Origin of the sequence: Pedobacter sp. ASV1-7 (assembly GCF_040203335.1) — a bacterium.
GTDB lineage: Bacteria > Bacteroidota > Bacteroidia > Sphingobacteriales > Sphingobacteriaceae > Pedobacter.
This window is the reverse complement of record NZ_JBEHBV010000013.1, coordinates 57,672-115,342: the sequence shown is the minus strand read 5'-3', so window position 1 is coordinate 115,342 and position 57,671 is coordinate 57,672. Positions and strand designations below refer to the sequence as shown.

Genomic DNA, 57,671 nt, shown 5'->3' with positions numbered 1-57,671 from the left:
GTTTGAATCACCGTATGTATGAACAATGGCATCCTTTAGGTATTGTAAGTATTATATCTGCATTTAATTTCCCTGTAGCAGTTTGGGCGTGGAATACGGCATTAGCCTGGGTGTGTGGGAATGTTTGTGTATGGAAACCGTCTTCAAAAACACCACTATGTGCTGTGGCTTGTCAGAACATCGTAGCTAAAGTCTTAAAAGCCAACAATCTTCCTGAAGGAATATGTAACCTTGTTACAGGAAATGCATGTGGTAATCTGATGAATGAAGATAAACGTGTATCATTAGTTTCATTTACGGGTTCAACAAAAATAGGCAGATTGGTTTCATCAGCTGTGGCAGGTCGATTTGGTAGGAGTATTCTCGAATTAGGTGGAAATAATGCCATTATCATTTCTGAGAGTGCAGACTTGGAAATGTCGGTAATTGGTGCGGTTTTCGGTGCAGTTGGGACTGCTGGACAACGGTGTACTTCTACCCGAAGACTCATTATTCATGAAAGTGTTTATAATGATTTTACTGCTAAACTGGTTAAAGCTTATGCGCAGATTAAGATAGGCGATCCTTTAAATGAGCATAATCATATGGGACCTTTAATTGATAAAGACGCAGTAAGAGCATATTTAAATAGTATAGAAAAGGTAAAACAACAAGGTGGACGTTTTATTGTGGAAGGGGGTGTTTTGGATGGAAGTGGTTTAGAATCAGGTTGTTATGTGAAGCCTTGTATTGCAGAAGTGGAATATCATTTTGAAATTGTGCAGGAAGAAACTTTTGCACCATTATTATATGTCATGAAATACAGTACTATTGATCAGGCTATTCAGATGCAGAATGATGTGCCTCAAGGACTGTCTTCTGCAATTATGACTTTAAATCTGCGGGAAGCAGAACAATTCTTGTCTTCTGCTGGTTCTGATTGTGGTATTGCTAATGTAAACATAGGTACTTCAGGTGCTGAGATTGGTGGTGCTTTTGGTGGAGAAAAAGAGACTGGTGGTGGTAGGGAAAGTGGATCTGATGCATGGAAAGGTTATATGCGAAGGCAGACCAATACCATCAACTATTCCAATGCATTGCCTCTGGCGCAAGGTATTAAGTTTGATTTGTAAGTATTTGTTAACTTGCTATTCAACTAACCATAATGAAAGATAAGCTTAAGGTATTAGCAGCCTCAATTGAGGGTGAATTTTATACTGATGAAACCATGAGGCTCCTTTATGCTACAGACGCATCTGCTTATTCAGAGCTGCCGTTAGCAGTAGCTATACCAGTTTCTATAAATGATCTGAAGCAACTAATTCGTTTTGCAGATCGAGAGGAGACGTCTTTGATACCTCGTACTGCCGGGACGTCTTTGGCGGGACAGGTTGTAGGCAATGGCATTGTGGTAGATGTATCAAAACATTTTAATAAGATTCTTGAAATTAATCCTGACGAGCGGTGGGTAAGGGTACAGCCTGGTGTGGTTAGAGATGAGTTGAATTTGATGCTTAAACCTTATGGTTTATTCTTTGGACCTGAAACATCTACGGCTAATCGTGCTATGATTGGTGGTATGGTTGGTAATAATTCATGTGGTTCAAATTCAGTCGTATATAAAAGTACACGTGAACATACACTTGAAATAAAGGCATTGTTAAGCGATGGTTCTGAAGTAATATTTAAATCGCTAAATTTTGATGAATTTATTTCCAAATCTTATGGCTCAGATCTGGAAGCATCATTATATCGTTCAATAAAGCATCAACTTGGTAACTATGAAAACCAACAGGAAATCAGAAAGGAATTTCCAAAGAAAAGTATAGAGCGACGAAATACTGGCTATGCAATAGATTTGCTATTAGATACTGAACCTTTTACTGCGGGGGGTGGCCATTTTAATTTTTGCAAGCTTATTGCCGGATCAGAGGGTACATTAGCATTTATTACAGAAATTAAATTGAATCTGGAGCCATTACCTCCTGCACATTCTGGACTGCTCTGCGTACATTTTAATAAATTGGAGGAAGCATTACGCGCCAATTTGATTGCACTAAAGTATAAACCTAATGCCGTAGAGCTTATTGATCACTATATTTTAGAATGTACGAGAGATAATATTGAACAAAGGGAAAATAGTTTCTTTGTTAATGGAGAACCTGATGCTTTATTAGTTATTGAATATGCAAAAGATACTTATGAAGAGGTAACTGAAATTGCAGCCCAAGTTGAACTAGAAATGCGTGAACTTGGATTGGGATATTATTTTCCTTTATTGTCTGGCAGTGATATAAAAAAGGTCTGGTCACTTAGAAAGGCCGGACTGGGATTATTAAGTAATTTACCTGGAGATGAAAAAGCAGTGCCTGTAATAGAAGATACTGCAGTTGATGTTCAGGATCTGCCTGCATATATTAATGAGTTTAACGAGATTTTAAGAAAACACGGATTGTATTCAGTTCATTATGCGCACGCAGGCTCAGGAGAAATACATTTAAGACCCATACTCAATTTAAAATCTGAATCTGGAAACAAAATGTTCCGAGTAATTGCTGAAGAGATTGCTGTTTTGGTAAAAAAATATAAGGGTTCTTTAAGCGGAGAACATGGTGACGGAAGGTTAAGAGGAGAGTTTATTGAGCAAATGATTGGTACAAAGAATTACGCTCTACTCAAATCTCTGAAAAATACCTGGGATCCTAAAAACATATTTAATCCTGGTAAGATTATAGATACCCCGCCGATGGATACGATGCTTAGGTATGAGGCCGGACAGAAAAGTTTTACTGCTAAAACAGTATTTCGTTATACGGGGCAAAATATGTTGCAGCATGTAGAGCAATGTAATGGCTCTGGAGATTGCAGAAAATCACATTTGGCAGGTGGTACTATGTGCCCGTCTTATATGGCAACACATAATGAAAAAGATACCACCAGAGCCAGAGCTAATATTTTGAGAAACTTTTTAACTCATTCTGATCAGCTAAATAAGTTTGATCATAAGGAAATTAAAGATGTTCTTGATTTGTGTTTAAGCTGTAAAGGGTGTAAATCAGAATGCCCTTCTAATGTAGACATGGCAAAATTAAAGGCAGAGTTTTTACAACATTATCAAGATGCAAATGGGATTCCAATTAGAGCTAGGCTCATCGCTAATTTCAATAATATTACTGCACTTGGTTCAATTTGGCCATCTTTATATAATTGGATGATGACTGGTCCGTTATTAACCAATGTGATGAAAAAATTGGCAGGTTTTGCCTTAAAAAGAAGCATGCCTGCAATTCATTCAATTACTTTAAGGAATTGGTTTATTAAACATCAGCGGATTAAACAGAAAAAACAAGATCAATTTTTAAAAAAAGTTTATCTGTTTTGCGATGAATTTACCAATTATCAAGACACAGAAATAGGCATAAAAGCAATCTTATTACTAGAGAATCTAGGCTATGAAGTAATCATACCGATACATTTGGAAAGTGGTAGGGCAGCAATATCAAAAGGTTTACTCAGGAAGGCTAAAAAAATTGCAGAACATAATGTATGGTGCTTAGATCCTTTGATTAAAGAGGAGTCACCTTTGATTGGAATAGAGCCTTCAGCGATTTTAACATTCAGAGATGAATATCCAGATCTTGTACAGGAAGAACAACTGGAAACTGCAAAAAAACTAGCTGCTAATACATTTATGATTGATGAATTTTTAGCGATGGAAATGAAAAGAGGTAATATTCAGAAATCGCAGTTTAAGTCTGATAAAAAACAAATTAAATTGCATGGACATTGTCAACAAAAAGCTTTTAATGCATTGTCGGCAACGGAACAAGTCCTTGCTTTTCCTGAGAATTATACCGTAAATACTATTCCTTCTGGTTGTTGTGGAATGGCTGGTTCTTTTGGCTATGAAAAGGAGCATTTCGAATTATCTATGCAAATTGGGGAACTTGTATTGTTTCCTGAGATCAGAAAGCAAACCGATGAAATTGTAATTGCAGCACCCGGAACAAGCTGTCGACATCAGATAAAAGACGGGACATTCAGGAATGCATTGCATCCAGTCGAGGTATTATATGATGCTTTAAAAATTGTAGATACAAGTCTTTAATTATAACATTTATTGTTTAATTTGCAGGTTCATGACGTCTCTCTCATTCTATTGCGAAAAGGCGACAAGCAAAAATAAATGTTTAAAAAAGTAAAGCATATATGGGAAGATAATTGGCCCCGGGCAGTAGGGGATGCGGAACAGTTTTCTCTTGAAGGCCGTATATTTCATGGCATTTGTATTTCTGTTATCTGCTACATTCTTATAATTACTTTCTACAGTTTTTCGGTTTCTCTTCATTTTGCTGGTATGATTGCAGCCATTATTCTGGTTGTACAAACTGGCCTTTATATTTTAAGCCGCTTTTTTGGGAAATCCAAATTTGCGATTGTACTTACTGTAATTCAAATCAATATTGGTGTTGGACTTGCTTATTTTTATAATGCTGGAATAGGTGGAAGTATTTTGCTGTTATTTATGGCTACTTTATACTTGTCCTTTCTTATTATTCCTCGTAAAAAGCTTGTATTCTGGTATTTTTTTAACTTAATACTGGTATTTGGTGTATTAATTATAGAATACATTAATCCAAATAGTATAAGACATTATTATCTGACTCGATTTGAACAGTTTATAGACTTTGGTTTTACCTATTTAATGTCGAGTGTAATGATTGCTGTAGGGACAATTCAGTTACGGAGAAGCTATAGAAATCAAAAAATAAGGGTAGAAGAAAAGACAGCAAAATTAGAATTAATGAATAAGGAGAAGGATAAGCTGTTTTCTATCATTGGCCATGATTTAAATACACCGCTTAATTCTTTACAACAGTATTTGCAACTATTAAGTGAGATGGAATTAAATACGCAGGAGCGTATACATGTTGAACAGAACCTCTCTAAATCTTTATCCGATGCACAATATCTTTTGGTAAATTTATTGGAATGGGCTAAAAATCAATTACAGAATGTTCCTATGAACATAGTGCCTATTCATGTAGAACAGCAATTGTTAGCTACATTAAGAATGTTTGATGAAATTGCCGCTAGAAAGGATATCAAACTGAATATAGAAATTTATAAAGATGTTTTCATTCTTGCAGACAAAAATATGTTTGATCTGGTAATGCGGAACTTATTAAATAATGCGGTTAAGTTTACGAACATCGGAGGTGAGATTCAAGTGGGGACAGAGATTAAAGAAGATCGCTGCATCATTTTTGTAAAAGACAATGGTATTGGGATTGCTCCAGATAGACAAAGTGAAATATTCAGTCTTAATATTGCATCAAGTTATGGTACCATGAATGAAAAAGGTACTGGTCTTGGCTTGGTATTATGCAACGATTTCATCTTTCAGCAGGGAGGACGAATTTGGTTCGATAGTTCAGAATCTGATGGAACTGTCTTTTATGTTGAAATGGCTCTGGCAAGTGATTCAATAAACTCTGTTGATCAACTCACAAACAAATTAATTAATTGATAAATCATCAGTATAGCTGGTCTTATTGAGTATATTTGCCTTTTCTATATTTAACAAAACAATATACTTTGAAACAACAATTATTAGACAGAAGCGAAAACAAGTGTGAATTATGTCAATCGGCAGTATCTTTAAAACTGTATGAGGTCTTGCCTCAGACAGGTAAAACTGAAGATAACTGCATCATAGTCTGCGATAAGTGTTTAGGTCAGATTGAAAAAACGGAGGAACTTGATGTTAAGCACCTGAACTGTTTAAGGACAAGTATGTGGAGTGCTGTACCGGGTGTACAGGTGGTTACATGGAGATTGCTTAACCGCTTAAAAGATGAGAGTTGGGCAACAGATAGCATCGACATGATGTATATGGATGATGAAACTCTAACATGGGCGAAAACAGGAGCAGAAGATGAAAGTGATGGAGTTGATGATGTACATAAGGATTGTAATGGTCAGATCTTGGAAGCTGGAAATTCTGTCGTTTTAACAAAGACTCTTGATGTAAAAGGCTCCTCACTAAGTGCTAAATTAGGTACAGTAGTTAAAAATATCCGATTAGTAGAAGATAATACGGATCAGATTGAAGGTAAGATTGAAGGGCAGACTATTGTTATCCTTACTAAATTTGTAAGGAAACAAAACTAAGCCATATAACAAATGTTAAATTATGATGAATAAAGCTATTTTTCTGGATAGGGATGGTGTGTTGAATCATGAAATTCACGATTACATTACCCGACTGGAAGATTTTGAAATACTTGATTATCAGATTGCTCCTTTAAAAAAATTATATGATGAAGGCTTCCTTTTAATTATAATTACGAACCAGGGCGGAATCGCAAAACAAAGATACACTGAAGAAACGTTGGCTGAAATGCATAATGCATTAAATGAGCGTTTCGAAGAACAAGGGGCATCTATTAAACATGCTTATTATTGTCCGCATCATCCAACAGTTTCGGAAGAATGTGACTGTCGTAAACCTAAATCAGGGATGCTTTTAGAAGCAATTGAAACTTATAATATCGATCCTGCTATGTCAGTGATGATTGGTGATAAGCCTCGCGATGTAGAGGCTGCAAATGGGGCTGGAGTAAAGGGGATCTTGATTTCGCCTGATGAGCTAATTGATTATGATTTGGTTAAAAGGGTTCTTGCCGGTTCTGAATTTAATGTGCTTTCTGAAAAGATGCAGGCAATTTAATTTAAGAATACTAATTAAGAAAAGCCTGAACATAATTCAGGCTCTTCTATGTTTAAGGAAGGTTTAATTAAAAAGCATACCTAAGGGTAACACCGAAAGTTCTCGGATCTCCAAGTACACCTGCATATAAGCCTGAGTTACCAGCTGCTGCCTGTAATTGCTCATAGTATTTTGTGTCTCCGACATTTCTGCTCCAGGCAAATGCTGAGAGTTTTTCTGATTTAAATCCTAACCTAACATTTAGCAAAGAATAACCTTCAACATTTAATACACGAGAAGGTGTTGGATTTGAAGAGTATTCCGAACGGTAACTAACATCGCCAGCAATAAAATATCTGCCGTTTTGAGTAGCCAGAGTACCTGCAGTACTTAATTCTGCTCCACCAGATACATTCCATGTAGATATACCTGGTATCCTGCCTCCTGAAGCATCTTTAAATGCTACTTGAGTAGCTATTCCATTAATGATTTCTGTATGTCCTGTTTCTTCTAAAGGTAATGGCGCATTTGTGAATTTTTTATATTTACCATCAAGATAAGCTACTGCAGCATTTAAAGTTAAAAATCGTTGTAGCTGGTAGCTCCCATCAACTTCCAATCCTTTAACATTAACTTTTTCTGCATTTGCAAGATAACCTCTGTTAACACCTAATTGTGGGGATTGAACATTGGTCTGGTAATCTTTAATATCTGTGTTAAATGCTGTTATGTTTAATATTGCACCTTTAAGAGGTTTTGTTTTTGCACCTAATTCATAATGTTGAACATATTCTGGTTTTACAACAGCTAAAGATAAGTCTGCATCTCCGTTAGAGGTTGTTGGTAAACCTCCAACATTAACCCCAACTGGTTTATAAGCAGTAGAAAAGTTTCCATATATATTTAGTTTAGAGTTAGGTCTATAAGATAAAGTCAAGTTACCAGACAAATTATTGTTATCTGTACTGGTATTGAATTGCTGATTACTATAAACTGCAGCTTTAAGAGCAAGTAATGCTGCGTCTGAAGTTTGTAAACCACCGTAGGTTACCCTATCGTATTCTACATCTTTTTTGTCATAGGTGAACCTTAATCCAGGTAATATATGTAGGTTTTCTAAAAACTCCCAGTCGGCCTGGGCAAAAATAGCAGTACTTAACGATTTGATGGTGGAATTGGTTCTGATGCCGAAACCATCTAATAAGCCAGGTGTTGAATATAATGCCTGCGCACCTGTATTAGAGGTTTGTACAAACCTCCACTGATCTTTGCCAACTTCTTCTGTCTGTGCTAATCCTTTCAAATTCTGGGCAAGGGCAAATACCCCGATTACACCACTTACTTTTTCTGTAATATTACCTGCGTATCTGATCTCTTGCGAGTATTGATCATGGCGAGAGTTGCCCTGAGATTTTGTTAAAGCGGAGAATTCTGAGAAATCCCTGTCGTTTGTAGGATCCCAATTCCAGAATCTCCATGCTGTAGTAGAGGTAAGTGTTCCATTGCCGATTTTGTAATCGACATTTGCTGATACACCACCTATTGATTGATTTTGTTTCCAAGGTGTATTGGTGCTGATTTCTCTTGAAAAAGGATCTATTTTAGGTTGTTCATACCCTAAATCAGAAATGATTTTGGCATACTGACGGTAAGCGCTTCTTTCAGTTGGAGTAACTCCCGCAATTACCAATGGGTAACCTGCTGGATGCTGGATACTTACATCACTACTTAATAAAATCTTTAACTTATCTGATGGAGTGTAGTATAACTGACCTTTAAAACCAAGATTGTTTTGACCACTGTATTTTCTTTCTTCCCTGATATTCAAAATTGTTCCATCTCTTTGTGTGCCTGAAATTGAAATTTTTGCTGCAAGATTTTTTGCAACTCCTCCTGAAACGGAAGTTTTGGCTTGTATGAAATTGTAATTACCAAAGCTCAATTCTACTTTTGCACTAGGAGTTTGAGTTGGTTTTGTTGTGGTGATATTAAATGCACCTGCAGTGGTGTTTTTTCCAAATAAAGTGCCCTGAGGGCCACGTAAGATTTCTATTTGCTCAATGTCAAGAAAATCTGTTGAGGTAGCCGCAGGACGGGCTTGGTAAACACCATCTACATAAAAACCCACCCCAGGATCAATGCCGTCATTAGTTAAGCCGAAGGTTGATCCTAACCCTCTGATATTAAGGGTTGTATTTCTTGCGTTTGATGCATATAACTGAACTGAAGGAACTAACTCCTTTAAACGGTTGACATTAAATGCACCAGCGTTTTCAGCGGCTTGTCCGCCAATAACAGTGATTGCGATTGGAACATCCTGAAGTACTTCTGAACGTCTCCTAGAGGTTACAACGATTTCATCAAGCAGTTCACTTTCAACCAGAATTAATTCCAAAGGAGTATTCTGAATTTTTAATACCTGAAAGTCCTGGGGCTTATAACCCACTGAGCTGACACGAATGTAAAATGGAGGTTCTTGATTAGAAGTGATATTGAATTTACCGCTCTCATCTGCAGTAACAGAGTTATTTGTGCCCCTGATTAATACTGTTGCATGAGGTACCTGGATACCGTTTGAGTTTTTTATTATGCCATTTATTTCATGTTGAGCAAAGCTGTAGCTTGCTGAGAGTAACAGTGGCAAGATGATAAGTAATATTTTTTTCATAACTATTGTTTGGTGATTATGCGTAATTATCATTTCTTTTATACGCGTTGATTTGATTTATTTTGATTATTGTTATTCGATAAAATTGGCACAGCAAGTCCATGTGGACGTTTTTAACATCCATTAAATTCTTATTTAAAATCAGCTAATTGGAGCTTGGTGACAACTAGTACGGATTGACTAGCTTAGGTGTTAATCAACAACAGGACATGAGTTGAAGCCTTTTACATTGATCTATATTAAACTGAATGTCATTAAAAATTGCTTTCATTTTGGTTCGTTTTATAAACGTTATCGCTAATGTAGTGGGACAAATATATTAACAATTCTTAGTAATTCAAATAAAAACTATAGATTTAGTAGACTATGTATTTAAGATGCTGTATTTTAGTGTTTTAATGTTTATTCTTTAGAGGGATTCTTGCGGATCACTTCGAATATGGAAGTCGGATAGTAGAGTTTTGGATGGAAATGATAGCTATAAAAAAAAGGATAGATCATTTTTTTAATAATGATCTATCCTTTTTGTTTTTTATTCCCTTCAGTTACGAAGGAGGTGTTATTTATTTTCCAGAAGCTTTAGCATGATCTGCTAAGAATGTAGCTAAACCGCTATCTGTTAATGGATGTTTCAATAATGCTGTAATTGCCGATAATGGAGCTGTAATTACGTCAGCACCTAATTTAGCACAAGCTACAATATGCAATGGTCCGCGGATTGAAGCTGCAAGAATCTCAGTAGGGTAGCCGTAGTTATCAAATATTAATCTGATATCTTCGATTAACTGTAAACCATCAGTAGAAATATCGTCTAAGCGACCTAAAAATGGTGAGACATAAGAAGCACCCGCTTTAGCTGCTAATAATGCTTGTCCTGGAGAGAATATCAGAGTGCAGTTGGTTCTGATACCTTTTGAGGTTAAATATTTAATAGCTTTAACGCCATCTTTAATCATAGGAACTTTTACTACGATTTTTGGATTTAATTTAGCTAATGCTTCACCTTCTTTAATAATTTCATCATAAGTAGTTGAAATTACTTCTGCACTTACATTGTCGTCGACGATATCACAGATCGCTTTATAATGAGCAATTACATTATCATCACCTGTAATACCTTCTTTAGCCATAAGGCTGGGATTGGTGGTAACACCATCTAAAATGCCAAGGTCTTGTGCTTCTTTTATCTGGTCAAGATTAGCTGTATCAATGAAAAATTTCATGTTATTTTAATTAGCAATTGTTTTATGTTTAAATCTATCAATTATTTTCGCCTAAATTAGGCAATTACATTGAGCTCTTTTAGGAAAATTTGAATAATAAGAGTGTGTCTTAGATCATTACTTTTATCGAAAAAAGTAAAAATGGGCAAGCAACTTTTATCGCATCGCTACAACCTTCTACCCTTGCTTCGTTCCCGCCCTGGGGGAGTTCAAAGGGAGCTGATCGTAAAAGACTTGCCCACTGCAAATGTAGCAAAAGAGATCAGTTTACAAAAGAGAAAATCATAAATAGTTGATTTTTTTTCGTAGGAATTACATAATCAATTGAGGCTAAATAGATTGATTGCTGAAAAATTTTTTAAAGATTGACAAATAGAGGAGTGCAAGTAGTGTATCAAGCTTTATGAAAAATTATTCTAAATAACATGATTATTAAAATCATAATTTCAAACGTTATATTTTATTGAAGTGTTAATATTGGTGTATTTTATTTTAAATATGTTGAATAAATACTAAAAAATATATAAATATTGTAATTTGTCGTGTTTTTATCGTATCTTAGTGTCCTAAATACACTTACCATAAACACATCACCAAAACTATTAAACGGAATATGGAACTAACACAAGATAACCAGGGGTTATACGACCAGCGTTTTGAACATGATGCATGTGGCATCGGATTTGTTGCCCATATAAAGGGTCGCAAGTCGCAGCAAATCATTTCGGATGCGATAACCATTCTTGAAAATCTTGATCACCGCGGGGCAGTAGGCGCTGAAATCAACACAGGAGACGGGGCAGGTATTATGATACAGATACCTCACGAATACCTATATGATGAATGTCTTAAAATCGGATTCAGCTTAAATGAATCTGGAGATTATGGCGTTGGTATGCTTTTTTTACCCAAAGATGTAAAAGCTAGAGAAGAATGCAGAGAGATTATTTACAGGGCAGCGGAGAAGCTTAACCTTGAAATTCTAGGCTTTAGAAAGGTGCTGACCAACACCGATGGTATAGGTGATATGGCCTTATCTGTTGAGCCAGAAATGGAACAGGTGTTTGTAGCACGTCCATATGCTGTTGCAGCAGGAGCTGATTTTGAGCGCAAGCTTTACGTATTTAAAAACTACCTGTCTAAAACTATAAATACTACAGTAAAAGGAATTAATGGTGATTTTTATATTGCTTCTTTTTCTTCACGTACTATAGTATATAAAGGACAGCTTACTTCATTACAAGTAAGATCGTATTTTACTGAATTAAGTGACAAACGCGTAGTATCGGCGTTTGGATTGGTGCATTCCCGTTTTGCGACCAATACATTCCCTTCATGGAGATTGGCACAGCCTTTCAGATATATTGCTCATAATGGAGAGATCAATACCTTACAAGGTAATCTAAACTGGTTTAGAGCAAGTGTTAAATCTTTTGCTTCTCCATATTTTACACAAGAAGAATTAAATATTTTACTTCCTGTAATTGATGAGTCGAACTCAGATTCAGGATGTTTAGATAATATAGTTGAATTACTGCTGCATTCTGGCCGTTCATTACCACATGTATTAATGATGTTAATTCCTGAAGCATGGGATGGCAACGAAGATATGGATGAGCTGAAACAAGCATTTTATAAGTTTCATGCTACTTTAATGGAGCCATGGGATGGACCAGCTGCTGTTTCCTTTACAGATGGTAATCTGATTGGTGCTACGCTTGATAGAAATGGTTTGCGCCCGCAAAGATATGCCATTACTGAAGATGACCATGTAATTATGGCTTCTGAAGCTGGAGCTTTGGCATTGGATCAGAGTAAAATCATTGAAAAAGGAAGACTTACACCTGGTAAGATGTTTGTGGTAGACATGGAACAGGGCCGTATCATCAGTGACACTGAAATTAAGCAACAGATTTGCGGAAGCAGACCTTATGGCGACTGGATTAATCAATACCAGATCAGACTAGAAGAACTTCCTGAACCTAGATTGGTATTCAGTGGTCTGTCTGAGGAATCAATTTTTAGATATCAGCAGGTGTTTGGTTACAGCAGAGAAGATGTAGATCTAATCCTGAAACCAATGGCAAGAGATGCTAAAGAGCCAATTGGTTCAATGGGTACAGATATCCCATTGGCAGTTTTATCACAAAAACCACAACACCTATCTTCATATTTTAAACAGTTATTTGCACAGGTGACCAATCCACCGATTGACCCGATCAGAGAAAAGGTGGTAATGAGTCTTGCAGGTTTCATGGGTAACGCAGGAAATATATTGGAAGAAAATGCTATGCAGTGTCACTGTGTAGGTATCAAACATCCAATCTTAACCAACCATGAACTGGAAAAATTAAGAAGTATCGATACAGGTGTATTTCAATCTAAAACTTTACAAACCTATTTCAGGGCAGATGGTAAACCTGGTACCTTAGCAAAAGGCCTAGACAGACTTTGCCGTTATGCCGTAGACGCTGTTGAAGATGGCTTCCAGGTGATTGTACTGTCAGATCGTGCACTAGATTCAGAGCACGCTGCTATTCCTTCTTTGCTTGCTGTTTCTGCAGTACATCATCACCTGATCCGTAAAGGCTACAGAGGTGCAGTTGGTATTGTAGTAGAAGCAGGTGACGTTTGGGAAGTACATCATTTTGCAACCTTAATTGGATTTGGTGCAACTGCAGTAAACCCATACCTGGCATTGGAAACAATTACTGGTTTTGAAACTGAACTTGAAGTTAAGTCAGAGAAATTAATACAGAACTATATTTATGCTATTAATAATGGATTGTTGAAGATTTTCTCAAAAATGGGAATCTCTACTTTACAATCTTACCATGGAGCACAAATCTTTGAAATCCTTGGTTTACATAAAAATGTAGTTGATAATTATTTTACTGGTGCTGTATCAAGAATTGGTGGATTAGGTTTGGATGAAATTGCCAAAGAAACATTGATTAAGCACAACAGGGTATTTAAACTGAATAACCGCCCTGATCCAATATTGCCTACAGGAGGAAATTACAAATGGAAACGTAAAGGTGAACAGCACTTGTTCAATCCGCAAACCATTCACTTGTTACAAAACTCTACTCGTAAAAAAGATTATAACATCTATAAGCAATACTCTAAACTGGTAAATGAACAAACAAATCAAGCCTTTACCATAAGAGGTTTATTTGAATTTAACTACAATCGTCCAGCTGTTCCTTTGGAAGAGGTTGAACCGATTGAAGGTATCTTAAAACGTTTTGCTACGGGAGCAATGTCGTTCGGCTCTATTTCTCACGAAGCACACTCTACTTTAGCTATTGCAATGAACCGCATAGGTGGAAAGAGTAATACTGGTGAGGGTGGTGAAGATGAATTGAGATACGAACTGTTGCCAAATGGTGATTCTATGCGTTCTGCTATCAAGCAAATTGCTTCTGCACGTTTTGGTGTAACCAGTTATTACCTGAGCAACGCAGATGAATTACAAATTAAAATGGCTCAAGGTGCTAAGCCAGGAGAAGGAGGACAATTACCGGGCGAAAAAGTAGATGACTGGATTGGAAAGGTTCGTCATGCTACACCTGGAGTAGGATTAATTTCTCCTCCGCCACACCATGATATTTATTCGATCGAAGATTTAGCTCAGCTGATTTTTGATTTGAAAAATGCCAACCGAGAAGCAAGGATAAACGTTAAACTTGTTTCTAAAGCTGGTGTAGGTACCATTGCAGCAGGTGTTGCTAAAGCACATGCTGATGTGATCCTCGTATCTGGTTTTGATGGTGGTACTGGTGCTTCACCTTTAACCTCAATACAGCATGCTGGTTTACCATGGGAACTTGGTTTGGCTGAGGCACATCAAACATTGGTTAAAAACCGTTTACGTAGCAGAGTAGTTCTACAAACAGATGGACAATTGAAAACTGGTAAAGATATTGCAATTGCGACTTTATTAGGAGCTGAAGAATGGGGTGTGGCTACAGCTGCATTAGTAACTACTGGTTGTATCATGATGCGTAAGTGTCATCTGAATACCTGTCCGGTTGGTGTAGCTACACAAGATCCTAATTTAAGGAAATTGTTTACCGGTGAAGCTGATCATGTTGTGAACTTGTTCTATTTCTTAGCTGAAGAGTTAAGAGAAACGATGGCAGAGCTTGGTTTCAGAACAGTTCAAGAAATGGTTGGGCAAGCAGATGCATTAAGTGTACGTGCTATTGAAGAGAGTGACTGGAAATTAAAAGATCTTGATCTTTCTGCAATTCTTTACAAAGCACCAGATAATGGCTTAAGTTTATATCAAACGGAAACTCAGGATCATGGATTGGCAGAAGTGCTTGATCATGAACTGATCAAAGCCGCACAGCCTGCATTGGCTACTAAGGAGCCTATATATAAAGAGTTTGAGTTGAAAAACACAAACCGTGCCGTTGGAACTATGCTTTCTAATGAAGTTTCTAAAATTTACAAGAGCCAGGGCTTACCTGCTGATACCATCAACTTTAAGTTTAAAGGATCTGCAGGTCAAAGTTTCGGAGCTTTTGCAACAAAAGGGATATCATTACAGTTAGAAGGTGAAGCGAATGACTATGTAGGTAAAGGTCTTTCAGGAGCAAGATTGTCTATCTATCCATTTAGTAATGTACCATATGTTCCGGAGCAAAATATCATCATTGGTAACGTTGCCCTTTATGGTGCAACTTCTGGAGAATTGTTTGTACGTGGACAAGCGGGTGAGCGTTTTGCAGTGAGAAACTCAGGAGCTACAGCAGTAGTTGAAGGACTTGGCGATCACGGTTGTGAGTACATGACTGGTGGTGAAGTACTGATAATTGGAGATACAGGTAGCAACTTTGCTGCAGGTATGAGTGGTGGTGTGGCTTGGGTATACAATACCAAAGGTGACTTTGCAAGTAAATGCAATAAGGAAATGGTAGATCTTGATCCACTTGATGAGCAAGATGAACTAAGAATAAATGTATTGCTAAAAAGACATATCCAGCTTACCAACAGTGAAGTAGCTAAGTTCATCTTGAACGATTGGACCACTCAATCTGCACACTTTATTAAAGTATTCCCTAAAGAATACAAAGCAGTGTTGCAAAAAAGAGCAAAGTCAGTTAAAGTATAAAGAAAGAGCAGATCAAGAATAGAAGACAAAAAAATGACCACAATAAGTAATTCAAAAATATAATGGGAAAAGTAACCGGATTTATAGAATATGAAAGAACTGCTCCTGCAAAAGAAGATGCTAAAGCTCGTTTAAAACATTATAATGAGTTTGTCTCGCCTTTTGAAACTGAGCAAGTAAATACCCAAGCAGCAAGATGTATGGATTGTGGAGTGCCTTTTTGCCAGTCGGGATGCCCGCTTGGTAACGTTATTCCAGAATTTAACGAAGCAGTATATAAAGGAGATTGGCATTTGGCCTCAACTATATTGTTGAGTACAAATAATTTCCCTGAGTTTACAGGTAGGATTTGTCCTGCACCATGCGAGTCTGCATGTGTACTGGGCATCAACAAATCACCTGTATCAATTGAAGAAATAGAAAAACATATCATAGAAACAGCTTTTGCAAAAGGATATATCAAAGCAGAACCACCTTTAATCCGTACTGGTAAAAAAGTGGCTGTAATTGGTTCTGGCCCTGCTGGACTTGCAGCTGCTGCACAGCTGAATAAAGCTGGTCATGAGGTAGTTGTTTATGAACGAGATGATACACCTGGAGGTTTGTTAAACTATGGTATCCCTGATTTTAAATTGCAAAAAGATGTGGTAACGCGTCGTATTGCCTTGATGGAAAAAGAAGGTATTGTATTTAAATGCAATTCAAACGTTGGTGTTAATGTAGAGTTGAATACCTTATTGAGAGATTTTCAATCTATTATTTTGGCTGGTGGTTCTACCATTCCGCGTGACCTCCCTGCAAAGGGTAGAGAAGCAAATGGAGTACATTTCGCAATGGACTTTTTAAAGCAACAAAATAAAAGAGTTAAGAATTTTCAGGTTGATGGAGAAGACATTCTTGCAACAGGAAAAGATGTGATCGTAATTGGTGGTGGTGATACAGGTTCTGACTGTATTGGTACTTCTAACCGTCAGGGTGCTAAATCAGTTACGCAGTTCGAGATTATGCCTATGCCATCTCAAACCCGTACCGAAAATATGCCGTGGCCAACTTATCCTATGTTGCTTAAAGTAACATCTTCTCATGAAGAAGGTTGTGAAAGAGGCTGGGGAGTGAATACCAAAGAGTTCATTAAAGATGAAAATGATAATCTTAAAGCGGTAAAAGTAGTTGATGTAGAATGGGATATTGATGCAACAGGCCGTCCTGTAAACTTCAAAGAAAAACCAGGTACAGAACGTGATTTACCTTGTCAGCTTGTATTATTAGCTATGGGTTTCTTACATCCACAGAAAGAAGGCTTAATTGAAAAGCTGGGGGTTGATGTTGATAACAGAGGTAATGTGAAAGCAGAAGAAGGTAAGTACCAGACCAATATTGCTAAAATATTTGCAGCAGGAGATATGCGTCGTGGCCAGTCATTAGTGGTTTGGGCAATATCTGAAGGTAGAGAAGCTGCACGTAAAGTAGACCAGTATTTAATGGGATATAGCAGTTTACCATCTAAAGATGGTATTCCATATGCTTAAGAGTTCGTCTTGCTGACGAGATGTATAGGAAACGGGCTGTATCATCGATACAGCCCGCTTTTGTTTTCAGGGCAGATGATCTGATAATTAATTTATCGGTTATTGTTTTTGACTATTGTTTGTTAAAAGTCAAAATGTATAGTTGTGGATTAGCCCTGACAAACATTTTTTTTTTAATAGTGTTCTTTGTAGGATATGAGAACACTGCTCCTTTTATTTTTCAGTATAACCTTAGTCAGCTGTAACCATTTTGAGTTCAGCCCTAATCAGACTTTTGATAGTATTTCTTTAAAAGATATAAATGCCACTAATTTAAAGCGATTAGGTAATGGCGCAAATGACGATACTGTAAAGTTTGTCTTAACAGGTGATTCACAACGTTCAAGAGATGAGACTGTTCAGCTTTGTAAAACAGTGAATGTCATGAATGATATTGATTTCGTAATTCTCAACGGCGACATTACTGAATTTGGTGTCCTTAAAGAAATGCTATGGATTTCAAGAACATTAGAAAGTCTGAACAGACCATATGTAGCTATTATTGGAAATCATGATGAAACAGGCCGGGGTAGGGAGTCTTTTAGAAATATGTTTGGCGAGTTGAATTACTCTTTCGTTTATGGAGGGATTAAATTTATTGCGCACGACACCAATAGCAGGGAGTATGGTTTTAATGGACATAATCCAGACATGACCTGGTTGAAACAACAATTAAAACCTGAGGCCGGTGTAACAGGATATGTAGCAGCTTCTCATATTCCAGTAAATTCTGAAGATTTTGATCAGAATTTAAGTAGTGATTATATGAAATCATTTGCGGAAACTCCTGGCTTTCTTGCCTCATTACATGCACACACACATAATTTTGATGTGTATTACCCTGACAATTCAGGAATCCCATACATTGTAACCAGTTCTATTGGTAACAGAGAGTTTTTAGTTATTCAGATTGTAAACAATAAATTAAGTTTTGAACGTGTACCATTTTAGATTTCAAATTGTTTTTTTATTGTTTCTGATAGGAAGTGGCATAAAAGCGAATGCTCAGAAGTTAAAGTTTTTAATTCCAGATGAGGCTATAGTACAATATGCAGGTAGCATAGGCTATTTCAGTGTTGGTGCCGGATACGAAATATTTGGTAATAAAAGAGGAAATTTAGCATTTCACTACGGCTATGTGCCTGAAAATAAAGGTGGTGAATTGAATATAGCAACTGTTAAACTTTCCTATAAGCCTTGGGTTGTAAAGTTGAAAGAGTGGGGGACTTTGTACCCATTTAATCCTGGCTTCTTTGCCAGTTATACTTTTCATAAAGATTTAAGTTTGTTTTTCCCTTCCGGTCAATATCCTAATGATTATTACTATTGGTCTGAAGCGATCCGTCCGCATCTTTCTTTTAGTACTGAGTTAGAACTAAAACCGCCAAAGGCTCTGACAAATGTAGGAGTAAGGGCACTAGGTCTTTATATAGAAACGAATACCAATGATTTTTATCTGATCAATTATTTGCAAAACATGAAGACACTCACAATTGACGATATTTTTCAATTGGGACTAGGGTTAAGAGTTAAGTTTTGATGTAGTTTGATCTTGTTTATTTCATAGTCGGATTCTTCTTGCCATTTTTAAGCATCTCTATTGTTTTTTCTAAGCGGGTTAGTTTGGTCTTTTCCTGCATAGCTGTTAATATCCAGAGTACATATTCTTTTTTGTGAGAATAGGCTAGTGATTCAAAGAATGCTTTGGCTTCAGGCTGCTGTTTAAGTAGTTTCTCCAACTCAAGAGGTGCTTTTACTTTTCTGTTTTCTACATCAATGTATTCAGAAAAAGCACTGTCTTTTATTTCTTTATTGCCAACTCCAGATGCTTTTACAGCAGCAATAGGTTTGATTCTGAGTCCAGTCCACACCTCGTCAATAGCTGCAGAAGCACAAGGAGTCAGCTTATAAGTCTCCAACTCGTTCCACTTTTCCATTTTTAAGTCAGTGTCAATTCCACTGTTCTTTTTGGGATAAGCAATCCAAACGATCTGATCGTTAATTTTTGAACCAAATTTTCGAAGTAAATCATTTAGTTCCGTACTATTTTTTGCAAATAACAACATGCCCTTGCACATCGTATTTTTGTTATTGTTGATCTCTATAGAAGATGTATCACCTAATATGCTTGTTAAATTATCAGGCGCATTAGCAACTATAACTTTAAAACCAGGTTTAAACAATAGTTTTTTTAACAGACCATTTTCCATATCTAACAAATTGATTTTTACAATCTTAATTTAGCAAAGAAATCCCAAAGTACAATACCAGCTGATATGGTAATATTAAAAGAGTGCTTGGTACCAAACTGTGGAATTTCAATACATTCATCAATTTTAGTCATCACCTCATCAGCAACACCATTTACTTCGTTACCAAATATCAAGGCAAATTTTTTATTGACATCTGGTTTATAAGTGTTTAACATAGTACTTCCCGCAGCCTGCTCAATGGCAATGATTTCATAACCATCAGCTCTTAAAGCATCTACAGCATCAATGGTAGTATTAAAATGTTGCCAGCTAACTGATTGTGTAGCCCCTAAAGCGGTCTTTTCGATTTCACGGTGAGGAGGCTGAGCTGTAATGCCACATAAATAAACTCCGGCAATAGAAAAACCATCCGCTGTTCTAAAAATAGAGCCAATATTATGCATACTACGCACATTATCAAGCACCACAATTACCGGAAGTTTTTCTTGCTCCTTAAATTCATCAATACTAACACGGTTCAGATCGTCTAATTTCAATTTCTGCATGCCGCAAAAATAAAATTAAATTACGGAAGCACCATTGCCTATTTCACTTATATAGATAGACGCAGGATAACCTATGCGGTCAACATAATAATCCGTTAGTTTTTTAGCAAAATCTTCTTCCTTTCCTTTTTCAAGTAATGCAATAGCACAACCACCAAAGCCCGCACCAGTCATACGTGCACCAATCACATGCTCGTAGTCAGCGCAAAAGTCTACCACGGTATCCAATTCAATACCTGTTACTTCATAAAGGTCTTTTAACGATTGGTGAGAAGCATACATCAGACGACCAAAGGTTGATAAATCCCCTTCATTTAATGCTTTTGCTGCCAGGCCAACTCTGTCATTTTCTTTTACCACATGCGTTGCCCGATTCAAAACAATAGGATCTGTAATCAGGTGACTATGTAAAGCGAACTTCTCTGCGTTCAGCTCGCAGAGATTATTAAGTTTGATTTCGTCATTTAACTGACTTAAGGCAGTCTGACATTCCTCTACGCGCTCATTATATTTAGATTCAGCAAGTTTTCTTGGTTTATTGGTATTAACGATGGCTAGTGAGTAGTTTCCTAAATTACAATCTACAATTTTATGTTTAACTGTATCACAGTTTAAAACTATAGCTTTATTGGTTTCACCAAAAGCGACAGCAAACTGGTCCATGATACCACAATTGACACCAATAAATTCGTTTTCAACTTTTTGTGCCAGCAAAGGGATTTCTATTTTTTCGTAGCCCAGGTTAAAATAGTTATTCAAGGCAAAAGCCATAGCTACTTCAATAGAGGCTGATGATGATAAGCCAGAACCTATTGGAATATTGCCATAGAACAACAGATCCAGACCTGTTGTAATTTGATGTGTTTTTAAGATTTCATTGAAAACTCCTAAGGGATAATTAAACCATTCAGAGCCAGTTTTCGTATAACTTGATTGTAAAGGGAATTCTTGTTCTTCAGGAAAATTTAGACTTTTGAAACGGATCACATTGTCGTTATTTGGTGCCATACACAACCATGTACCAAGTGTAACAGCGCAAGGCATTACCAATCCGCCATTATAATCAATATGCTCTCCGATCAGGTTTACGCGTCCAGGGGTAAAATAGTTTGCTGTTGGTTCATATCCGTATTTTTCTAAGAACTTATTGATTAATTCCGCTTTCATTGTAATTTTTTAAGTTTGGTTTTGTTTTAAGTTAAAGTATTGATAGTATTGTCATCAATTTACTGACGCTCCTAAGATACAATTTATGAACCATCATGAGTTTACGAGAAGTAAAAAAATCATGATCTTTCATCGACCCCTTTAAAGAATAATATAAACCAATGGAAACAAAGCTGATCAAGACCGGTAAATTCATCGATGGCAAAGAAGTTCTGGCCATAGAACTGACCAATACTCTGGGAACATACGTTAAAATATACAATTACGGAGCTATTATAAATAAGTTTATAGTAGAAAATAAACACGGTGTAAAACAAGATATTGTGTTAGGGTTTGACGACATTGATCAGTATACCAGCGATGATTATTTGAGTAATTATCCTTATTTAGGGGCTGTAATTGGTCGCTATGCTAACCGCATCAAAAATGGTCGCTTTTCTATAGATGGAAAAACATATCAGCTTTCGCAGGCAAATGGAGGTGACTGTTTACATGGTGGTGATATAGGTTTCGACAAAAAAGTATGGGATGTATTATCTACTATAGACCCAAGTGTTACCCTTCAATATATAAGTCCCGCAGGAGAAGAAAATTTTCCTGGGAACCTTACAGTTCAACTTACCTTTAAGCTGACAGACGATAATGAACTTATATTGGATTTTAAAGCATCAACAGATGCACCAACAGCTGTAAACTTAACCCATCATAGTTATTTTAATCTTGCACCTAAGGGTGGCTCTATAGCCAATCATATTCATAGAATACCGGCAAGTAATTATTTAGAACAAGATGATAATTATGTAGTTACAGGAAAGTTAATCCCTGTAGAAGGCACTATACATGATTTTCTTGGTGATAAAGCTATAGGGCAGGACTGGAATCCAGATGAGGGCTACGATCAGACTTATGTGCTGGATAAACCATATGGAGAATTAACACTTGCCTCTGAAACTTCAGAAGCAGATAGTGGATTAAAATTATCCGTATATACTACTGAACCAGTTGCTCACTTTTATACTGCTAAATATCTTGATGTTAAAAGAGGTAAGGGTGGAGAAGATTATCATCCTTACGGAGCATTTTGCGTTGAAACACAACATCAGCCGAATGCCATTAATGTCCCAGAATTTACAGGAACAGTATTAAGACCTGGAGAAAACTATAAACAAACAACAATTTATAAAATAGAACATACGTAATGAAGGTAGATATTTGGTCGGATGTAAGATGTCCGTTCTGTTATATAGGCAAAAGAAAGTTTGAAATGGCTTTAGAGCAGTTTGAACATAAAGATAAGGTAGAGATAGAGTGGCATAGTTTTGAACTTGATCCTAATGCTGAAACATTATTGGATAAAAGTCCTTACGATTACCTGGCCGATCGTTATGGTAAAAGCAGAGAATGGTCGGTAGGGACCCATAATCAGGTGGCACAAACTGCTGCTGAAGTTGGATTAACCTTCAATTTCGATCAAGCCATTATGGCAAATTCATTTGATGCTCACCGATTAATTCAAATGGCGAAAGTAAATGGTGTGTCGGACAAGGTTGAAGAAAATCTGTTTAATGCTCATTTTACAGATGGTAAGAATATAGCTGACGAACAGGTACTCATACACATAGCTAAAGAAAGTGGTTTGGATGCACTTGAAACAGAAGTAATGTTAAAAAATAATGATTTTACTGATGAGGTACGTTATGATGAGAAAACAGCTCAAAATATTGGTATCACCAGTGTACCATTTTTCGTAATTAATCAAAAATTTGGTATTTCAGGAGCCCAATCGCCAGATACTTTTTTAGGTGCTCTGATTAAAGCAGAGGAAGAAGGGAAAACTGAAAGTTAAGATCAAAGAACATTTTTTTGACGCTTTTTTACTATTTCTGACCTTTTTATTAATGTACCTTTGTGTTGTTCATAAATCATCATTATGAAAACAATTGGGCAAGTGAAAATTACATTATGTTTTACACTTGGAGGACTATGTTTTCTTTCTTCTAAGCAATCTGACCATACTAATTTTGTTGCTGGTATTCCTGCCACAATCACTTTCAGCAGACAAGTAGTTCAGCGAACACATGGAGAAGATGGTACTAAGACCGTCACATATTATTTTAGTTTAAATGGCGATTATGCCGCTATGAAGCCTGATCCTAAAAGCAAAATGGGCATGGATCTAATGGTTTATACCAAGGGCAGTAAAGCTTTAATGTTTAATTATAAGCTGAAGACCATAACGATAGTAAAGATTTCAAGACTTATAGGGGATGGTAATATGAGTAATGAAGTTGCCGAAGAAATAGCTTATAAAATGCTATCCGATGAAAATAGAAACACTAAAGTAATTGGGACAGGTAGAACAAAAAATATTTGTGGTCATCAGGCAATTGAATATGAAATGAAGAACGAGAATGGAAAGGCGCTCTGGTACTTTGTTAAAGTAGATTTCAATCCGATAAAGATTTATACAATGGGAATGGGGAATAGCAAAACTCAAGCAAACCTCGATTCAAAAGAAATAAGAAAGTTGAAAAATACTCCAATGGGAATCCCTGTATTAAATAGAAATTATTTACTCGCAGAAATGTCATCACCTGGTGGTATAAAAGATATGGAGACGAAAATGATCAGTAAAAAGATATTCAACTTATCTACCAAAGGCTACAAAATCATTGATCTAAGTAATAAAGGATTAATGGGAATGGTAGGAAGAAATTAAAAAGGGAAAGTCTGGAAGACCAGGTACTTTCCCTTTTTAATAAATTCATTATTGACCTTGTTACACTTTAGGCATATCTGGCAGTGAAAAGCCATTATGATAAGTGTGCTTGATCCATTCAGTTGCAATGGATTTAGCATTAAACTCTGAAGTACGTCTATCGAAGCGAGGATGTCCATCCGTAACTACGAAATCATCTACTGTAACTATTTTGATCTTATCATTATCATTAATATTTGTAAACTGCATATTTTCTCCGTCCCATAACAAATCGCGATTCAATCCCTGTAGTCTTACCGCCAAAACTCCCATCACAACCATTTCGTTAAATGGGCCAGCAAAAGCAAAGTTTGAACTCGATTCAACACGGTGCTTTGGATTTTCCTTACTTGCACGAATCCAATCCTGTTCATGAGCAGTAGATTTCCAGATGTCGATATTACCACCAGGAATACGTCTAAGTGTCGGTGCAGGTTTTACAAAATCTTTTGCCTTGCCTAACAAAGTAGGATTCAATCCAAAACAACCTGTAACCATTTTTCCTTTTGTACCAACAAATAAAATACCTCCATCAGGATCACCCATCATTACCCCAGGAGTTAATTCTTCCGGTCTAGGAGGCATTAAGCCGCCATCATACCAATACACGTCCACCTCTGGCATTTTAATGCTGCCTTTGGGTGGACGAGCAGGGAAAGTATACTTAACCAGTTGGGCATGAGGAGGAGAATATAGGTTGCTTAATGTCGAACTACCATTTACCTTGGTTGGATATTTCAAATCCAGCGCCCAGTATAGAGGATCCATGATGTGGCAAGCCATATCACCTAAAGCCCCTGTACCAAAGTCCCACCATCCGCGCCAGTTCCATGGCGTATAAACTGAATGATAAGGACGTTTTTCTGCCGGACCTAAGAACAAGTCCCAATTCAAACCAGTTGGTATATTCATGGCTTCTTTAGGATTTTTTAGCCCCTGTGGCCAAATCGGACGATTGGTCCAGCAATGAACTTCCGTCACCTCACCAATCGCACCCGCTTGTATCATTTCCGCAATATCACGACACCAGTCAAATGAATTACCCTGGTTTCCCATCTGGGTTGCTACTTTGTGCTTTTTAGCCAGACGCGTAAGCAGTCGGGATTCATATACAGAGTGTGTTAAGGGTTTCTGGACATAACAGTGTTTGCCCATGGTCATAGCATGTGCAGCAACACCGGCATGTGTATGGTCAGGAGTAGCCACCATAATTGCATCGATAGACTTACCCATTTTATCAAACATTTCCCTCCAGTCTCTAAACTGAGTTGCTTTAGGATAATCTCCAAAAGTCTTGGCTGCATATTTCCAATCTACATCACATAAAGCCACTATATTTTCGGTATTCATGTTTTTCAGATTTCGGCGACCAACACCACCAACACCAATACCGGCAATATTTAATTTATCACTAGGAGCAGTATACCCCAGTGCTTTACCCAAAACATGACTGGAAACAATTGTAAAGCCTGCGGCCATGGATGATTTCTTTATGAATTCTCTTCTTGATTCTTTACTCATAATGTGTTTGTTTTAGTTTGGTTATTTTAATTTATAATATTCTGATTTTTATGTTTTTATAGAATACAGGACCTCCATGATCCTGTAATCCAATTCTACCTTCAGTAGCCTGAGCATAAGGAAGTTTTGCGAATTTACTGGCAGCTATTTGTTCCTTTAATGTTGCAGAGCCTAGTTCGTACGACAATATTTTCTTACCATTTAGCCAGTGTTCTACCTGTCCATTATTAACAAGTATCCTGGTATGGTTCCACTCGCCGACTTTTTTAACTTTAGTTCCATTTGGAGGGATTACGTCCGATAATGATCCTGTTTTTTGGGAAGGAGTTAATTCCTGGGGGTAATTGAGATCATCGATGATCTGAAATTCTGGTCCAGTTTCATACATTCTCTTGTTTTTAGGATCTTCAACCACATTAATAAATATCCCGCTGTTACCTTTAGCCTCTATTTTCCATTCCAAAGAAAGTTCAAAGTTTTTATAGATTTTATCCGTCACGATATCACCTTGTTTTCCGACAGTAGAAAGTATGCCATTCTCTACTTTCCATCCAACAGGAGATTTGTTTAAATAAGTATGCCAGCCGTCGGTTGAACCATTCTGGATTAAGGATTCCCATTTTCCCGGCTTTTTATCTTTTTGTGTTTCAATAACCGTAAAGCCCAATAGCACTCCGGTAAGTAAAACAAGGCAAATGGGGAAATAATTTTTTGTTTTCATGTTGTTAATTTGGTTTTATAATAGTGTTTTGGTTTTACTTTTAATATCCTGGGTTTGGTGTTAAGTTTGGATTGGCGTCAAGTGCAGTTCTGGGAATCGGATAAATTAATCGTGTCGGGGCAATTGCGCCTCTACCTACAGGACCTGGAATAGGCTGTAAGAAAGTCCCAAATCTTATCATATCCTGTCTGCTTAATAATTCCCAGGCAAACTCAAATCTCCGTTCCTTATAAATATCGTTCAGTGTAACTGATGTTTTAAGCTGGGAAGGATCATCAAAACCTCTTTTTCTTACTGCATTTACCAGTTCCGCTGCATCAGTCGGACTTCCACCAGACCTTAACATAGCTTCAGCTTTCATCAGGTATACATCGGCTAAGCGGAAAATAGCATAATCATTTTCCATATGCCCGTTAACTCCTTTTTCAAATTCCCATTTATAACACCTGGCACCATCTTCCTGCTCAACCTGTCCCCAGCCATCTGCGTCAATACCATATTTAAATGTAAAATCTATAAAATGAATTAAAGGGCGACCATGAGCAGTAATTAATACTTCACCAGTAGCTGGATTAGTCATAGGTCCAGTAAGGAATGACCAGTTTTTTCTTTTGTCTGCATCATCAAACTCATGCACATATCCAGGCATGGCATTAATCCCATTAAAACCAGTTGTATTTAATCCAAGGGCAGCATTACTCAGGTAGTGTAGGGTATGTTGCAGCATAATATTTCCACCATCAACGGTACTAAAAACTATTGGGAATATGGCTTCTTTTGATACCTCATTCCTAACCTGGAAATTGGTCTTCCAATTGGGCTCTAAAATATAACCCAGTTTTAAAACCTCATTTGTTTCATCTATACATTCCTGCCATTTAGAACCGCCTTCCGGATTCCATACCATAGCATTTAAATACATTTTAGCCAATAGTGTATGTACAGTACCTTTGGTCATTTTTCCATAGCTCGATGTTGAAACATCAGCCCTAACCTTATCCTTGATTTCAAGTAGTTCTTTGATAATAAAATTAAAGACTTCTTTCCTTTGCGAGGTTTTGGGCTTTTCAGTACTTGTGAAATCAGTCACTATGGGGACGTTACCGTAGTTATCGATCAGAAAATAATACCATAGGGCTCTAACACCTCTGATTTCACTTAAAATCTGTTCCTTATTTTTTACTGTCTGACTGGTATTAATGAGATGGTAAATCTGGTTACAGGTAGAAACTCCTCTCATCATAGCATTGTAAGAGTCTGTTACATACCGATTCCCGGATGTCCAGGTGCCAAACCTAAGTTCTTTAAATAATCCACCTTCCCATCCATCTCCACCTTTTCGAGTAGGGGTAATGGCCATATCCGAAGAACCATCAACCATACAGAAATAGGCAGGGCTCCAGATTGGTTTTAAAGTACGATATATAGGTGCGATCAATGCATTGATCTCTTTATCTGAATTGCCAAACTGATCAGTAGGCAGTTTATCATAAAGCTCTTCGTCCAGGTTGGTGCAACCTGCAAACGATATGGCTGAAAAAAGAACCAGGAATAATTTAATTAATGCTTTCATCTGATTGTTGTTAAAATAGTAAAATCTGATTGAATTATTATCATTCTTAAAGTGTTACATTAAGACCTATAGAAAAAGTCCTGGCCTTAGGATAGTAATCCCGACCTTCCATTCCCGGTGCAAGTCCACTCATATCAACCTCGGGATCCAGTCCTTTATAGCTTGTAATCACAAACAGGTTTTGCGCATTCACGTAAAGTCTTAAGCCTTTCAGATGCTTAATACGTTGTGTGTCAAAATTATATCCAAGGCTTGCATTATCCAGACGAAGGAATGAACCCTTTTCAATATTGTAACTGCTGTACTTAGGGTTGTCTGTTAACCCATTTTCCAGTGCTTCCTCCAAGGCATTACCACCCGGCAACCATAAAGTTGTAGCATAAGCCATTCTAGAAAAATTCAACACATCGTTGCCGTACACCCCTCTTAAGAAGAAATTAAAGTCTATTTTTTTATAAGTAAACGAATTGTTAATACCATACGTTAGTTTTGGCTGAGCAGAACCAATATAAGTTCTGTCATTATCAGTTAAACCAGGTTTTCCATCAACCATATCATCCATAATGTATTTACCAGCAGCATCAAGACCAAGATTTCTCCAGCCATAAAATGTTCCAACAGCTTTTCCTTCTTCAATAATATGAGTTGTAGTTGTTGCGGCTCCACGAACAGCAGCGCTACCAAGTTTTATTGATGAAGTAGAAAAATTGGAATTAGATAACCTGGTGATTTCATTTTTGTTATGTGCCATGTTTAAAGAGATGTTCCAGCTAAAATTATTGGTTTGTATGGGATTTCCATTGATCAGGAACTCTATACCTCTGTTAGACATAGTACCAACATTGGCAATCATAGTTGGATATAAATAGGGTGGAACAGGCACCTGATACATGTACAACAGATCGGTGGTTTTCTTATCATAAAACTCGATCACACCATTTATTCTTCCTTTAAATAAACTATAATCTAATCCAATGTTTAACATACTGGTTTCTTCCCACTTCAAATCTGGATTTGCATTCTGGCTGATTTGATAAGCCTGGAACCAATTCCCATTATCAAAATACCTTCCGCTAGGCGCATACAATTGTAAAGTTTGGTATGGATTTAAGCCATCCTGATTACCAACTACACCATATCCGGCACGTAATTTCAGATCTTCAAAAACAGGATCATTTTTCATGAACGATTCCTTTGCAATATTCCAGGCAGCAGAAACGGAAGGGAATGTACCCCATTTGTGATTAGCTCCGAATTTTGAGGATCCATCTCTACGAAGTGCAGCGGTGAAGATATAGCGTTCCTGAATTGAATAGTTAACCCTGCCAAAAAAGGAGATCAGCTTATTCATATTAGCACTGGAGGCGACATCCCCAGCGCGAACATTTTCTCCGGCTCCGAGGTTATTGTATTCAAAGAAATCAGTAGCAAATTGACGGGATTGTGCACGGGCAGACTGATAATAGTTGTTTTCGTATGAGTAACCGCCCAATATTGTAAGATTATGATTTTCGATGGGCGATTTTACATATTCAATTGTAGTTTCAACTAAATTACGATCCCTTGTCCAAAACTCACGAGATGCAAAGCCCTGATCATCTCTCCCTCTTTCTGTTTGTGAATTGTTGTAAGAACCATAGTCATTATTCTCACGTTCCTTTAAAGCATTTACTCGTCCAAATAAGCCTGTCAGAATTTCAAGTTTTGCTTGTCCATTCAGGTAATACAAATTACCTTTATTGTTGCGCCTGTTGTATTCAATATTTCTTAAGGGATTACCTTCATCATATCCTCGTCTGTCAAACCAAGAACCATCCGGATTCTTCACTGGGTAAACAGGAATCATATTATAAGCCAAAACAAAATTTCTCCCATCGGTTGGGCTATAATCTCTTTGTGTTAGCGCACCGGTTAGTGTGATTTCCAATTTATTATCCAATGCTTTTTGTGTAAAAGAGAGCCTGCTATTTAAAGTTTGCATTTCATTTCCTCTAACTACACCTTGTCTATCCAGGTAGTTTACAGATGCACGATAACGACTGTTATCGCCACCACCTGATAGAGAAACACTGTGATTTTGTGAAATGGCTTTACGCATAATTTCACCAAACCAATCGGTATTTGCCCCCATATCTAATCCAGATACATCCAATTGTTGATCGCTGGCATACTTGCGCCATTGAGTACCATTTAACATTTTAGGCTTATTAGATACCACGTCTAATGCTGTATAGCCATCATAATTAATAACTGGTTTATTGTTATTTCCTTTTTTTGTGGTGATCAGAATTACGCCACCAGCAGAACGTGAACCGTAAATGGCCCCAGCTGAAGCATCTTTCAGGATACTGATAGAAGCGATATCCTGAGGAGCTACCGAATTTATGTTTAAACCAGGAACACCATCTATAACTACAAAAGGAGCACTACTTCCCGTTAAGGAGGAGGTTCCTCTTAGTCTGATGGTTTCACCAGTACTTACATCACCACTACCGCTGGTTATTGTTAAGCCTGCAACCTTACCTCTTAATAAATCAACTGCATTTTTCGTTACTCCTTTATTAAAATCTTTTTCAGATAAATTGGTAACAGAACCTGATATTTCACTCTGCCTTTGTGTTCCATATCCTACAACAACTACTTCTCCTAGTAATTTATCCAGATTTTCAAGCTTTATGCTTAGGTTCTCCTCATCACCAACAACCGCTTCAGCAGCTTTATATCCAAGATAGGAGATAAATAAAACATCACCTTTACCAGCATTGATTGTAAACTTTCCATCTGCATTGGTAATAGCCTTTACGGATGGTTTGTTTCTCAGGACAATTGTGGCGCCCGGCAAAGGATTACCCTCACTGTCTTTCACAGTTCCTGAAATTTGTCGTTGCCCCCTAATTGTTTCATGAGTATTGTGTTTCTTTCTACTAGAAATGAGTACAGTCCCAGACAATATCTTAAATTCATAAGGTGTATTGTTGAGTGCTTTTTTGAGAACACTCTCAATAGGTTCATTTTTTACATTTAAAGTAATTCTTGAATTTTCACCAGGAATTATGGCATCATAAAAAAACTTGTAATCCGTTTGCCTTGAAATTTGGGCAAAAACTTCTTCTATACCTTTATTATGGACTGAAACAGTTACTCTTTGTGCTATCCCATCTGCTTTTGCAAATAATGTAAATGCAAAAATCATGATAAATGTTAGCTTCATAATTCTAAAAATTCGGATAAAGTGGAAATCAGCCAGCGGGAAAATAGCCCACTTGCCATGCCTAAAGTTTTTCATAACTTTGTAATGGTTAAGGTGATTAAATAAAGTTAATTACAGAAATAATGGCTTAGCCTTAGCTATACACGGGGGTGGACCAACACCCCCGTTTTTTAACCAATCAGACGGATGTAGATTTCTCTTTGTTCATAGTTTTCGGTTTTATTTGGTTAAATTATTAAGTTGATTTTTAAGATACAGTTACTGTTCTTCCAGTTAGTTTAAATTTATGACCACTTAAAAAGTGAAGCATTTCCAGGACTTGTGGTAGGGTTAATGATCTGCTTAAGCTTCCAGAAAACTCTTTTCCATAATTATCGCCATTGTATAGAATTTCGACATCATACCATCTCGAAACTTCGTCCATTATTTCTTTTATACCATCCTTTCTAAAGAAGAATTCACCATTTTTCCATGCCATTACCTTTTGTGTATCAGCAAGCCTTATTGCAATTTCATCTTTAGAAAATAGGGCTTCCTGTCCGGGTGTTAGCATCTTTGATTTATGGTTGATGGCTATTTTAACACTTCCTTCCAGCAAGGTCGTTTTTGCTATAGGCTGATAGGCATTTACATTAAACTTTGTACCCAAAACCTGTATGTTCTTTCCTGACACCTCCACAATAAATGGACGCGTTGGATCTTTCTTAACTTCAAAGTAAGCCTCGCCAGTTAATTTGATATTTCTTTGTTGTTTCCCAAAGCTAACAGGGTAATAAAGCCGTGTATATGAGTTTAACCAAACCTTTGTACCGTCGGAAAGTGTAAGTTTAAAAAAACCTTTTTTAGGTACTACAATAGTATTGTATATTAAGTTATTAATTTGTACAGTACTGTTATAAATCAACTCGCCATTTCTGCCACTTATATTAATGCCATTTGTTTCAGCAATTTCAAATGACTGTTTATTAAGATCTATAATTCTTCCGTCAGACAATTCAAGTTGAGCAGTACTTGACGCAGGTAAAAAATCGTTAGAGATAGGAGTGATGCTTACTTTTTTAATATGCTCTTTCGTGGAGTAAGATTTAAAGAAATAAAGACCTGCGCCTACGCAGATAATGAGCACTGCAGCAGTACTGAGGTAGGGGATAAGTTTTTTAAATCCTAGATTACGCCTTTTTCTCTTTACTGATTTCCATCCTTCTTTATAATCCAGGTTAGCTAAAAAGTCAACTCCGGACTGAATGGTTTCATCACCTTTAAGCTGATTGAAGAAGTTTTGATTGGTTTCACTCTTTGCTACCCAATTTTTTAAGATTTCACTCTCATCATCACTAATATCTTCGTTGAAGTATTTGGTTAGCAGTTCAGCAATATAATAATGATCTTGGTTGGGGGTCATTTCTGTTCGGTTTTAGTATGAAGAAACACTCAGCCAGAAAAAAGACTACAAGAAGATGTAAAAAATATTAATTAACTTAAGTTCTTAGTTACTTAACAATAATATAGAAATCATAAACCTTCTAAAAAATGATGCGATTTAATTCTATACTCATTCTAACACTTTTGATGATCAGTAATATTTGTACAGCACAAATTAAATCGTCAAAACAAACTAAGTCCAATAAACGTGGAATTACTACAGGTGCCGACCAAACCGAAAAATATTTGCCATATCTAAAAGGAAAACGGATTGGTATGGTGGTAAATCAGAGCTCCATAATCGGCAATAAAAGCAGCGTAGATAGTTTAATGAGTCTTGGAATTAAAATTGTAAAAGTATTTGGACCTGAGCATGGTTTTAGAGGCAATGCCAGTAATGGAGCTGTTGTGGCCGATGAGAAAGATGCTAAAACTGGCCTTCCAATTATCTCTTTGTATGGGAGGAACGAGAAACCAACAAAAAAACAGCTGGCAGATATCGATATCATGGTTTTTGATCTTCAGGACGTAGGCTGTCGCTATTACACTAATATCAATACCCTGGAGTATGTAATGGATGCTTGTGCAGAAAACAACAAAGAACTGTTAATTCTTGATAGACCAAACCCAAATGGATATGTGGTAGATGGACCGGTAATGACTGAAGATAAGTATAAATCTGCTATTGGAATCCATTATACGCCTATGACCCACGGTATGACTATAGGCGAATTTGCGCAATACCTTAATGGTGAAGGGTACCTTAAAAAGCAGTGCAAAATAAATATAATAAAAGTTGCCAACTATGGTCGTGACATGCCTTATGTATTACCAATACATCCCTCACCGAATTTGAATACTCAGCAAGCTGTGATGCTTTTCCCAAGCTTATGTATGTTTGAAGGAACGGCTATCAATGAAGGCAGGGGAACTCATATGCCATTTACTATATTGGGAGCACCCGCATTGAAAGGCAAATATTCATTTTCATACAAACCAATAAGTATCCCTGGAATGAGTGAAAATCCACGTCATAAGGATGCTGTTTGTTATGGTTTGGATCTTCGCAATTATGATATTAACAAGCTTCGTAAGAGCCGGAAAATCGATTTATCTTGGTTAATTGAATTGTATAACGCTTATCCGGATAAAGCAAATTTCTTTACTCCGGGAAGGCAGAACCAGGATATATCAGCTTTTGATCTGCGTATAGGTACTGATCAATTAAGAAAACAGATCATAGCAGGAGTTTCAGAAGCAGATATCAGAAAAAGCTGGGAGCCAGGATTACAGAAGTTTAAGGCTATACGAAAAAAGTATCTTATATATCCTGATTAATTAAAGAAAACAGCCATAAAAATGGCGAATGATTCATAGTCAAGTCTCGTTTTTAAAGCTTTTAATCCACGTTGTTTTTGAGCACGGACAGTATTTACGCTAATATTTAGTGTTTCAGCAATTTTAGTATTACTTAAACCTTCTAGATAACCTAATTTAAACACTTTTTTACAACCATCAGGTAAGGTGTTAATTGCCTGGTACAACTTCTCAATAAGCTCTGATTCAATAATTTTATGCACAATTTTTTCTTCTGAGAAGTCTGTCTCAGTTCTTGAATTAAGATAGCGTTCCAGAACTTTTTTTCTACGGATCAGGTTAAGACAGGAATTTCGAACTGCAGTATAAAGGAAGTCTTTAATGGCGAGGGGATGAGTTGATACATTTTCTTTGTTGCTCCAATAAGCTACAAATGCATCCTGAACCAAATCTTCAGCAATAGATTTGTCAGTAACTAATTGAAATGCAAAGTAACAAAGACTGCCATAATTTTGATTAAATACTGTTTCTGGTGTAATTAAAGCATGATTACTGGCATTAATATTTCTCATAATCTCTGTTGGGAATCAGGAATCCTTGTATGTTATTACAATAATACAAATTATAGATAATAAATTTCAGATTACAAAAGGTCTATAAAAAAAGAAAGAGGCGACTCATCCAAGCTCTCCTCTATTCTAACCAAATATAAACCTGTATGAACGGGTTTTCTCTTTAATTCTACTAGAACTGATTAGTGTTCTGGGTAGAAGTGTTGTTCATTTTTAATAGGGCAAATATACACACATTTTGTATATAGTGTACATGATACACTATTGAAATTTCATATTTATGACATTAAATCAATAATTGTCGCAAATAACCCTTTTTTTTGACGCTTTTTAGCCTTTTTTGTAAATTAATTCTATGTAATTTTATTGTTAATTATTAGATACATAACATTCTTTATTATACTTAATCTCGTAAGCCATGAACAAAAAAGGAATAGTCAAAGAATTAAAAGATACGATTGGTGAATTTCAATCTTTGCTTTCATCATTTGATGAGAATCAACTCAACTCTGTACCTTTTAAAGGAAGTTGGACTCCAGGACAAGTTGCACATCATATCATTATGGCAAATTCTGGTTTTGGGGAAGTATTAAATGGTCCTGTTGAAGAAACAGTAAGAGCATCTGATCAAATGATAGATCGGATTAAAACAGACTTTCTCAATTTTAATTTTAAGATGACCTCGCCAGACTTCATTTATCCCAAGTTCAAGATTTATGATAAAGAACGTTTATTGATGTCTTTAGAAAAAATAAGAGAAGATATAACTAGGGCAATTACAGATTTGGAACTTGAATCAACTTGTCTGGCCTTTGAATTACCAGTTTATGGTCGTTTAACTCGTCTTGAAGCAGTTTATTTTGTAGTTTATCACACCAAACGACATGCCCACCAATTAAAAAAAATAAAACAACACTATTCATCAAGTTAATAAGCTGTAAAAAACTATCGATTTTATGTAAAATAAAGTCTGTAATGGAGTAGATAAAAGGTTTTGAGGTAAATTTGCATTCTAAAAATACATACATGAAATTAGCAAAGCCTAATCCCCGTTTACTTTTATTTTTCTGGCTTTTCATCGCTTTATCATTTAGTGAAATTGTAAATGCGCAAGGTGTAGAAACAGGCAATCCCTCTCCGCTGAAATTTCCTACACCAACTGGCATTGCCAATCAGCTTTTCTATTTGCAAAGAGACCCCAATACTAATACTATTATTTGTGAACTTAACGTAGATAATGATGGAGTTCCACATAAGAATGAACCTATAAAAGTGTATTGGCTTAGGTATGGTAATAAAGGAGAACGAGAGGAATTAAATTATATACAACGTAAATTTGCTTATGGAATCCAAACTAAAGCAATTGGTGATGACGAATATGAATTAAGATTTGTATCTCATAAAAAGCTACCAATGTATTTGATGAAATCGGCTGATGATAAGAAATATCATGTGTATGTTACTGTAAATAATAAGAAAATTCAGCTCGACAGGATATTTCTTAGAATTGAAGGTGGCTCATTCTGGTTGCCAAATGTTAAATATGTAGAGCTGAAAGGTACTAACACAGCTAATAAAGCCAAAATTACAGAAAGAATTAAAGTCTAATTTTTACTATCTTTAAATAACCTAATATTTAAAGTCATGGAAAAAGAAGCAATTAAATCATTACTGGAAATAATAGATCAGCAAATCAGTTCTTCAATACTCGGTGGGATGGAAGAAGAATACGAAGAACTGGAGAGCATGGGGTTAATAAAAATAGATAGACATAGGGTACAGCATTCTGCTTCTATTACACCTGAAGGCTTAGACTATTTAGAACACTTAAATAACAGCTAACAACATTTTAAATTATTTGGGCTACTGACATCCAAATGATGCGTAGGCTAGATAGTATTACAATTACTGCAACACCTATAAACATTTTCTTGATTGGTAATCTACCTACCAAACGGGCTGCTATTGGAGCTGCTATAACGCCTCCTACAATTAAACCAAGTATGGATTGCCAGTGACTTACTCCTAAAAGGAAGAAGAAAGTAACAGCACTTGCCATAGTAACGAAGAATTCGGTTAAGCTAACAGAGCCAATTACATATTTAGGAGTACGACCTTTTGCAATAAGCGTTGAGGTTACTAATGGTCCCCAACCACCACCACCAAACGAATCCAGAAAGCCACCTGCACCAGCTAACCAACCTGCACGCTTTACTTTCTGGAGTTTAGGTTTTCCTTTAAAAGCATTACTTAGAATTTTAATACCCAGTAATAATGTGTAGACTGATATAACTGGTCTGATCCACTGCGAAAATGCATCACCTGCATAAAATAATAATAATGCTCCAGTTATCGCACCTAAAACACCTGGTATCAATAGTGTTTTAAATAGCTTCTTATTTACATTACCAAATCGGTAATGGCTAAAACCTGAAGCACCACTTGAAAACATTTCAGCTGTATGTATGCTCCCTGAAATTACAGCAGGATTTAAACCGCCTGATAACATAAGAGTAGTAGATACTACACCATAACCCATTCCTAAAGCACCATCAACCAGTTGCGCAAAGAAGCCAATAGCCAACATCCAATAAAACTTATCATCCATTTGCGCATGGATTTCCTGACCTAAAGAAACCAGAGAGTCGTAACTTACATAGCTATAAACTGCATACCCACCAAATAAAGTAGCAAGAACTAACAGGCATAGATAAGCAATTTGTTTCCATTTTTTCTCTTGAGTTTTACGCTGAACTGGAAGCTTTATTTCGTTTTCTTGTATATTCATTATTTCGTAAGTAATCCGTCTGTGGAATATTGGCCGAGGCAGTTATTAATATTGTCTACTGATTCAGTCGACAATATTAATTTAACTTTTTTAATAATCAAAATTAAATCTATAAAATAGGTAGATTTAATTTTAAAAACCTTACTTACATACTCTTAAAGCTAATTTTAGCTTTGAAATAATTTTGTAAAGAAACAAGTAGCTTAAACTTGTTTTAGAATTAGGCTTTTTCTATAAGTACTTTTGTCTTATTTTGAAACCTGAAAAACAATAGGGTAGAGGCGGTAAGCAATCCGAATGTTAAACCGTACCAAATGCCATTTACACCAAATCCTAACTGAATTCCCAACACATATCCAAGTGGAATACCAATTATCCAATATGCAATAAATGTAATCAAAGTAGGGATATTAACGTCACCAATACCTCTTAAAACTCCAAGACCTACAACTTGTGTTCCGTCAAAAAGCTGGAAGAATCCAGCAATGATAAGTAGTTGAGCAGCAATCGTAATTACAGCTGTATCTTCAGTATAAATATAAGGGAGGAAATTATTCGCCAATATAAATAGCAATGCAGTAACTGTCATAAATAGAAGAGTTACATGATAACTAGCTATTGCCGATTTCCGAAGGTCTGAGAAATGCTTCTTGCCAAAGTTGTTTCCTGTTTTAATGGTTGCTGCAGAAGCAATACCACTAGCCATCATATAAGTTACCGAAGCTAGGTTTATAGCTACCTGATGTGCCGCCTGTTCAATAGCACCAATGGTTCCGATTAATATCGCTGCGCCACTAAAGGCACTAATTTCAAAGGAATACTGCAAAGCTACTGGCGTACCAATCTTAGCAATTTTAAGAGTCCTGACTTTATCAATTAAGCCTATACGGAAACTTTTAGTATATTCTTTAAAATATTTAGAACGAAGGACATAAGTAGACATAGCTATAGCCATTAACGAGCGGTCAATCAATGTACTTAAACCAACACCTTTTACACCCATAGGTGCAATTCCAAACATCCCTTTTACAAATATGATACCCAATATTATATTAAGCAGGTTGCCCCATATAGAAACAAACATAGCTTGTTTAGTAAATCCAAGTCCTTCGGCAAATTGCTTAAAAGTTTGAAAGATCATTAAAGGAAGAATAGAGATTGCCAGGTATCCCAGATAAGGCTTTGCATAGGCAACTACTTCGGGTGATTGCCCGATATGGTCTATAGCCAATAAGGTCCCAAAATGAACAAAAATATAAAGTATAATTGATGTAATGATATTTATAACAAGGCTGTTTGACAACAGCTTACCACATTCATAGTAATTTTTACGTCCATTTTCCTGAGCAATTAAAGGGGTTAAACCATAAGAAATTCCCAATCCAAGAACCAAGACCAACATAAATAAGCTGTTAACAAGAGATACAGCTGCGAGTTGTATGGTTCCTGCAAAATGACCAACAATAATACTATCAGCTAAATGCACTAGCGTATGTCCAAGTTGGGAAACAACAATGGGTAAGGCTAAACGTAAGTTGTCAGCGTAAAAAGGTTTGTATTTTGCGTATAAATTTGTCAACATTTTGGCAAAAGTCGCATTTTTTCACCTGTTTTAAATACTCCAGATTGTAACTTATTATGGAATCATGGTTTAAAACGTTTAAACTGTTATTGACATTTATGAAATGAATCTCGGATGACAGTTGCAGTTAATTTGTTGTGAAATATTCTTCTTTTTCGGACGAATGTGGCCTAATCAGGCCACTGATAATCATGCTTACCAGAATCTTCTGTGCCTGTCTGTATGAACTTCGCGTGATTTTACTAAATTCTTTAAGTGTAATCCTTCCTTTCTCTGCCAGGTATTCAAATAGTTTTTTCTCTTGTTCAGTATATGAAATCAATACTCCTGTATTGCTATTGTTTTTCTTGATTACATCTACTATAATCTTACTTGCAAGAAGACTTTTATCTTTAACTCGATAGTATACCCACCATTTCTTATTCTCATCGAGTGCATAATGGGGTTTTGTTTCGCTTGCTGGAATATTTACGACCAGCACCAGTTTATCATCAACATATACTTCTTCAAATTCCGGTTCAATAGCTGGCTTGCAGAATTGATGAGCTGATTTTGTAATCATATAACGTTCCTCATCTTCAGATTTGACCCCCTTTATACTACCGTCATCTGCAACGCCAATTAAGAGTTGTCCGCCTTGATTATTTGCAAAAGCAACCAGGCTCTTTGCAATTTTCTCATTACTGGTAATGGTCTTCTTAAAATCAAGAGTAGTACTTTCGCCTTGTAAAATTAGTTTCCTGATATTCATGGTTATAAGCGTTAAAAATATTAATAAGCAATGCGGGGCTCTTCTCCTTTATGTAAATTTCTGATGTAAACTTCATTCATTACAGTTGCACATATTTCTCCTTCCGTATTTGTAATTTCCATTGGATAGGCTTTGATGAATTTACCATTTGTTTTCAGTGTATCTATTGCTTCTTCTAACATTTCATCAGATACTTTTATGGTGAAATACAAACTTCCCCTTCCTGGTTTCAAATATTGAATGGAGGCACTTTTTAACCAAACGCGTACTTTAAAGCCTTTCCTTTGTAACAACTGATCAAACAAAAGAGCATAAAATGGATCTGTTGCTGCATAAATAGTACCACCAAAAATAGAACCGTTGTAGTTTTTATTGAACAGGCTCTTGGCAATTTTTACATCTACACCTCGAAATCCTTTATGGAATTTCCGCACCCATATTCGCTGAAACAATAAAGGAGGGTAAAAGCACAATGCCCATTTCAGGGTTTTTTCAGATACAACCATGGTGTTTAAATATCAGAAAGATTATTGAACTTAAAAATTTCTGTGGACAACGAAAAGTAATTTTTCAGTTAAAATTAAAATTTCATTGATTTTAAAAAATAAAACACTTAACAAGATTTTTTGTTAAACACTTGAATATAAAATAGAAACCGTATGAAAAAGTTAATTTTAAGTCTTGCAACTGTCAGCATGTTTAGTCTGGCATTTTCAGCATGCAACTCGACGAAAAATGTTTCCGGTTCTTCAGACAGCACTAAGATTGATACAACTATAGCTGTTCCAATGGATACCACTATAAATCCGGATACTATGAAAACTATGCCGCCTGATACTACAAAGATGCCACCAACAATGTAATGATGATGGGGCAGCACAACAAAGACTGTATTAATACAGTCTTTGTTGTGCTCTACTTAAGGCTTTATGAATTTTTGCATATAACCCCTCAAACATCTCAGCAATGTATTCTTCTGCATGTGGTTTAAACTTCTCCTGATTTAAAAACTCAGTATAGAGTTTATGGTTGTTATGCAATTCTTCAACGGTTTTTTGAAGAGTGGGTAAGCTTTCAGGACCATTATAAAACAAAATAGATTCCTTATTAAGCACATGAGGTTCAGGATTGTTGTTGCTTCCCCAATATATTGGAATGGTATTACATCTGATAGCTTCAAATAATTTTTCGGTTACATAGCCCTCACGATTTGAATTTTCAGGACAGATGTTAAATTTGTAATGTCCAATAAACTGTCGTTTATCATCTCCAAATTTATCTTTTAGAGATTGTGTGTTGTTTAAGAATTTTCCGCCGCTATCTACCTGGCCAATTTTACTTAGACTATCAAATAATACTTTTCTGATATTACCTTTATCATGATTGCTGACTAAAGAAGTGAATTGTTTATTGGTATTATCGCAAATATCCTTTATGACAAATTGAGAAATCAATTTCTGGATTGATGTTCTGGTTGAAGTTTGAGGAAAAAAATACTCTAACCATAGAGGAAAACGTTGATATTGATCATCATCATGGTAATCAAAACCAATCGCTACATCTACAATTCCTTTACATTGATCCTTGTACTCGGGAAAACGACTTACATTTTCTCCAGTGTAAAATACTTTTACCTTGCTTTCACTTAATTCTATGGCTTTTTTCGGTCCGAATACGGTGCTGATTAAGACAGAGTTATCTGCAGTAATCAGGTTAGAGAAGTTTTGTTCTAAAAACTGATATTGCCAAGTATTCTTTGGGTCGGGTGACCAAAAATTAAGAACTTCAATGTGATTTTTATCTGGCTGATATTTGTATTTAACAGATGGTTTATACAGTCCCAGATTGATTAAAATCTTTTTTAAATTCATTGATTGCAATTTTTATCTAGCCGCAAACATAGCGATAAATATAAAAATACGAGGAATTTATGGCGATGTATGACTGTTACAATAGGACAGTCAGAATTATGGAATATTAGTGTCAAAACAATGTACTATCTGTAATTTTAGGTGATATCGCTTTTTAATAAAGTTAACTTTGAGCTTAGTTTTAATTAAAATGGTTTTTAGAGATCAAGTAGTAGCAGCCTATCAAAAAATTCAAGATGAGATTTGCGGCAGTTTGGAACTGGCTGATGGAAAGGCAAAGTTTGAAGAGGAGATATGGAACCGGGAAGGCGGCGGTGGCGGCAGAACCCGGATCATGCAACATGGGGATGTAATTGAAAAAGGTGGTGTAAACTTTTCAGCTGTACACGGAAAACTACCAGATGCTGTAAAAAAAGCTTTTAAAGTCGAAAATGATGAATTTTTTGCAACAGGTGTTTCAATCGTAATGCATCCATCAAATCCATTTGTCCCAATTATACATATGAATATCAGGTATTTTGAAATGGATGAAGATACCCGTTGGGTTGGTGGTGGGATAGATTTAACACCTCATTATATTATTGATACAGATGCCAGGTTTTTCCATCACCTTTTAAAGCAAACCTGTGATGAATTTGATACATCATTTTATCCGAAATTTAAGAGTAATGCGGATGAGTATTTTTATATCAAACATCGTGAAGAAACAAGAGGAGTAGGAGGAATTTTTTACGACAGACTTAAGCCGGAGAATACTGGATTGACTTTCGATAAACTTCTGGAGTTTTCAAAAGCAGTAGGTAACACATTCATTCCTGCATATACTGAATTGATTGATAGAAATCGCGATCAGGATTTTACTCCGCAAGACCAAGAATGGCAATATTTGCGTAGAAGTCGGTATGCAGAGTTCAATTTGGTGTATGATGCAGGAACAAAATTTGGTTTAGAAACAAATGGTAGAATAGAATCGATTTTAATGAGCCTTCCTCCAATGGCAAAATGGACCTATAACCATCAGCCAGCTTCTGGTAGTCAAGAGGCTTATACCCTAAGTAAACTTAAAAAGGGAATTACATGGGCATAACGGCCAGAATCAACCCGTATTTATAGGTTAAAATTTTTCCACAATGCGCCTTAATGGCGCATTTTTTATTAGATTCGCAAGGTTATAACAATACCACAATTTAAATCGTTCTTAAGGAACATTAATATTTATGGCAGAAGATTTAGAAAATCAAGAAAACGACAAAGTAATTAGAATCGATATTGACGAGCAAATGAGATCCGCTTACATCGATTATTCGATGTCGGTTATCGTATCAAGGGCTCTCCCTGATGTACGTGATGGATTAAAACCGGTACACCGCCGTGTGTTGTACGGGATGCTTGATCTAGGCTTAGCAAACAATAAACCATATAAAAAATCAGCACGTATTGTTGGTGAGGTACTAGGTAAGTACCACCCACATGGTGACTCATCTGTATACAATACCATGGTAAGGATGGCTCAGGAATGGAGCTTACGTTATTTAATGGTAGAAGGACAGGGTAACTATGGTTCTATTGATGGTGACTCACCAGCAGCAATGCGTTATACGGAAGCACGCTTCCAGAAGATCGCTGAAGATATGCTTGCTGACATCAATAAAGACACAGTTGATTTTCAACTAAACTTTGATGATTCATTGCAGGAGCCTACAGTGCTTCCTTCAAAAGTTCCAAACTTAATTATTAACGGTTCATCTGGTATTGCTGTAGGTATGGCTACAAATATGCCTCCGCATAACATCACTGAAACCATCAATGGAACTATAGCTTATATCGACAACAGAGAAATCACTGTAGCAGAGTTGATGAAGCATATTAAAGCACCTGATTTCCCTACAGGAGCAATCATTTATGGTTACAATGGGGTTCAGGAAGCTTTTGAAACTGGAAGAGGCCGTATAGTTATGCGTGCTAAAGCTGAAATCGAATCACATAAGGACCGCGAAACGATCATCGTTACTGAAATACCTTATCAGGTAAATAAGGCCATGATGATTGAGCGTACTGCTGAACTGGTTGGCGAAAAGAAAATTGAAGGTATTTCAAATATTAAAGACGAGTCTAACAAAGATGGTATTCGTATCGTTTATGAAATTAAACGTGATGCAAATGCTTCTATCGTTTTAAATAACCTGTTTAAACAAACTGCATTACAAACCTCATTCAGTGTAAATAACATTGCACTGGTTAAAGGCAGACCGCAATTATTGAATCTAAAAGATTTGATTCATTATTTCGTAGAGCACAGACACGAGGTGGTTATCCGCAGAACTAAATTTGAACTTGCTGAAGCTGAAAAACGTGCACATATATTAGAAGGATTACTGATTGCGCTAGATCATCTTGATGAGGTTATCAAGTTAATCCGTAGCTCTGATACTCCAGAGGATGCGAGAACAGGATTAATGGAGAAATTTGGTTTGTCTGATGTTCAGGCAAGAGCCATTCTCGATATGACCCTTCGTAGGTTAACAGGTCTGGAACGTGATAAGATTAAAGATGAGTACAATGAGTTAATGAAAACTATCGAGTACTTAAAATCTATCTTAGCTGATGAAGGCTTGCGTATGCAGATCATCAAAGACGAGTTGACCGAAATGAAAGAGAAGTATGGAGATGAACGTAGAACAACTATTGTTCATTCGGCAGAAGACATGAGTATGGAAGACTTTATTGAGGATGAAGAAGTAGTAATTACTATATCTCATGAAGGTTATATTAAACGTACTCCAGCTACAGAATACCGTACTCAAGGTAGGGGTGGTAAGGGATCAAAAGGTAGTGATTCAAGAAGTGAAGACTTTATTGAACACTTATTGATTGCTTCTAATCATAACTATATGTTGTTCTTTACAGAGGGAGGACGTTGTTTCTGGTTAAGGGTTTATGAAATCCCAGAAGGTTCAAGACTAAGTAAAGGAAGAGCTATTCAGAATATCATTAATATTCCTAAGGATGATAAAATCAAGGCCTTTATTAAGGTTAAAAATCTGAAAGATCAGGAATATCTTGAAAACAATTACATCATTATGTGTACCAAAAAGGGAACGATTAAGAAAACTTCTTTGGAAGCTTATTCGAGGCCTAGGGTAAACGGTATCAATGCTATTAACATTAATGAGGGCGATCAGCTTTTAGAAGCTAATTTAACTACTGGTTCAAGTGAAATTGTTATGGCTTTACGTTCTGGAAGGGCGATTCGCTTTAACGAAGAGAAAGTTAGGCCAATGGGCAGAACAGCTACTGGTGTACGCGGCGTAACACTTGCACATGAGAATGATGAAGTAGTTGGCATGATTGCTGTTGATGATCCAGGAGCAACTGTTTTGGTAGTTTCAGAAAAAGGTTACGGTAAACGTACTGATATCGAAGATTACCGTGTGACAAATAGAGGTGGTAAAGGGGTAAAAACGATAAATATTACGGAGAAAACCGGAAGCCTTGTTGCTATTAAAAACGTAACGGACGCAGATGACTTGATGATCATTAACAGATCTGGTATTGTTATCAGAATTGTTGTTGCTGAATTAAGAGTGATGGGACGTGCAACTCAAGGTGTACGTTTAATTAATCTGAAAGGTAATGATGAAATTGCTTCTGTAGCAAGAATTGAACATGAAGACGAAGAAGTTGAAGAGACTGAAAGTCATGTGGTTGTAGATGGTGAATCAGCAGGTGAGGTAGAAGATGAACCTATTGACGATACTACTGAAACAGATGGACCTGAGGAAGATAATGAAGAATCTGAGGAAGGATAAATAGATTTAATGATTCATTATTGACCTGATTAAGAAATTTCAGGCTCTAATGAATCATTATTATTAAAAAATAAAAATGTAAAACAATGAAAAAAGTACTTCTAAGTATAATGTTTGCAGGTGTTGCCTCATTTGCAAGCGCTCAGAAAAGTGAAATCAATGAGGCGAAAAAGACCTGGAACCTTTTGGGCATTACATCAGGTAAATCTCTTGCTACTGACTTAAAGACGCTTAATGGCGGATTAGCTCGTACTGATTTGGCAATTGCTAATGAAAAGTCTAAGGTAATGGCTGAAGCATGGGTTTACAGAGCATTATTTGCTTCAAGGATTGCACTGATCGATTCAGTGAATCTTAATAATGCGAAAGCTAAACAGAAGATTGCTGATGAAGCAATTACAAAAGCAGAAGAACTTGACAAAAAAGGTGCTGAAAAAGAAAACATTGCACAAGCAAAAACAAATGTTGAGAATGCAGTAAGAAACAGAGCTATTTATGCTTATAGAAAAAAAGACTTCAAAACTGCATTAGAAGCTTTCAAGGAAATTATAGCTAAAAACCCTAATGATACATCAATGTATGTAAATGCAGGTGTTACTGCTAAAGAAATTCAAAATTACCCTGAGGTAATCAAGAACTTCAAAAAAGCAACTGAGCTGAACTATCCAGAATCTAAGGCGTTGTATTCTGAAATGATCAACATTACTATGGATAAGTTAAAAGATAGTGTTGCCGGATTAAAATTAATCCAGGAGGCTGCTGTTAAATATCCTGAAGATTCTTATTTCATTGGGTTAGAGACTGACCTTTATATTAAAAGCGGTGATATTAGCAAATCACAGGAGATGCTTAAAAAATTAATTGCTAAAGATCCTAAAAATGCTGTTTATCAGTATTTAATGGGTGAAACCTATTATAAGCAAGCGTTAGCTATCCAAAACAAAAGAAATGCTTTGGATGTGAAAAAGAAGAAGGAGTTTGATGCAATGACTGCACAAATGAACAAGTTTATTGATGAGTCTGTGCCTTATTTCAAAAAAGCTTTAGAAATAGATCCTAAGAATGTTAGCGCATTGGAGAATCTTAAAATTATTTATATGTTTAAGAACGATACGCCTAACTATGAAGATATGAAAAAGAGATTAGACGCTATTAAGCAATAATTTTGTAAGAAGTCTTAAAGAAAAAGAGGGGTAATTTTTATCCCTCTTTTTTTTTTATAAGTTTGTATCAGTAACACACCTTTTCTATGAGTAAGATATCCTTTTTTTCTAGTTTGTTTTTAGTTTCTGTAAGTTGTAATGTTGTTCTTGCCCAAAAAAGCCAGCTTCAAATTGCAAGGAACAGTGTTGGTAAATTGCAGGTTGCTATAAATGCCAAGCAAGATGCTAAAAAACAACTTACGGTATTAGGAGAGGGGATCAAAGCTGCTGAGGCAGCACAGAATGACAAAAAGACTAAGAGGTGGCCTGAAACATGGGCTTTAAAGGCATACCTGGCCTCATATGTTTCTATTATTGATACCGATGAAGGCAATGCTGACAAGTATTATAGCCTTGCATTACAGGCAATTGATTCTGCCAACCGTCTTGATAAATTTCAGGCAAATTACCGTTTGATTGCTGCTTCATCATACAATGTAAATATCAGGAAACAGAGAAAGGGGAGTAGCGCCTATTCAAAAGGGGATTATGCAGCAGCATTTGATTTACTTAAAGAAGTAAGCGATTTTTTACCAAAAGATACTTCGCTGGCAATTAATGCAGCATTAGCAGCACAAAATATACAAGCTTACGATAAAGCATTGGTTTATTTTAAAAGAGCTAAAGAAAATGGGATTAAAAACCCGGTAGTTTTTCAGAATATGGCAAATATTTATAGTTCTAAGTTTGAACATGATTTAGCTATAAAAACACTTGAAGATGGTATTAAGGTAAATCCGTACAATGTATTTTTAACAAATGATTATATCAATCTGTTATTGGATAATGAAAAATATACGGAAGCATTAAAAGTTATTGAGTCAACAATCAAAGTTGAATCGAATAATAAATTACTATATTTTCTGTATGGCTATTTACAACAGCACAAAGCAAATAACAGTACAGCAGAACTTGCATATAATAAAGCCTTAGGAATTGATGAGAATTATTTTGATGCTTTGTATCAATTAGGACTCGTTTATATAAGTTCAGCCAATGAGTCGCTTAAATCTGGAAGTAGTCAGAATGCTCCAAAATTTTCTTCGTATATAAACCGTGCTGAAATTGCATTATTGCAAGCTCACGAAATCAATCAGAACGACAAAGCAACAGTACAGTTGCTGATTGATATTTACACACGTAAGCAAAGACTGGATAAAGTTCAGGAACTTAAGAGTAAACTCGAAGAGTTTTAAAGTCTGTAAATATTCCTTTCTTATATTTAAATCAGTATATTAAATGCTTAAAATTTCTATATATTACATGTTATATAATTAATATTATGTTAAGTAATAATTTTGGAACTCCCTATTCAGCCCTTTAATCATTTATAAATTATTTTGTCTTTTTGCCTTAAACAAGCCTAAAAAATGCTGATATTACTAATCAAAATGGTCAAGTAATTGATATGCATTGTTTATAAATTTGCAATATGTTTAATCGCCCCATCAGAAATATACATGATTTTTTATTAAGTACTTATTTTGCTGATGGTTTGCGTATTACATTAGGCGTTCTTTGTCCGTCACTGATTATGGCACAATTTGGTTTGTTGCAATATGGGATGACATTATCTTTAGGTGCTTTATGTGTTAGTGTTGTAGATTCTCCGGGGCCAATTGTTCATCGCAGAAATGCAATGTTGATTACGACTGCATTGATTACGATTATTTTTATTGTAGTTGGATTGACCAATAGTAACGTTTACTTTACAGCTGTGTTGCTTGTGTTTTTCAGCTTCATTTTCTCCATGCTTTTTTTGTATGGCACCAGAGCAGCTTCTGTTGGAACTGCGGCCTTACTGATTATGGTATTGAGTATTGACGATATCAGGCCCTGGAAAGAAGTTCTCTTTTCATCTGCCCTACTCCTTTTCGGCAGCATCTGGTATACCCTACTCAGCTATTTTTTCTATAGAATCCGCCCCTTTCGTATTGTACAACAGACATTAAGCGACTCTATACATGAAGTAAGTCTTTTTTTAAGAGCTAAAGCTAGATTTTATCATAAAAATATTGATTATGATGATAACTATGCTGATTTGCTGCAACTTCAGGTATTGGTGCATGAAAAACAAGATGCCGTTAGAGAAGTGATGTTCAAAACCCGGGAGATCATCCGTGAATCTACTCCTGAAGGTCGTTTTCTGCTGCTTGTTTTTGTAGATATGGTCGATCTTTTCGAACAAGTAATGTCTACCTATTATAATTACAAGCAATTACATGATCAATTTGATGATTCTGGTATCCTGAGAAATTATGAATCCATTATCATAAAAATAGCAGATGAATTGGATGATATTGCTTTCGCCTTGAAAACGGGCAGCGTTCCCAACCTCCCAACTTCATTGATGGAAGATGTTGAAAAATTAAAGCGTGCAATTGCTGAGTTAGAACAGAATAATACAGACGGGAAATACAGCACCTTAGGGATCATAGCTTTAAAGAATATTGAAGTTAATATAGAAAATATACTTTCCCGTGTAAAAACGATCAATAGTTACTTTAATAAAAAGGAAAAGAAGAATTTAAAAGCTCGTGAGATTGAAGTAGATAAGTTTGTAACAAAGCAAAGTCTGGATCGTGGCTTATTTTATGAGAACCTGACATTCAGTTCTTCTACATTCCGACATTCATTACGTGTAGCAATTGTTATGCTCATTGGCTTTGTAGTTGCAAAATCTTTAAATTTCTCACATAGTTACTGGATATTACTTACAATTTTAGTGATTTCTAAACCTGGTTTTAGTTTAACCAAACAGCGAAATTACGAAAGGATTATTGGGACAGTAGTTGGTGCATTTATTGGGATGGGAATTCTGGTTTATGTACAGGATAAAAATACTTTATTTATCATCCTGTTGTTTTGTATGATTGGTGCCTATAGCTTTCAACGTAAGAATTACGTTGTAAGTGTACTTTTCATGACGCCTTATATCCTGGTACTTTTTGACTTTTTAGGGATGGGTAGCTTATCTATAGCAAGGGAAAGAATTTATGATACATTAATTGGATCAGGTATTGCTTTGCTCGCTAGCTATTCGCTTTTTCCAAATTGGGAACACAAGAAACTGAAAGAAGCTATGTTGGATACTTTAAAAGCCAATATGAAGTATTTTGAAGAAGTGGTTTTGCTGTATGTAGATGAAGTATATAACATGACTAATTATAAGGTAGCCCGTAAGGAAGTTTATGTAACTACTGCTAATCTTGCTTCGCTTTTTCAGCGTATGTTCTCAGAACCTAAGAGTAAACAGTTGATGATGAAAGAATTGCACCAGTTTACAACTTTGAACCATCACCTCTCCTCTTATATTGCTACACTTTCTTTATATAAAAAGGAACACGCTTTTGTGGTTGCAAATTTCGAGAGCCTTAAGCCGGTAGTTCAGAACACTAACTATCTTTTGAACCTTGCGATAGAGAATTTAGAAGCCAATAAGGGTACAACAAGCAATGTACCGTTGATCAGACAGAATATAGAAAATCAGAACACTGACCAAACTGATGAGGTAATTATTAGTGAACAGATAGATCTGATTCAAAAAGTAGCTTATGATATCTTCAAGCTTTCTGAGAAAATCAAAATATAAATAGATAAAACTATAATTGATTTTTTTCTGTTGTATATAGAGTAAAAAACAACAAGATATTATGGAGAAATTGTATACAGCCACCGTTACGGCAAAAGGTGGCCGAAATGGTCATATCAAATCAAGTGACGGAACAATAGAATTTGATCTTAGAAAGCCAAGGGAAATGGGCGGACAAGGAGGCGCTACAAATCCGGAGCAACTGTTTGCTGCTGCATGGGGGCCTTGCTATTTAGGTGCATTGGGTTCAATTGCAGAACGTGAGGGTGTAGATGTTTCGGAAGCAACGGTAGACGTTCATGTTTCATTTAATAAAGATGGAAATGCATTCCTATTATCTGCAGACCTGGATGTACATATTCCTGGCATCAGTACGGAAGAGGCACAGAAATTGGCCGATAAAGCTAATCATGCTTGTCCTTATTCTAAGGCAACAAAAGGAAATATTGAAACAAGAGTAACAGCTATTTAATAGCTGTTACTTATTATAGTAAAAGCTTACTTGCAAGTCCGAGCAAGAATAAAAATCCAAAGACATCGGTAAACGTTGTAATAATTATTGAAGAAGCTATAGCCGGATCAATTCCTACTCTTTTTAATGCTAATGGAATACCGGCACCTGTAATACCTGCAATTACTAAATTGCCTGTCATTGCTAAAAATATCACTATCCCTAACAATGGATTAGAATCAAAATAAAGTGCAAATAAAAATACGATTGCACCTGTACATGCTCCATTAATCAAACCTACAGTAAATTCTTTTAAAACCGTTCTGTAAGCCTGTCTGTCACTTAAATCATACAAGGAAATCCTTCTAACTGTTACAGCGAGTGCCTGGGTCGCGGCATTTCCTCCCATGCCAGCAATAATAGTCATGTAAGCGGGCAAAACAGCCATTAACTTGATGGTGTCATCAAAATGCCTGACTACTGATGAGGCCAGGAATGCAGTCCCAAGATTTAGGATCAACCATGGTAAACGTGATTTTACTGCTTCAATCCAGTTACCGCTCAATTCCTCATCTTCAGAGACCCCAGAAATCTTTAAGATATCTTCCGTATTTTCATCCTCTAAAACGTCTATTACATCATCAAATGTAACACGTCCCAGTAATTTTAACTCTTTGTCTAATACAGGAATACTCGTGATGTTATATTGTGAAATTAGTCGGGCTACTTCTTCCTGATCTGTATCCGGATAAACCCAGGCTACTTCAGCCTTTACCAATTCTGTTATCTGTACATTTCCTTTAGCCTTAATGATATCCTTTAGTGATACAATTCCTTGAAATACGTTATCGTCATTTACAACGAAGATGGTATAGAACTCTTCAATTTCCTCACTTTGCCGGATGATCTCTTCTATAGCATCTTTTTTAGCTAAGTTTAGATTAATTCGGATAAACTCCGTATTCATCAATCCACCAGCTGTTTTTTCGTGATAACTTAAAAGGTTCCTGATGTTTGATGCATCATCTTCATTAAGCTCGGCAAGGATTTCTTTTTGCTCATGCTCTTCCAGCTGCGAAATGATGTCTGTAGCATCATCATAATCCAGCTCTTCAACAATTTCTGTACGTTTATCAGGATGTAGCTGCAGTAAAAGTTCTTCGGGGTGTGATTCCTCATGCATTTCTGCTATTACCTCAGAAGCAGTTTCTACATCCAGCAAATTAATAATTCTTTGCTTCTCATCTTTGTTCAGATTAGCAAATAAGATCGCGATTTCTGAAGCATGGTACTCCGCCAGAATTACCTTCAGCTGTTCGTCATCAGCACTTAAGGCTTGCTTAATTCTGGATACATCTGTCTTATCTAATTCGAAAGATTGCATGAGGCAATAAAGGTAACAATAATCAGTCCTATTTAAACCATCCCTTACGCCAGAAATATATGATTTGTGCGAGTGCAATCCCTCCCATGACTATCATCGTATATAAATACCCATGTTCATTATAAAGCTCAGGCATATTTTGCGGTAGTACCTTACCCGTTACAGGATCAGTAAAGGAGAAGTTCATCCCATAAATTCCAGCAATAAAGGTCAGAGGAATAAAAATTGAAGAAATGATTGTCAGGACCTTCATAATCTCATTCATTCTGTTGCTGATAATAGAGAGGTACATATCTATATTACTTGCAGAAATCTCCTTTAATGATTCTACAATATCTATGATTTGTATACAATGATCATAGGCATCCCTGATATACATTTTTGTCTGATTAGGAATCAGCAGGCTATCACTCCTTAACATATCATTTAATTTATCACGTTCAGGCCATACCACCCTCCTTACGTTGATAAGATTTCTCTTAACTAGTTGTGTGTCAAACATTACATTCTTATCTGGTTTGTCAAACAACCGGTCTTCAATCAAATCCAGTTCATCACCCCATGAACCCAGTATTTGAAAATAAGTATCAATAATGATATCCATTAAAGCATACATCAAATAGCTGCTTCCGGCAATTCTGATGTTCCCCTTTCCTACTTTCAAACGATTTCTAACTGGCTGCAGACAATCATCGTAACCTTCTTGTAAAGTAAAAAGTGCATTCTCCATCAATATAAAGGAGACTTGTTCATTTTCAAGGTTCTTTTGCTCATCAAAATGAAGCATTCTACTCACAGCAAAATCATATTTTCCGTACTCTTCCAGCTTTGGACGCTGATAAGTTCGGGTAATGTCTTCTAAAACCAGCTTACTGATGCCAAAATCATTACTTAGCGTTTCAAACATGGCAAGAGAACCAAAGCCTTTGATTTCTATCCAATAGTTGAATTCATGATTGCTCAGGATTCTTGATAGGTTCTCGATATTATCAAGCTGTTTCACTGCATAATGATGGTCATTATAGCTATGAAACATGATAACAGGTTCCAGTGCATTTTTATCAATATAAACTACACCTGGACTGGACCCGGCTTCCGGTAAGGAATATCGTTTACGTTTGCGCTTTTGTTTTGCTGGTTTAGCCATACATCATAGATATGATTTAGTTTGCGGACCTTGATTAAATAACAGATCTACAATACTTAAGTTTGGTTTAAAGCCTTCCCGATCATCAAAGACCTGGAAATAAGGTTTAAAATCTGCCTCATTTACAGGGTGTTTAAAATGTATTTTACTTCTGAAATCCAGTGCCGGATCAATCTCTTTTATATATTCACTTGTGTAACCAATCGTAGGTTCCTTTTTCAATTGTTTGAATAGCCATTCTAAAAGTTGCTGATTGTAATCAAATAAATATTCAAATTTTGTATGATAAAAATGTGAAAATTCATCTTCATAAAATTCAAAGTAAGCGGCATTTCTATAGCAGCTTTCAAAGCTCTTCCAATGTAAGCGTTGCCAGTTAAAGTCATTACTGATTTTAACATCTTTGATCTTTGTATGTACTTTAGAACCCTTTATTACTGGTATAATTAAATCTAAATGTCCGTTTGGTGAATATATCCTTGTCCGGTTTCTATAGGTTTGTTTAGGGAAATGTTCTTCTTTCTCTAATAAAAAATTATAATCAAAGTCTTTCAGACCAGAGAAATAACCTACAGGTGGAAGATAAAAAAGAGGGAATATAGCTGAACTTTGCATCTGATATTTTATGTTTGCATCTCAATTCGCCAAATTAATGATAAAAAAAGGCTTTTCTTATATAGGAATAGGTTTTTTGAACTTTTTGTCCTTATTGCCGCTTTCGGTACTCTATTTCATTTCTACAATAGGGTATTATCTGGTGTATCATATATTCCAGTACCGTAAACAGGTGGTACGTGATAACCTGACTAAGTCCTTCCCAGATAAAACGCCTGCAGAGATTATTAAAATTGAAAAACAGTTCTTCAGATATTTCAATGACCTCGTTGTTGAAGTCATAAAAATGAATTCTATTTCCAGAGCTGAACTTAAGCGAAGAGTAAAATTTACGAATCTACATTTAGTAGAAGCTTATTTTGATAGAGATGAAAGTGTTTTGGCTTGTACAGGACATTATGGGAACTGGGAATTATGTATGCTGGCATTGGGTGCAGAACTGTCCAAACCAGAATATGTGATTTATAAACCATTAAATAATGAGCATTTTGATGATTGGTTCTATAAAATAAGAACTCGTTTCGGTAATCATTTTATTCCGATGCGACAAACCGTAAGGGCGCTCGCAGGAACCAGGAATGAAGCTACGATGTTTTGTTTTGCAGGTGATCAGACACCTGGAGGAAGTGATTCCCGTTATTGGATTAACTTCATGAACCAGAATACGCCTGTATTGCTGGGATTAGAGAAAATTGCAATACAAACCAACAGACCGATATTTTATTTCCAGGCTAAAGTTGTAAAAAGAGGCTATTATGAGGTAGATTGCATCCCCTTATGCCTTGAACCCAAAGCAACTGAAGGGCATCAGATTACAGATATGCAATTTGCAATGCTGGAAAAATTTTTGAAAGAAGAACCGGCTTTTTGGCTTTGGAGTCATAAACGTTGGAAACATAAACAGATGGACGCAGGATAATGACAATACCAAGTGTAGCAGTAGTAATATTAAATTGGAATGGAAAGGCATTGCTAGAGCAGTTTATGCCGGGCGTGATCAAATCGGTATATCCTAATTTGCAGCTTATTGTTGGAGACAACAATTCCACAGATGATTCTGTCGCTTTCCTGAAAGCCAATTATCCGCAAGTACGTATTATTGTAAATGACCATAATTATGGCTTTGCTGAAGGTTATGGTAAGGTTTTAGATCAGGTTGAAGCCGATTATTATGTGTTGCTGAACTCTGATGTTGAGGTTCCGGAGAACTGGATTCAACCTGTTATTGATGCTATGGAAGTCGACAGTAATATAGCTGTGGCTCAACCAAAAATCAAATGGCAGAAAAACAAGAGTCAGTTTGAATATGCAGGTGCTGCTGGTGGTTATTTAGATTTACATGGCTTCCCTTTTTGCAGGGGCCGTTTATTTGATACGGTAGAGATCGATACCAATCAATACGAAGATCAAAGAGAGATTTTCTGGGCTAGTGGTGCGGCATTATTTGTAAGAAGCAAATGCTGGAAAGAAGTTGGCGGACTTGACCCTGATTTCTTTGCTCATATGGAAGAGATTGATCTATGCTGGCGATTAAAAAACCTGGGATACAAAGTTATTTATTGTCCGAAAGCAGAAGTTTACCATGTTGGAGGTGGAACATTGAATGCTAATAATCCTTATAAAACCTATCTTAATTTTAAGAACAATCTGGTTATCATGCAAAAGAACCTTCCTTTAAATGATGCCTATTCAAGAATATTTATAAGAATGAGCCTCGATTTTATCGCCTGGATACATTTCTTATTACAAGGGAAATCAGATTTTGCCTGGGCAATTAATAAAGCACATTATCATTTTCTGCAAAACCTGTCCAGAAACGGAAAAAAGAGAACAGCTAAGCAAATTGATTTTTTAAAACATACTGGTCAATATCCATCCAGTATTGTATGGGCTTATTTTATCAAGAAGATCAGATTTTTTAGTCAGCTACCTTAATTCTTTTTTTCAGGAACAAAGAAGATTGTTTCATTTTTGTTTGCCACACTAAGAATAGCCTTGTATATGTAATCGCAAACCAGCTTCTCTCCTGCTACATTGATATGTGCAAAGTCGTCCTCAGGAGTATGATATTGAGGGTGTCCGCCTGTATGAAAGCCCAGGACGGAAATGTTTTTCTTATAAAATGAAACGTGGTCGGAACCACCTACATCATAAGCGATGACAACAGGGTTAATTCCTGATTCAGGGCCTAATCCCTTCATCAGCTCCATCCCACCATTAAAAGATGCAGCACCGCCCATGTAAAGCTGCTTCTCCGCATTCATTCTCCCTACCATATCCATATTCATCATTAATTTTATAGATGATAAGGGAATTACAGGATGATTAACAAAATACTTAGAGCCTAACAGACCTTGTTCTTCAGCGCCAAAAGCAATAAAGAGTATGCTGCGTTTCAAGTCCTTTTTATGAGCAGCCAGACGTTCAGCTATTTCCAGTAATGCTGCTGTGCCACTTGCATTGTCATCGGCACCGAGGTGAATTCCTACCGTATCCGGCTTTTTAGATGAAGGACCACCCATACCTAAATGATCGTAATGTGCTCCCAATGCAATAAACTCATGCTTTAATTCAGGATCAGATCCCTCAATAAAACCAATTACATTTTGTGTGGTTACAACTGGGGTGTCTAATCCCTTCTTCACTCTTATCTTAGCATTAAATTCCTGGGTATAATTTTTACCATAAGGTTTTATGCCTGCTTGCTTAAAGTTTTTAATTAAGTAATTTACTACTTTCCTATTCTCTTTTGTTCCTGGAAAACGACCTGCCATCTTTGGTGATGCCAGGAAAGAAATATGCTCAGCAATCTCTTTTTCTGTCACCTCTGATTGAGCGAATGCACCGAAACTTAACGTGGCGCATACAACAGTAAGAAAACAGGTTTTAATATTCACGTTATTTAACCTTTTAGCAAGCTTTCAATGGCCAGTCTGTAACCATCCATACCAAAACCAGTAAGTACACCTTTACAGTTTTTCCCTGTCAGCGATACATGTCTGTATTCTTCTCTGGCATATATGTTTGAGATATGGACTTCAATAACCGGAGTCTTTATTGCGGCAATAGCATCAGCTATAGCTACAGAAGTATGCGTGTAACCACCTGCATTAATGACAATACCATCGTAACTAAAACCAACTTCATGTAGTTTATTGATCAGCTCGCCTTCTACATTGCTCTGGAAATAATCAATTTCAATAATACTATACATGTCGCGCAGTTCATTTATATAAGTATCAAAACCTTGATTTCCGTAAATACCTGGTTCACGAACACCTAAAAGGTTTAAATTTGGGCCATTAATAATTTGTATCTTCATCCAGTCAAACTTAGAATAAAAAATTCGAGTATAAAATTCTTTTTTGTGATTCATAACCCCTACCTGCAATCGTTTAAAAATTACCTTAAGTTAGAGCGTTCTCTATCCTTAAACACTATTGAAAGCTATCTTGGCGACTTAAATAAATTATTGCAGTATTTTGAAAGTATTGGACAAGTGCCTGATTTAAAGCAGATCAATAGTTCAGATTTAAAGCTATTTATTAGCTGGATCAATGAGTTGGGAATGATGGCAAGTACACAAGCAAGGGTGATCTCTTCACTCAAATCATTTTTTAGCTTTCTGGTGCTTGAAGAAGTCATCGATACAGACCCATCAGAAAATCTCGAAACGCCACGTTTAGCACGCCATCTTCCGGATACGCTGGAAATACATGAAATTGATGCAATGATCAATATAATTGATGCTTCAAAACCTGATGGGATGCGTAATAAAGCTATTCTGGAAACCCTCTATGGTTGTGGATTACGAGTTTCGGAGTTGATCAACCTGAAAATATCCGATATTTATGAGGATAATGAATTTATTAAAGTTACTGGAAAAGGAAATAAAGAGCGTCTGGTGCCTATTGGGTTAACCGCATTGAAATATATTAACATTTACCTTCATCAAACAAGGGTTCATATACCCATAAAAAGAGGATTTGAGGATTATATCTTTCTCAACCGATCAGGAACCAGGCTGTCACGTATATCCGTTTTTAATATCATTAAGACACTTGCTGAAAAGTCAGGCTTAAGAAAAAGCATTAGTCCCCACACCTTCCGTCATTCCTTTGCTACACATTTAATAGAGGGCGGAGCAGATTTAAGAGCTGTACAAGAGATGCTGGGACACTCGAGTA

General features: G+C 36.3%; 47 protein-coding genes and 1 other RNA gene (2 of these 48 cut by a window edge). 26 read left to right on the top strand and 22 right to left on the bottom strand.

Annotated elements, in window-relative coordinates; genetic code table 11:
* The 5 genes from amaB to ABDJ41_RS22680 form a co-directional block, all read left to right on the top strand.
* Positions 1 to 1,112: the 3' portion of an L-piperidine-6-carboxylate dehydrogenase gene (gene amaB / locus ABDJ41_RS22700; RefSeq protein ID WP_349788446.1), read on the top strand. Its footprint begins 418 nt before the window's first position; only the last 1,112 of its 1,530 coding nucleotides appear in the window; the start codon falls outside the window, past its left edge; it ends in the stop codon at positions 1,110 to 1,112.
* Between the two features lie 32 nt (positions 1,113 to 1,144).
* Positions 1,145 to 4,087 carry an FAD-binding and (Fe-S)-binding domain-containing protein gene (locus tag ABDJ41_RS22695; protein ID WP_349788445.1) on the top strand — a complete coding sequence of 981 codons (2,943 nt, stop codon included), beginning with the start codon at positions 1,145 to 1,147 and terminating at the stop codon, positions 4,085 to 4,087.
* Between the two features lie 78 nt (positions 4,088 to 4,165).
* Positions 4,166 to 5,509, top strand: a complete 1,344-nt coding sequence (locus ABDJ41_RS22690) for a sensor histidine kinase (protein WP_349788444.1) — start codon at positions 4,166 to 4,168, stop codon at positions 5,507 to 5,509.
* 68 nt (positions 5,510 to 5,577) lie between these two features.
* Positions 5,578 to 6,153 (top strand): PhnA domain-containing protein, encoded by a 576-nt coding sequence (locus tag ABDJ41_RS22685; RefSeq protein WP_349788443.1) that lies wholly within the window; start codon positions 5,578 to 5,580, stop codon positions 6,151 to 6,153.
* Between the two features lie 25 nt (positions 6,154 to 6,178).
* Positions 6,179 to 6,712, top strand: coding sequence for a D-glycero-alpha-D-manno-heptose-1,7-bisphosphate 7-phosphatase (locus ABDJ41_RS22680; RefSeq protein WP_349788450.1), 534 nt, complete (start codon positions 6,179 to 6,181; stop codon positions 6,710 to 6,712).
* A 67-nt stretch (positions 6,713 to 6,779) separates the two neighbouring features.
* Here the strand turns inward: ABDJ41_RS22680 and ABDJ41_RS22675 are convergent, their stop codons facing one another.
* The 3 genes from ABDJ41_RS22675 to ffs form a co-directional block, all read right to left on the bottom strand.
* Positions 6,780 to 9,359 carry a TonB-dependent receptor gene (locus ABDJ41_RS22675; RefSeq protein WP_349788442.1) on the bottom strand — a complete coding sequence of 860 codons (2,580 nt, stop codon included), beginning with the start codon at positions 9,357 to 9,359 and terminating at the stop codon, positions 6,780 to 6,782.
* 563 nt (positions 9,360 to 9,922) lie between these two features.
* Positions 9,923 to 10,582: a fructose-6-phosphate aldolase gene (fsa, locus tag ABDJ41_RS22670; RefSeq protein ID WP_349788441.1), complete on the bottom strand. Its 660-nt coding sequence runs from the start codon at positions 10,580 to 10,582 to the stop codon at positions 9,923 to 9,925.
* A gap of 140 nt (positions 10,583 to 10,722) precedes the next feature.
* Positions 10,723 to 10,822, bottom strand: an RNA gene (gene ffs / locus ABDJ41_RS22665) — signal recognition particle sRNA small type.
* A gap of 373 nt (positions 10,823 to 11,195) precedes the next feature.
* Here ffs and gltB point away from each other — a divergent pair.
* The 4 genes from gltB (at position 11,196) to ABDJ41_RS22645 (ending at position 18,812) form a co-directional block, all read left to right on the top strand.
* Positions 11,196 to 15,704 (top strand): glutamate synthase large subunit, encoded by a 4,509-nt coding sequence (gltB, locus tag ABDJ41_RS22660; protein ID WP_349788440.1) that lies wholly within the window; start codon positions 11,196 to 11,198, stop codon positions 15,702 to 15,704.
* Between the two features lie 62 nt (positions 15,705 to 15,766).
* Complete coding sequence (locus ABDJ41_RS22655) at positions 15,767 to 17,233, top strand: glutamate synthase subunit beta (RefSeq protein WP_349788439.1); 1,467 nt, start codon at positions 15,767 to 15,769, stop codon at positions 17,231 to 17,233.
* Between the two features lie 195 nt (positions 17,234 to 17,428).
* On the top strand, positions 17,429 to 18,223 hold the full coding sequence (locus ABDJ41_RS22650) for a metallophosphoesterase family protein (RefSeq protein WP_349788438.1): 795 nt from the start codon (positions 17,429 to 17,431) through the stop codon (positions 18,221 to 18,223).
* A gap of 19 nt (positions 18,224 to 18,242) precedes the next feature.
* A complete protein-coding gene (locus ABDJ41_RS22645; RefSeq protein ID WP_349788437.1) occupies positions 18,243 to 18,812 on the top strand; it encodes a hypothetical protein in 570 nt (189 codons plus the stop codon).
* Between the two features lie 16 nt (positions 18,813 to 18,828).
* Here the strand turns inward: ABDJ41_RS22645 and ABDJ41_RS22640 are convergent, their stop codons facing one another.
* From ABDJ41_RS22640 to ABDJ41_RS22630, 3 genes are read right to left on the bottom strand one after another with little or no spacing between them, the layout of a single operon-like run.
* Positions 18,829 to 19,482 carry a YdeI/OmpD-associated family protein gene (locus ABDJ41_RS22640; protein WP_349788436.1) on the bottom strand — a complete coding sequence of 218 codons (654 nt, stop codon included), beginning with the start codon at positions 19,480 to 19,482 and terminating at the stop codon, positions 18,829 to 18,831.
* Positions 19,483 to 19,499: 17 nt separating this feature from the next.
* Entirely contained in the window at positions 19,500 to 20,030 is a 531-nt protein-coding gene (locus ABDJ41_RS22635) for an RNA methyltransferase (RefSeq protein WP_349788435.1), read from the bottom strand.
* 15 nt (positions 20,031 to 20,045) lie between these two features.
* Positions 20,046 to 21,197 (bottom strand): galactokinase, encoded by a 1,152-nt coding sequence (locus ABDJ41_RS22630; protein ID WP_349788434.1) that lies wholly within the window; start codon positions 21,195 to 21,197, stop codon positions 20,046 to 20,048.
* Positions 21,198 to 21,358: 161 nt separating this feature from the next.
* Between ABDJ41_RS22630 and ABDJ41_RS22625 the strand changes: the two genes are divergently transcribed.
* The 3 genes from ABDJ41_RS22625 to ABDJ41_RS22615 all read left to right on the top strand — a co-directional run bounded on the left by ABDJ41_RS22625 (position 21,359) and on the right by ABDJ41_RS22615 (position 23,916).
* The gene (locus tag ABDJ41_RS22625; protein ID WP_349788433.1) at positions 21,359 to 22,396 is read left to right on the top strand and encodes an aldose epimerase family protein; all 1,038 of its coding nucleotides are present in this window, start codon (positions 21,359 to 21,361) and stop codon (positions 22,394 to 22,396) included.
* Positions 22,396 to 23,043 (top strand): DsbA family oxidoreductase, encoded by a 648-nt coding sequence (locus ABDJ41_RS22620; protein WP_349788432.1) that lies wholly within the window; start codon positions 22,396 to 22,398, stop codon positions 23,041 to 23,043. The genes ABDJ41_RS22625 and ABDJ41_RS22620 overlap by 1 nt, the downstream gene beginning before the upstream one ends.
* 84 nt (positions 23,044 to 23,127) lie before the next feature.
* Positions 23,128 to 23,916: a hypothetical protein gene (locus ABDJ41_RS22615; RefSeq protein ID WP_349788431.1), complete on the top strand. Its 789-nt coding sequence runs from the start codon at positions 23,128 to 23,130 to the stop codon at positions 23,914 to 23,916.
* A 60-nt stretch (positions 23,917 to 23,976) separates the two neighbouring features.
* Here the strand turns inward: ABDJ41_RS22615 and ABDJ41_RS22610 are convergent, their stop codons facing one another.
* From ABDJ41_RS22610 to ABDJ41_RS22590, 5 genes are all read right to left on the bottom strand, one after another.
* Positions 23,977 to 25,476 (bottom strand): glycoside 3-dehydrogenase, encoded by a 1,500-nt coding sequence (locus tag ABDJ41_RS22610; RefSeq protein ID WP_349788430.1) that lies wholly within the window; start codon positions 25,474 to 25,476, stop codon positions 23,977 to 23,979.
* 31 nt (positions 25,477 to 25,507) lie between these two features.
* The gene (locus ABDJ41_RS22605) at positions 25,508 to 26,197 is read right to left on the bottom strand and encodes a 3-keto-disaccharide hydrolase (RefSeq protein ID WP_349788429.1); all 690 of its coding nucleotides are present in this window, start codon (positions 26,195 to 26,197) and stop codon (positions 25,508 to 25,510) included.
* A 40-nt stretch (positions 26,198 to 26,237) separates the two neighbouring features.
* Positions 26,238 to 27,770 carry a RagB/SusD family nutrient uptake outer membrane protein gene (locus ABDJ41_RS22600; protein WP_349788428.1) on the bottom strand — a complete coding sequence of 511 codons (1,533 nt, stop codon included), beginning with the start codon at positions 27,768 to 27,770 and terminating at the stop codon, positions 26,238 to 26,240.
* A 46-nt stretch (positions 27,771 to 27,816) separates the two neighbouring features.
* Positions 27,817 to 31,056, bottom strand: a complete 3,240-nt coding sequence (locus ABDJ41_RS22595) for a TonB-dependent receptor (protein ID WP_349788427.1) — start codon at positions 31,054 to 31,056, stop codon at positions 27,817 to 27,819.
* Positions 31,057 to 31,228: 172 nt separating this feature from the next.
* Positions 31,229 to 32,383, bottom strand: a complete 1,155-nt coding sequence (locus ABDJ41_RS22590) for a FecR family protein (RefSeq protein ID WP_349788426.1) — start codon at positions 32,381 to 32,383, stop codon at positions 31,229 to 31,231.
* Positions 32,384 to 32,511: 128 nt separating this feature from the next.
* Here ABDJ41_RS22590 and ABDJ41_RS22585 point away from each other — a divergent pair, with 128 nt between their 5' ends.
* Positions 32,512 to 33,741, top strand: a complete 1,230-nt coding sequence (locus ABDJ41_RS22585; protein WP_349788425.1) for an exo-beta-N-acetylmuramidase NamZ family protein — start codon at positions 32,512 to 32,514, stop codon at positions 33,739 to 33,741.
* Here ABDJ41_RS22585 and ABDJ41_RS22580 read toward each other — a convergent pair.
* The gene (locus tag ABDJ41_RS22580) at positions 33,738 to 34,292 is read right to left on the bottom strand and encodes an RNA polymerase sigma-70 factor (RefSeq protein ID WP_349788423.1); all 555 of its coding nucleotides are present in this window, start codon (positions 34,290 to 34,292) and stop codon (positions 33,738 to 33,740) included. The two genes, ABDJ41_RS22585 and ABDJ41_RS22580, sit on opposite strands and share 4 nt — an antisense overlap.
* Before the next feature lie 418 nt (positions 34,293 to 34,710).
* Between ABDJ41_RS22580 and ABDJ41_RS22575 the strand changes: the two genes are divergently transcribed.
* From ABDJ41_RS22575 to ABDJ41_RS22565, 3 genes are all read left to right on the top strand, one after another.
* A complete protein-coding gene (locus tag ABDJ41_RS22575) occupies positions 34,711 to 35,223 on the top strand; it encodes a DinB family protein (protein WP_349788422.1) in 513 nt (170 codons plus the stop codon).
* 95 nt (positions 35,224 to 35,318) lie between these two features.
* Positions 35,319 to 35,900: a DUF4833 domain-containing protein gene (locus tag ABDJ41_RS22570; protein WP_349788421.1), complete on the top strand. Its 582-nt coding sequence runs from the start codon at positions 35,319 to 35,321 to the stop codon at positions 35,898 to 35,900.
* A gap of 36 nt (positions 35,901 to 35,936) precedes the next feature.
* Positions 35,937 to 36,134: a hypothetical protein gene (locus tag ABDJ41_RS22565; protein WP_349788420.1), complete on the top strand. Its 198-nt coding sequence runs from the start codon at positions 35,937 to 35,939 to the stop codon at positions 36,132 to 36,134.
* A 7-nt stretch (positions 36,135 to 36,141) separates the two neighbouring features.
* Here the strand turns inward: ABDJ41_RS22565 and ABDJ41_RS22560 are convergent, their stop codons facing one another.
* The 4 genes from ABDJ41_RS22560 to ABDJ41_RS22545 form a co-directional block, all read right to left on the bottom strand.
* Positions 36,142 to 37,080, bottom strand: a complete 939-nt coding sequence (locus ABDJ41_RS22560) for a sulfite exporter TauE/SafE family protein (RefSeq protein WP_349788419.1) — start codon at positions 37,078 to 37,080, stop codon at positions 36,142 to 36,144.
* Positions 37,081 to 37,300: 220 nt separating this feature from the next.
* Entirely contained in the window at positions 37,301 to 38,662 is a 1,362-nt protein-coding gene (locus tag ABDJ41_RS22555; protein WP_349788418.1) for an MATE family efflux transporter, read from the bottom strand.
* Positions 38,663 to 38,789: 127 nt separating this feature from the next.
* Positions 38,790 to 39,413, bottom strand: coding sequence for an AlbA family DNA-binding domain-containing protein (locus ABDJ41_RS22550; protein WP_349788417.1), 624 nt, complete (start codon positions 39,411 to 39,413; stop codon positions 38,790 to 38,792).
* Between the two features lie 20 nt (positions 39,414 to 39,433).
* A complete protein-coding gene (locus ABDJ41_RS22545; protein ID WP_349788416.1) occupies positions 39,434 to 39,919 on the bottom strand; it encodes a DUF4442 domain-containing protein in 486 nt (161 codons plus the stop codon).
* Positions 39,920 to 40,072: 153 nt separating this feature from the next.
* Here ABDJ41_RS22545 and ABDJ41_RS22540 point away from each other — a divergent pair, with 153 nt between their 5' ends.
* Positions 40,073 to 40,276 carry a coproporphyrinogen III oxidase gene (locus ABDJ41_RS22540; protein ID WP_349788415.1) on the top strand — a complete coding sequence of 68 codons (204 nt, stop codon included), beginning with the start codon at positions 40,073 to 40,075 and terminating at the stop codon, positions 40,274 to 40,276.
* 30 nt (positions 40,277 to 40,306) lie between these two features.
* Here the strand turns inward: ABDJ41_RS22540 and ABDJ41_RS22535 are convergent, their stop codons facing one another.
* A complete protein-coding gene (locus ABDJ41_RS22535; RefSeq protein WP_349788414.1) occupies positions 40,307 to 41,284 on the bottom strand; it encodes a glycosyltransferase family 10 domain-containing protein in 978 nt (325 codons plus the stop codon).
* Between the two features lie 190 nt (positions 41,285 to 41,474).
* Between ABDJ41_RS22535 and hemF the strand changes: the two genes are divergently transcribed.
* From hemF to ABDJ41_RS22505, 6 genes are all read left to right on the top strand, one after another.
* On the top strand, positions 41,475 to 42,371 hold the full coding sequence (hemF, locus tag ABDJ41_RS22530; protein WP_349788449.1) for an oxygen-dependent coproporphyrinogen oxidase: 897 nt from the start codon (positions 41,475 to 41,477) through the stop codon (positions 42,369 to 42,371).
* Between the two features lie 130 nt (positions 42,372 to 42,501).
* Positions 42,502 to 45,093 carry a DNA gyrase subunit A gene (gene gyrA, locus ABDJ41_RS22525; protein WP_349788413.1) on the top strand — a complete coding sequence of 864 codons (2,592 nt, stop codon included), beginning with the start codon at positions 42,502 to 42,504 and terminating at the stop codon, positions 45,091 to 45,093.
* Positions 45,094 to 45,179: 86 nt separating this feature from the next.
* A complete protein-coding gene (locus tag ABDJ41_RS22520) occupies positions 45,180 to 46,256 on the top strand; it encodes a tetratricopeptide repeat protein (protein ID WP_349788412.1) in 1,077 nt (358 codons plus the stop codon).
* An 86-nt stretch (positions 46,257 to 46,342) separates the two neighbouring features.
* On the top strand, positions 46,343 to 47,491 hold the full coding sequence (locus ABDJ41_RS22515; protein ID WP_349788411.1) for a tetratricopeptide repeat protein: 1,149 nt from the start codon (positions 46,343 to 46,345) through the stop codon (positions 47,489 to 47,491).
* A gap of 236 nt (positions 47,492 to 47,727) precedes the next feature.
* Positions 47,728 to 49,887 (top strand): FUSC family protein, encoded by a 2,160-nt coding sequence (locus ABDJ41_RS22510; RefSeq protein ID WP_349788410.1) that lies wholly within the window; start codon positions 47,728 to 47,730, stop codon positions 49,885 to 49,887.
* 61 nt (positions 49,888 to 49,948) lie between these two features.
* A complete protein-coding gene (locus ABDJ41_RS22505) occupies positions 49,949 to 50,359 on the top strand; it encodes an organic hydroperoxide resistance protein (RefSeq protein ID WP_349788409.1) in 411 nt (136 codons plus the stop codon).
* 13 nt (positions 50,360 to 50,372) lie between these two features.
* Here ABDJ41_RS22505 and mgtE read toward each other — a convergent pair whose 3' ends face one another.
* From mgtE to ABDJ41_RS22490, 3 genes are read right to left on the bottom strand one after another with little or no spacing between them, the layout of a single operon-like run.
* Complete coding sequence (gene mgtE / locus ABDJ41_RS22500) at positions 50,373 to 51,722, bottom strand: magnesium transporter (RefSeq protein WP_349788408.1); 1,350 nt, start codon at positions 51,720 to 51,722, stop codon at positions 50,373 to 50,375.
* Positions 51,723 to 51,750: 28 nt separating this feature from the next.
* Positions 51,751 to 52,869, bottom strand: a complete 1,119-nt coding sequence (gene corA, locus ABDJ41_RS22495; protein WP_349788407.1) for a magnesium/cobalt transporter CorA — start codon at positions 52,867 to 52,869, stop codon at positions 51,751 to 51,753.
* A 3-nt stretch (positions 52,870 to 52,872) separates the two neighbouring features.
* Complete coding sequence (locus ABDJ41_RS22490; protein WP_349788406.1) at positions 52,873 to 53,484, bottom strand: WbqC family protein; 612 nt, start codon at positions 53,482 to 53,484, stop codon at positions 52,873 to 52,875.
* Positions 53,485 to 53,521: 37 nt separating this feature from the next.
* Between ABDJ41_RS22490 and ABDJ41_RS22485 the strand changes: the two genes are divergently transcribed.
* Together ABDJ41_RS22485 and ABDJ41_RS22480 are read left to right on the top strand one after the other, a co-directional pair.
* Complete coding sequence (locus tag ABDJ41_RS22485) at positions 53,522 to 54,403, top strand: lysophospholipid acyltransferase family protein (RefSeq protein ID WP_349788405.1); 882 nt, start codon at positions 53,522 to 53,524, stop codon at positions 54,401 to 54,403.
* Positions 54,403 to 55,419 (top strand): glycosyltransferase family 2 protein, encoded by a 1,017-nt coding sequence (locus tag ABDJ41_RS22480; RefSeq protein WP_349788404.1) that lies wholly within the window; start codon positions 54,403 to 54,405, stop codon positions 55,417 to 55,419. Before ABDJ41_RS22485 ends, ABDJ41_RS22480 begins: the two co-directional genes overlap by 1 nt.
* On the opposite strand, the gene ABDJ41_RS22475 is transcribed toward ABDJ41_RS22480, so the two are convergent.
* Entirely contained in the window at positions 55,416 to 56,381 is a 966-nt protein-coding gene (locus ABDJ41_RS22475; RefSeq protein ID WP_349788403.1) for a M20/M25/M40 family metallo-hydrolase, read from the bottom strand. The two genes, ABDJ41_RS22480 and ABDJ41_RS22475, sit on opposite strands and share 4 nt — an antisense overlap.
* Positions 56,382 to 56,386: 5 nt before the next feature.
* Positions 56,387 to 56,806, bottom strand: coding sequence for a type II 3-dehydroquinate dehydratase (aroQ, locus tag ABDJ41_RS22470; RefSeq protein ID WP_349788402.1), 420 nt, complete (start codon positions 56,804 to 56,806; stop codon positions 56,387 to 56,389).
* Between the two features lie 45 nt (positions 56,807 to 56,851).
* Here aroQ and xerD point away from each other — a divergent pair, with 45 nt between their 5' ends.
* Positions 56,852 to 57,671: the 5' portion of a site-specific tyrosine recombinase XerD gene (xerD, locus tag ABDJ41_RS22465; protein WP_349788401.1), read on the top strand. 80 nt of this gene lie beyond the right edge of the window; 820 of the gene's 900 nt are visible here — the first part of the coding sequence; it begins with the start codon at positions 56,852 to 56,854; its stop codon lies beyond the right edge, outside the window.

Coding starts and splice junctions, on each gene's coding strand:
- ABDJ41_RS22480 (WP_349788404.1), top strand. CDS start 54,403: ATGACAATACCAAGTGTAGCAGTAGTAATATTAAATTGGAATGGAAAG.
- aroQ (WP_349788402.1), bottom strand. CDS start 56,806: ATGAAGATACAAATTATTAATGGCCCAAATTTAAACCTTTTAGGTGTT.
- hemF (WP_349788449.1), top strand. CDS start 41,475: ATGGTTTTTAGAGATCAAGTAGTAGCAGCCTATCAAAAAATTCAAGAT.
- ABDJ41_RS22585 (WP_349788425.1), top strand. CDS start 32,512: ATGATGCGATTTAATTCTATACTCATTCTAACACTTTTGATGATCAGT.
- ABDJ41_RS22625 (WP_349788433.1), top strand. CDS start 21,359: ATGGAAACAAAGCTGATCAAGACCGGTAAATTCATCGATGGCAAAGAA.
- ABDJ41_RS22675 (WP_349788442.1), bottom strand. CDS start 9,359: ATGAAAAAAATATTACTTATCATCTTGCCACTGTTACTCTCAGCAAGC.
- ABDJ41_RS22560 (WP_349788419.1), bottom strand. CDS start 37,080: ATGAATATACAAGAAAACGAAATAAAGCTTCCAGTTCAGCGTAAAACT.
- ABDJ41_RS22545 (WP_349788416.1), bottom strand. CDS start 39,919: ATGGTTGTATCTGAAAAAACCCTGAAATGGGCATTGTGCTTTTACCCT.
- ABDJ41_RS22680 (WP_349788450.1), top strand. CDS start 6,179: ATGAATAAAGCTATTTTTCTGGATAGGGATGGTGTGTTGAATCATGAA.
- mgtE (WP_349788408.1), bottom strand. CDS start 51,722: ATGCAATCTTTCGAATTAGATAAGACAGATGTATCCAGAATTAAGCAA.
- ABDJ41_RS22695 (WP_349788445.1), top strand. CDS start 1,145: ATGAAAGATAAGCTTAAGGTATTAGCAGCCTCAATTGAGGGTGAATTT.
- ABDJ41_RS22485 (WP_349788405.1), top strand. CDS start 53,522: ATGATAAAAAAAGGCTTTTCTTATATAGGAATAGGTTTTTTGAACTTT.
- ABDJ41_RS22635 (WP_349788435.1), bottom strand. CDS start 20,030: ATGCAGAAATTGAAATTAGACGATCTGAACCGTGTTAGTATTGATGAA.
- ABDJ41_RS22515 (WP_349788411.1), top strand. CDS start 46,343: ATGAGTAAGATATCCTTTTTTTCTAGTTTGTTTTTAGTTTCTGTAAGT.
- ABDJ41_RS22655 (WP_349788439.1), top strand. CDS start 15,767: ATGGGAAAAGTAACCGGATTTATAGAATATGAAAGAACTGCTCCTGCA.
- corA (WP_349788407.1), bottom strand. CDS start 52,869: ATGGCTAAACCAGCAAAACAAAAGCGCAAACGTAAACGATATTCCTTA.
- gyrA (WP_349788413.1), top strand. CDS start 42,502: ATGGCAGAAGATTTAGAAAATCAAGAAAACGACAAAGTAATTAGAATC.
- ABDJ41_RS22620 (WP_349788432.1), top strand. CDS start 22,396: ATGAAGGTAGATATTTGGTCGGATGTAAGATGTCCGTTCTGTTATATA.
- ABDJ41_RS22520 (WP_349788412.1), top strand. CDS start 45,180: ATGAAAAAAGTACTTCTAAGTATAATGTTTGCAGGTGTTGCCTCATTT.
- ABDJ41_RS22565 (WP_349788420.1), top strand. CDS start 35,937: ATGGAAAAAGAAGCAATTAAATCATTACTGGAAATAATAGATCAGCAA.
- ABDJ41_RS22690 (WP_349788444.1), top strand. CDS start 4,166: ATGTTTAAAAAAGTAAAGCATATATGGGAAGATAATTGGCCCCGGGCA.
- ABDJ41_RS22640 (WP_349788436.1), bottom strand. CDS start 19,482: ATGGAAAATGGTCTGTTAAAAAAACTATTGTTTAAACCTGGTTTTAAA.
- fsa (WP_349788441.1), bottom strand. CDS start 10,582: ATGAAATTTTTCATTGATACAGCTAATCTTGACCAGATAAAAGAAGCA.
- ABDJ41_RS22580 (WP_349788423.1), bottom strand. CDS start 34,292: ATGAGAAATATTAATGCCAGTAATCATGCTTTAATTACACCAGAAACA.
- ABDJ41_RS22630 (WP_349788434.1), bottom strand. CDS start 21,197: ATGAAAGCGGAATTAATCAATAAGTTCTTAGAAAAATACGGATATGAA.
- ABDJ41_RS22505 (WP_349788409.1), top strand. CDS start 49,949: ATGGAGAAATTGTATACAGCCACCGTTACGGCAAAAGGTGGCCGAAAT.
- ABDJ41_RS22600 (WP_349788428.1), bottom strand. CDS start 27,770: ATGAAAGCATTAATTAAATTATTCCTGGTTCTTTTTTCAGCCATATCG.
- ABDJ41_RS22555 (WP_349788418.1), bottom strand. CDS start 38,662: ATGTTGACAAATTTATACGCAAAATACAAACCTTTTTACGCTGACAAC.
- ABDJ41_RS22615 (WP_349788431.1), top strand. CDS start 23,128: ATGAAAACAATTGGGCAAGTGAAAATTACATTATGTTTTACACTTGGA.
- ABDJ41_RS22610 (WP_349788430.1), bottom strand. CDS start 25,476: ATGAGTAAAGAATCAAGAAGAGAATTCATAAAGAAATCATCCATGGCC.
- ABDJ41_RS22650 (WP_349788438.1), top strand. CDS start 17,429: ATGAGAACACTGCTCCTTTTATTTTTCAGTATAACCTTAGTCAGCTGT.
- ABDJ41_RS22535 (WP_349788414.1), bottom strand. CDS start 41,284: ATGAATTTAAAAAAGATTTTAATCAATCTGGGACTGTATAAACCATCT.
- ABDJ41_RS22540 (WP_349788415.1), top strand. CDS start 40,073: ATGAAAAAGTTAATTTTAAGTCTTGCAACTGTCAGCATGTTTAGTCTG.
- ABDJ41_RS22510 (WP_349788410.1), top strand. CDS start 47,728: ATGTTTAATCGCCCCATCAGAAATATACATGATTTTTTATTAAGTACT.
- ABDJ41_RS22490 (WP_349788406.1), bottom strand. CDS start 53,484: ATGCAAAGTTCAGCTATATTCCCTCTTTTTTATCTTCCACCTGTAGGT.
- gltB (WP_349788440.1), top strand. CDS start 11,196: ATGGAACTAACACAAGATAACCAGGGGTTATACGACCAGCGTTTTGAA.
- ABDJ41_RS22595 (WP_349788427.1), bottom strand. CDS start 31,056: ATGAAAAACTTTAGGCATGGCAAGTGGGCTATTTTCCCGCTGGCTGAT.
- ABDJ41_RS22570 (WP_349788421.1), top strand. CDS start 35,319: ATGAAATTAGCAAAGCCTAATCCCCGTTTACTTTTATTTTTCTGGCTT.
- ABDJ41_RS22575 (WP_349788422.1), top strand. CDS start 34,711: ATGAACAAAAAAGGAATAGTCAAAGAATTAAAAGATACGATTGGTGAA.
- ABDJ41_RS22605 (WP_349788429.1), bottom strand. CDS start 26,197: ATGAAAACAAAAAATTATTTCCCCATTTGCCTTGTTTTACTTACCGGA.
- ABDJ41_RS22550 (WP_349788417.1), bottom strand. CDS start 39,413: ATGAATATCAGGAAACTAATTTTACAAGGCGAAAGTACTACTCTTGAT.
- ABDJ41_RS22590 (WP_349788426.1), bottom strand. CDS start 32,383: ATGACCCCCAACCAAGATCATTATTATATTGCTGAACTGCTAACCAAA.